Annotated in this window: 52 protein-coding genes and 2 rRNA genes (1 of these 54 only partly in view); 19 read left to right on the top strand and 35 right to left on the bottom strand. The window is 67.4% G+C overall.

Features of this window, described 5'->3' with window-relative positions; genetic code table 11:
- The 9 genes from C1925_RS02365 to C1925_RS02325 all read right to left on the bottom strand — a co-directional run.
- Window positions 1–361, bottom strand: partial view of a VOC family protein gene (locus tag C1925_RS02365; RefSeq protein WP_108767528.1) — the beginning only. Its footprint begins 1004 nt before the window's first position; 361 of the gene's 1365 nt are visible here — the first part of the coding sequence; its start codon is at window positions 359–361; its stop codon lies off the left edge, out of view.
- Between the two features lie 148 nt (window positions 362–509).
- On the bottom strand, window positions 510–998 hold the full coding sequence (locus C1925_RS02360; RefSeq protein WP_108767527.1) for a hypothetical protein: 489 nt from the start codon (window positions 996–998) through the stop codon (window positions 510–512).
- 31 nt (window positions 999–1029) lie between these two features.
- Window positions 1030–1782, bottom strand: coding sequence for an HAD family hydrolase (locus tag C1925_RS02355; RefSeq protein ID WP_108767526.1), 753 nt, complete (start codon window positions 1780–1782; stop codon window positions 1030–1032).
- 128 nt (window positions 1783–1910) lie between these two features.
- The gene (locus C1925_RS02350; protein ID WP_108767525.1) at window positions 1911–2321 is read right to left on the bottom strand and encodes an EF-hand domain-containing protein; all 411 of its coding nucleotides are present in this window, start codon (window positions 2319–2321) and stop codon (window positions 1911–1913) included.
- 227 nt (window positions 2322–2548) lie between these two features.
- Window positions 2549–2920, bottom strand: coding sequence for a hypothetical protein (locus tag C1925_RS02345; RefSeq protein ID WP_108767524.1), 372 nt, complete (start codon window positions 2918–2920; stop codon window positions 2549–2551).
- A 523-nt stretch (window positions 2921–3443) separates the two neighbouring features.
- Window positions 3444–4157, bottom strand: a complete 714-nt coding sequence (locus C1925_RS02340; protein WP_108767523.1) for a M15 family metallopeptidase — start codon at window positions 4155–4157, stop codon at window positions 3444–3446.
- Window positions 4090–5619, bottom strand: a complete 1530-nt coding sequence (locus C1925_RS02335) for a serine hydrolase domain-containing protein (protein ID WP_108767522.1) — start codon at window positions 5617–5619, stop codon at window positions 4090–4092. The genes C1925_RS02340 and C1925_RS02335 overlap by 68 nt, the downstream gene beginning before the upstream one ends.
- Window positions 5620–5852: 233 nt before the next feature.
- Complete coding sequence (locus tag C1925_RS02330) at window positions 5853–8876, bottom strand: TonB-dependent receptor (RefSeq protein WP_108767521.1); 3024 nt, start codon at window positions 8874–8876, stop codon at window positions 5853–5855.
- 51 nt (window positions 8877–8927) lie between these two features.
- A complete protein-coding gene (locus tag C1925_RS02325; RefSeq protein ID WP_108767520.1) occupies window positions 8928–10394 on the bottom strand; it encodes a transglutaminase-like domain-containing protein in 1467 nt (488 codons plus the stop codon).
- Between the two features lie 131 nt (window positions 10395–10525).
- On the opposite strand from C1925_RS02325, the gene C1925_RS02320 reads away from it, so the two are divergent.
- The 6 genes from C1925_RS02320 (at window position 10526) to C1925_RS02295 (ending at window position 16515) form a co-directional block, all read left to right on the top strand.
- Window positions 10526–11965 (top strand): SH3 domain-containing protein, encoded by a 1440-nt coding sequence (locus tag C1925_RS02320; protein ID WP_108770592.1) that lies wholly within the window; start codon window positions 10526–10528, stop codon window positions 11963–11965.
- Window positions 11962–13056, top strand: coding sequence for a dipeptide epimerase (locus C1925_RS02315; protein ID WP_108767519.1), 1095 nt, complete (start codon window positions 11962–11964; stop codon window positions 13054–13056). Before C1925_RS02320 ends, C1925_RS02315 begins: the two co-directional genes overlap by 4 nt.
- Window positions 13057–13171: 115 nt before the next feature.
- Window positions 13172–14020 carry a MurR/RpiR family transcriptional regulator gene (locus tag C1925_RS02310; RefSeq protein ID WP_108767518.1) on the top strand — a complete coding sequence of 283 codons (849 nt, stop codon included), beginning with the start codon at window positions 13172–13174 and terminating at the stop codon, window positions 14018–14020.
- Between the two features lie 15 nt (window positions 14021–14035).
- On the top strand, window positions 14036–14797 hold the full coding sequence (locus C1925_RS02305; RefSeq protein WP_108767517.1) for a L,D-transpeptidase family protein: 762 nt from the start codon (window positions 14036–14038) through the stop codon (window positions 14795–14797).
- Entirely contained in the window at window positions 14794–16092 is a 1299-nt protein-coding gene (locus C1925_RS02300) for an amino acid permease (protein ID WP_108767516.1), read from the top strand. Before C1925_RS02305 ends, C1925_RS02300 begins: the two co-directional genes overlap by 4 nt.
- A 75-nt stretch (window positions 16093–16167) precedes the next feature.
- Window positions 16168–16515: a hypothetical protein gene (locus C1925_RS02295; protein ID WP_108767515.1), complete on the top strand. Its 348-nt coding sequence runs from the start codon at window positions 16168–16170 to the stop codon at window positions 16513–16515.
- 157 nt (window positions 16516–16672) lie between these two features.
- On the opposite strand, the gene yiaA is transcribed toward C1925_RS02295, so the two are convergent.
- Window positions 16673–17125, bottom strand: a complete 453-nt coding sequence (yiaA, locus tag C1925_RS02290; protein ID WP_108767514.1) for an inner membrane protein YiaA — start codon at window positions 17123–17125, stop codon at window positions 16673–16675.
- A gap of 165 nt (window positions 17126–17290) precedes the next feature.
- On the opposite strand from yiaA, the gene C1925_RS02285 reads away from it, so the two are divergent.
- Window positions 17291–18469: a PQQ-dependent sugar dehydrogenase gene (locus C1925_RS02285; protein WP_174213477.1), complete on the top strand. Its 1179-nt coding sequence runs from the start codon at window positions 17291–17293 to the stop codon at window positions 18467–18469.
- A gap of 72 nt (window positions 18470–18541) precedes the next feature.
- On the opposite strand, the gene C1925_RS02280 is transcribed toward C1925_RS02285, so the two are convergent.
- The 4 genes from C1925_RS02280 to folB all read right to left on the bottom strand — a co-directional run bounded on the left by C1925_RS02280 (window position 18542) and on the right by folB (window position 23305).
- On the bottom strand, window positions 18542–19114 hold the full coding sequence (locus C1925_RS02280) for a hypothetical protein (protein WP_108767513.1): 573 nt from the start codon (window positions 19112–19114) through the stop codon (window positions 18542–18544).
- Between the two features lie 155 nt (window positions 19115–19269).
- Complete coding sequence (locus C1925_RS02275) at window positions 19270–21444, bottom strand: glycoside hydrolase family 3 N-terminal domain-containing protein (protein ID WP_108767512.1); 2175 nt, start codon at window positions 21442–21444, stop codon at window positions 19270–19272.
- 138 nt (window positions 21445–21582) lie between these two features.
- A complete protein-coding gene (locus tag C1925_RS02270; protein WP_108767511.1) occupies window positions 21583–22854 on the bottom strand; it encodes a mechanosensitive ion channel domain-containing protein in 1272 nt (423 codons plus the stop codon).
- 97 nt (window positions 22855–22951) lie between these two features.
- The gene (gene folB, locus C1925_RS02265; RefSeq protein WP_025878255.1) at window positions 22952–23305 is read right to left on the bottom strand and encodes a dihydroneopterin aldolase; all 354 of its coding nucleotides are present in this window, start codon (window positions 23303–23305) and stop codon (window positions 22952–22954) included.
- A 520-nt stretch (window positions 23306–23825) separates the two neighbouring features.
- Between folB and C1925_RS02260 the strand changes: the two genes are divergently transcribed.
- A complete protein-coding gene (locus C1925_RS02260; protein ID WP_108767510.1) occupies window positions 23826–24479 on the top strand; it encodes a hypothetical protein in 654 nt (217 codons plus the stop codon).
- A 79-nt stretch (window positions 24480–24558) separates the two neighbouring features.
- Here the strand turns inward: C1925_RS02260 and tsaD are convergent, their stop codons facing one another.
- Window positions 24559–25584, bottom strand: coding sequence for a tRNA (adenosine(37)-N6)-threonylcarbamoyltransferase complex transferase subunit TsaD (gene tsaD / locus C1925_RS02255; RefSeq protein WP_108767509.1), 1026 nt, complete (start codon window positions 25582–25584; stop codon window positions 24559–24561).
- A 165-nt stretch (window positions 25585–25749) separates the two neighbouring features.
- Here tsaD and rpsU point away from each other — a divergent pair, with 165 nt between their 5' ends.
- The 6 genes from rpsU (at window position 25750) to C1925_RS02225 (ending at window position 30909) form a co-directional block, all read left to right on the top strand.
- Window positions 25750–25965, top strand: coding sequence for a 30S ribosomal protein S21 (gene rpsU, locus C1925_RS02250; protein ID WP_002808376.1), 216 nt, complete (start codon window positions 25750–25752; stop codon window positions 25963–25965).
- A gap of 133 nt (window positions 25966–26098) precedes the next feature.
- Window positions 26099–26542, top strand: coding sequence for a GatB/YqeY domain-containing protein (locus C1925_RS02245; protein ID WP_108767508.1), 444 nt, complete (start codon window positions 26099–26101; stop codon window positions 26540–26542).
- 117 nt (window positions 26543–26659) lie between these two features.
- Window positions 26660–27580, top strand: coding sequence for a YihY/virulence factor BrkB family protein (locus tag C1925_RS02240; protein ID WP_108767507.1), 921 nt, complete (start codon window positions 26660–26662; stop codon window positions 27578–27580).
- 61 nt (window positions 27581–27641) lie between these two features.
- Window positions 27642–29384 (top strand): DNA primase, encoded by a 1743-nt coding sequence (gene dnaG, locus C1925_RS02235; protein WP_108770590.1) that lies wholly within the window; start codon window positions 27642–27644, stop codon window positions 29382–29384.
- A 25-nt stretch (window positions 29385–29409) separates the two neighbouring features.
- Window positions 29410–29910 carry a protein tyrosine phosphatase family protein gene (locus C1925_RS02230; RefSeq protein ID WP_108767506.1) on the top strand — a complete coding sequence of 167 codons (501 nt, stop codon included), beginning with the start codon at window positions 29410–29412 and terminating at the stop codon, window positions 29908–29910.
- Window positions 29911–29937: 27 nt separating this feature from the next.
- Window positions 29938–30909 (top strand): bile acid:sodium symporter family protein, encoded by a 972-nt coding sequence (locus C1925_RS02225; protein WP_108767505.1) that lies wholly within the window; start codon window positions 29938–29940, stop codon window positions 30907–30909.
- Between the two features lie 110 nt (window positions 30910–31019).
- On the opposite strand, the gene C1925_RS02220 is transcribed toward C1925_RS02225, so the two are convergent.
- From C1925_RS02220 to C1925_RS02195, 6 genes are all read right to left on the bottom strand, one after another.
- Complete coding sequence (locus tag C1925_RS02220) at window positions 31020–31739, bottom strand: hypothetical protein (protein WP_108767504.1); 720 nt, start codon at window positions 31737–31739, stop codon at window positions 31020–31022.
- Between the two features lie 304 nt (window positions 31740–32043).
- Window positions 32044–32853 carry a calcium-binding protein gene (locus tag C1925_RS02215; protein ID WP_108767503.1) on the bottom strand — a complete coding sequence of 270 codons (810 nt, stop codon included), beginning with the start codon at window positions 32851–32853 and terminating at the stop codon, window positions 32044–32046.
- Window positions 32854–33142: 289 nt separating this feature from the next.
- A complete protein-coding gene (gene cyoE / locus C1925_RS02210; protein ID WP_108767502.1) occupies window positions 33143–34036 on the bottom strand; it encodes a heme o synthase in 894 nt (297 codons plus the stop codon).
- A 4-nt stretch (window positions 34037–34040) separates the two neighbouring features.
- On the bottom strand, window positions 34041–35204 hold the full coding sequence (locus tag C1925_RS02205; RefSeq protein ID WP_108767501.1) for a COX15/CtaA family protein: 1164 nt from the start codon (window positions 35202–35204) through the stop codon (window positions 34041–34043).
- Between the two features lie 10 nt (window positions 35205–35214).
- The gene (locus C1925_RS02200) at window positions 35215–35784 is read right to left on the bottom strand and encodes a hypothetical protein (protein ID WP_108767500.1); all 570 of its coding nucleotides are present in this window, start codon (window positions 35782–35784) and stop codon (window positions 35215–35217) included.
- Window positions 35785–35880: 96 nt separating this feature from the next.
- Window positions 35881–36597 (bottom strand): SURF1 family protein, encoded by a 717-nt coding sequence (locus C1925_RS02195; RefSeq protein WP_108767499.1) that lies wholly within the window; start codon window positions 36595–36597, stop codon window positions 35881–35883.
- A gap of 57 nt (window positions 36598–36654) precedes the next feature.
- Here C1925_RS02195 and C1925_RS02190 point away from each other — a divergent pair, with 57 nt between their 5' ends.
- Entirely contained in the window at window positions 36655–36873 is a 219-nt protein-coding gene (locus C1925_RS02190) for a twin transmembrane helix small protein (protein WP_049468560.1), read from the top strand.
- A 21-nt stretch (window positions 36874–36894) separates the two neighbouring features.
- Here the strand turns inward: C1925_RS02190 and C1925_RS02185 are convergent, their stop codons facing one another.
- From C1925_RS02185 to C1925_RS02160, 6 genes are read right to left on the bottom strand one after another with little or no spacing between them, the layout of a single operon-like run.
- Window positions 36895–37770 carry a cytochrome c oxidase subunit 3 gene (locus tag C1925_RS02185; RefSeq protein WP_108767498.1) on the bottom strand — a complete coding sequence of 292 codons (876 nt, stop codon included), beginning with the start codon at window positions 37768–37770 and terminating at the stop codon, window positions 36895–36897.
- Window positions 37771–37783: 13 nt separating this feature from the next.
- The gene (locus tag C1925_RS02180; protein ID WP_108767497.1) at window positions 37784–38374 is read right to left on the bottom strand and encodes a cytochrome c oxidase assembly protein; all 591 of its coding nucleotides are present in this window, start codon (window positions 38372–38374) and stop codon (window positions 37784–37786) included.
- Entirely contained in the window at window positions 38371–38613 is a 243-nt protein-coding gene (locus C1925_RS02175; protein WP_108767496.1) for a hypothetical protein, read from the bottom strand. Before C1925_RS02175 ends, C1925_RS02180 begins: the two co-directional genes overlap by 4 nt.
- An 8-nt stretch (window positions 38614–38621) precedes the next feature.
- Entirely contained in the window at window positions 38622–40229 is a 1608-nt protein-coding gene (ctaD, locus tag C1925_RS02170) for a cytochrome c oxidase subunit I (protein WP_108767495.1), read from the bottom strand.
- A 59-nt stretch (window positions 40230–40288) separates the two neighbouring features.
- The gene (gene coxB / locus C1925_RS02165; RefSeq protein ID WP_108767494.1) at window positions 40289–41245 is read right to left on the bottom strand and encodes a cytochrome c oxidase subunit II; all 957 of its coding nucleotides are present in this window, start codon (window positions 41243–41245) and stop codon (window positions 40289–40291) included.
- A gap of 11 nt (window positions 41246–41256) precedes the next feature.
- Complete coding sequence (locus C1925_RS02160; RefSeq protein WP_108767493.1) at window positions 41257–41733, bottom strand: DUF2244 domain-containing protein; 477 nt, start codon at window positions 41731–41733, stop codon at window positions 41257–41259.
- A 274-nt stretch (window positions 41734–42007) separates the two neighbouring features.
- Between C1925_RS02160 and putA the strand changes: the two genes are divergently transcribed.
- Window positions 42008–45226, top strand: a complete 3219-nt coding sequence (gene putA / locus C1925_RS02155) for a bifunctional proline dehydrogenase/L-glutamate gamma-semialdehyde dehydrogenase PutA (protein WP_108767492.1) — start codon at window positions 42008–42010, stop codon at window positions 45224–45226.
- A 70-nt stretch (window positions 45227–45296) separates the two neighbouring features.
- Here the strand turns inward: putA and C1925_RS02150 are convergent, their stop codons facing one another.
- The 4 genes from C1925_RS02150 to C1925_RS02135 all read right to left on the bottom strand — a co-directional run bounded on the left by C1925_RS02150 (window position 45297) and on the right by C1925_RS02135 (window position 48932).
- Window positions 45297–46364: an AAA family ATPase gene (locus tag C1925_RS02150; RefSeq protein ID WP_108767491.1), complete on the bottom strand. Its 1068-nt coding sequence runs from the start codon at window positions 46362–46364 to the stop codon at window positions 45297–45299.
- Complete coding sequence (gene pnuC, locus C1925_RS02145; RefSeq protein WP_108770589.1) at window positions 46351–46950, bottom strand: nicotinamide riboside transporter PnuC; 600 nt, start codon at window positions 46948–46950, stop codon at window positions 46351–46353. The genes C1925_RS02150 and pnuC overlap by 14 nt, the downstream gene beginning before the upstream one ends.
- Window positions 46951–46991: 41 nt before the next feature.
- Window positions 46992–47432: a hypothetical protein gene (locus C1925_RS02140; protein ID WP_108767490.1), complete on the bottom strand. Its 441-nt coding sequence runs from the start codon at window positions 47430–47432 to the stop codon at window positions 46992–46994.
- 156 nt (window positions 47433–47588) lie between these two features.
- On the bottom strand, window positions 47589–48932 hold the full coding sequence (locus tag C1925_RS02135) for an outer membrane protein transport protein (protein ID WP_108767489.1): 1344 nt from the start codon (window positions 48930–48932) through the stop codon (window positions 47589–47591).
- Window positions 48933–49160: 228 nt separating this feature from the next.
- On the opposite strand from C1925_RS02135, the gene C1925_RS02130 reads away from it, so the two are divergent.
- Window positions 49161–49853 carry a rhomboid family intramembrane serine protease gene (locus tag C1925_RS02130; protein WP_108767488.1) on the top strand — a complete coding sequence of 231 codons (693 nt, stop codon included), beginning with the start codon at window positions 49161–49163 and terminating at the stop codon, window positions 49851–49853.
- A gap of 69 nt (window positions 49854–49922) precedes the next feature.
- Here the strand turns inward: C1925_RS02130 and C1925_RS02125 are convergent, their stop codons facing one another.
- Both C1925_RS02125 and C1925_RS02120 read right to left on the bottom strand, forming a co-directional pair.
- Window positions 49923–51380 carry a S41 family peptidase gene (locus tag C1925_RS02125; protein WP_108767487.1) on the bottom strand — a complete coding sequence of 486 codons (1458 nt, stop codon included), beginning with the start codon at window positions 51378–51380 and terminating at the stop codon, window positions 49923–49925.
- A 107-nt stretch (window positions 51381–51487) separates the two neighbouring features.
- Window positions 51488–52792 (bottom strand): peptidoglycan DD-metalloendopeptidase family protein, encoded by a 1305-nt coding sequence (locus C1925_RS02120; RefSeq protein WP_108767486.1) that lies wholly within the window; start codon window positions 52790–52792, stop codon window positions 51488–51490.
- A gap of 95 nt (window positions 52793–52887) precedes the next feature.
- Here C1925_RS02120 and C1925_RS02115 point away from each other — a divergent pair, with 95 nt between their 5' ends.
- Both C1925_RS02115 and C1925_RS02110 read left to right on the top strand, forming a co-directional pair.
- The gene (locus C1925_RS02115) at window positions 52888–53550 is read left to right on the top strand and encodes a hypothetical protein (protein ID WP_108767485.1); all 663 of its coding nucleotides are present in this window, start codon (window positions 52888–52890) and stop codon (window positions 53548–53550) included.
- Window positions 53551–53634: 84 nt separating this feature from the next.
- Window positions 53635–55347, top strand: coding sequence for a M28 family metallopeptidase (locus C1925_RS02110; RefSeq protein ID WP_108767484.1), 1713 nt, complete (start codon window positions 53635–53637; stop codon window positions 55345–55347).
- A 212-nt stretch (window positions 55348–55559) separates the two neighbouring features.
- On the opposite strand, the gene rrf (C1925_RS02105) is transcribed toward C1925_RS02110, so the two are convergent.
- Both rrf (C1925_RS02105) and rrf (C1925_RS02100) read right to left on the bottom strand, forming a co-directional pair.
- A 5S ribosomal RNA gene (rrf, locus tag C1925_RS02105) occupies window positions 55560–55674 on the bottom strand.
- Between the two features lie 133 nt (window positions 55675–55807).
- A 5S ribosomal RNA gene (gene rrf / locus C1925_RS02100) occupies window positions 55808–55922 on the bottom strand.
- Window positions 55923–55925: the final 3 nt, after the last annotated feature.

The raw sequence follows: 55925 nt of genomic DNA, 5'->3' as shown, positions 1-55925 counted from the left end.
CCAGGGCCGCGCCGGTGAGCGGGCGGAACGCGGTGGAATGCACCGGCACGCCGGCCACCGACAGATCGTAGTAGGCCACCGGGAACATGCCCATCACCGCGAACAGGCGGCGCAGCGTGGCCAGTTCCTGCGGGGTGCCGACGCGGATGGCGCCGTGGCGCTCTTCGTCCAGGCGTGCGCGCTCGTCGTTGCGCTGCAGCTGCGCGGCCAGCGCCGGGTCCTGCGCAAGCACCTCCGCGTTGATCCGCTCCACCAGTTCCACCAGCGTGCCGTACAGCGGCACTTCGGTGCGGTACATGCGGGACATGGCCTGGGCGAACAGGCGGCGGATCACATCAGGCGAAACGAAAGAGGCGCTCATCAGTCACTCGAATGCGGGAACGGGAACGGCGAGAGCCGTATTGTCGCCGGTGTGCGCGATGGGGGCGATATGCAGAGCAACATGACCCGGGACCGGTAGTGCCGGCCGCTGGCCGGCTCCCCCTGCAATTGCCGGCCAGCGGCCGGCACTACCGCTTCAGCTGGCGCTTCAGGGTGGCGTCGAGGGTGATCGGCCGGTCCCAGTGCTCGTAGCTGGCCACGATGGCGTGGCGCACGGCGCGGACATGCAGGTTGTCCGGCTTCACCGGCATGCGCGCGACCACTGCCTCCCAGCCCCCTTCAGGGTTCTGGCTGAAGGCGCGCACGCTGTCGCGGCAGGTCTGGCCGCTGGCCTTGGCCCAGAAGCAGGCGAAGTAGATATCGCCGGCCTGCCAGCCGTGATTGGTGAACAGTGCGCTGACATAGCCGCGCGGCACGTTGGCGTAGCGCGATACCTCGTCGAGGAAGGCATCGGGGTAGCGCTCGGCGTAGTGGTTGATGTCCTGCAGCTGGGCATCCAGCCAGCGGTCACCGGTTTCCACCGTGTAGGCCGCCGAACGTTCGGCGGTCTGCTGGGCCAGCACGGTGGCCGGCGCCAGCAGCAGGAGCGACAGCAGCAGGAGCGAGGAGCGGTTCATGCCCCGATTCTGCCGCAGCCGCCGGGTCCTGTCAGGCCGCGGCAGCGGCCTTGGCCTCGATCGCGGCCAAGGCGGCCGGCCAATCCCAGGCGGTATCGGCGGTGACCATGCGCGGCTCGTCGTCGGCCACGCCATGCTGGGTTTCGTGCGCCCAGGTGACCGCGTACGGGGTGTGGATGCCCCAGCCGCCGAGGGTGACCACCGGCTCGATATCCGAGCGCAGCGAGTTGCCGACCATCACGAACTGCTGCATCGGCAGATCGAATTCGGACAGCACGCGCGCGTAGGTTTCCGGGTCCTTCTCCGAGACGATCTCGATGCGCGGGAACAGCTCGTGCAGCTTGGCCACCTTGATCTTGGCTTCCTGGTGGAACAGGTCGCCCTTGGTGATCAGCACCACCGGGTACTGCTCGGCGATGACTGCTACCGATTCGCGCACGCCGTCGATCAGGTCGACCGGGTGGCGCAGGGTTTCATGGCCGATATCCAGCATGCGCTGGATGTCCTTGGCGTCGATGCGCTGGCCGGTGATGTCGATGGCCGCTTCGATCATCGACAGGACCATGCCCTTCACCCCGTAGCCGAACACGGCCAGGTTGCGCTGCTGCACTTCCAGCAGGTGGCGGGCGGTCTGGGTGTCGTGCACGTCGACGTAGCGCGACAGCAGGTCCAGGTATTCCTGCTCGGCCTTGCGGTAATAGTCCTCGCTCTTCCACAGCGTGTCGTCACCGTCAAAACCGACCAGGCCGATGGCGCGCGCGCGCGCAGGCGTGGAGGCGTTCATGTGACAAGGATACAGGGGTGGCGAGGGCAACAAAAACCCGGGCGGCCTTCGCCGCCCGGGCCCCATGCACCGGTTGCCCCGAACACAACCGGATTCATTCAGCCGGTTTCATTCAAAGCGAGCGACGATCAGTTGCCGCCGCCGGCACCTGCACCCGCCCCGGCCTGCTGGGCGGCCACGAAGGCCTTGTACTCATCGGCGCTGAGTTCGCCGTCCTTGTTGGTGTCGGCCTGGTCGAACACCTGGGCCAGGCCCGCGTTCACCTGTGCCTCGGACTTGCTGATGGTGCCGTTGCCATCGGTATCGATGCTGGCCCAGGTCTGGCCGCCGCCACTGGCCTGTGCCTGCGCCGATGCAGCCGCACTGGAGGCCTGGTCAGCCGCCTGACCCGCCTGGGCTGCCGACTGCTGGGCCTGCGCCGCCTGATTCTGTGCCTGGGCTGCCTGCTGCTGGGCGCTCTGCGCCATGGCCGGGACGGCCAGCACACTACCGGCGGCAACGATCAGGGCGAGCAGGGGCTTGCGGTTGCGAATAGTCATCAGGTGGATCTCCTTTGGGTGGTGGAGCGCGGGGTGTTGTCTCCGCACGGCACCTACCCTGCCACCGCGTTTCTGAATCGATTTTGGGCCGCGACCGGCGTGCATACACCCCATTAACCACTCGCCCCGGCGCATGGTTTAGCGCGGTGGTTAGGGCAAAGTGAGCGGTCCATAAGGTGCACATTCAGCGCGGCCGGATTTAACCGGCACGCAACGAAAAACCTGCGTCAATCGACGTTCTGCGCGGATGACCGCGAACTGAACAAGACCCATCCGAGCGCAACACCGGAGAGCGCGCCGGCGATTTCCAGCACCACGCGGCTGCCCAGTTCGTTGGGGTCGTGGATGGTGGAGAGGAAGATGCGCGCATACAGCGGCGATTCCAGCCGGACGATGCCCATGTAGAACAGCTTCCACATGTCGATGCCGGCGGAGATGGCGACGGAGAACACGCAGGCCCAGCCGATGGCATGGCCCATGGACCAGCGCAACGCGCGGCACAGGTGATGCCAGAGGAAGTACACCAGCAGCCCGACCAGCAGGGCGATGGCACCGGCTTCGAGGGAGCCGAGCAGGCCGAAGTGCAGCGGAAGGTTCATGCAGGTGGGCAGTTGGGAGGCGGTAGTGAGTGTAAGGGTATCGGCAGGGCTTGCAGCCCTGCACCTGCCGGTAGTGCCGGCCGCTGGCCGGCAACCCCAAGATCAACAGCGGGCTATCCGCGGGATGGCGGGGCACTGTGGGTTTGCGGGGACGCCGTAAATACGTCCATGGGGCTTGGTCGCCGCATCCATGCGGCTCACACCCCGCAAACCCACAGTGCCCCGCCTTCGACAGGTTCACGCGGCTGTTGGGAACTGCTGGTGGTGGGTGCCGACCGTTGGTCGGCACATCTGTCAGATATCGAATTAATCATCCACACATGGCGTGGATCTACTGCGCATGCGCGGCTGTTGGTCGACACATCTGTCAGATATCGAAACAAGTCTGGGGTCAGAGCCCGTTGCGCAGCAACCGGACCCACCCCGCCATCCCACGGATAGCCAGCTTTTGACGTTGAGGTTGCCGGCCAGCGGCCGGCACTACCGCAGGTGCAGGGCTGCAAGCCCTGCAAAAGAAAAACCATCACCGCACTGGAAAATCGTAGGCCGTGCCGGCATCCGGCTCCGGCTGCAGTGTGTAGTGCCACCACTCCTGCGGGTAGTTGGCAAACCCGCGCCGTGCCATCGCCTGCAGCAACCGCTGCCGGTTCCCACGCTGCGCCGCCGTCAGCCCCGCCGCATCGGTATGCGCACGCACGCCGAAGAAATCGAAATCCGTGCCCATGTCCATCACCACGCACGTCCCCGTCCGGCAATCCAGCAGCCCCAGGTCCACCGTCGCGCCCCGGCTGTGGCCCGAGCGCTCGGCGATGTAGCCATCGGCCAGCAGCCGCGGCTTGTCCAGGTCCGGGTACTGCAGCGCCTTGCGCGACTGCTCGTGCGGATCCTGCACCCAGGCCATGAACGCCTGCACCGAACGCACTGGGCGGTAGCAGTCGTAGATGCGCAGCGCATAACCCTCGGCACGCAGGTCGCCTTCCACCGCAGCCAAGGCCTTCGCCACCGGGGCCAGCAGATAGCACGACGAAGACGCGTAGCCCGGCACGCGGGCACCGGTGAAGTTGTTGGCGCCGGCGTAGCGGATGTCCAGCTCGATGCGCGGGGCCAGCGTGCGGATCTCCAGCAGACCGGCGCTGGCCGCATCGGTGGCCGGCGAGATGCGCGGTGGCTCAGCGGCGTGCGTGCTGCCCGCCAGGGCAATCGCCAATACGAGTGAAATGCAGGTCCTGGAAGTCATAACTGAAGTCGATGTCCGGATCGAGGGCGCGCAGCTGCAGCGTGGGTGGTGCACCGTCGTCGGCCTGCAGCCATGCCTGCGCGGATGCCTCCAGCGTATCCCAGTGCAGCAGCCAGCGACCCTGCAGCTGCATCACCTGCGCCTGCAGCTTGGGCGATTTGTCCACGCTGAATCGCAGGCCGTCCTTGCCCGGGCACAGCGAGGCCGGGCCCAGCCACGGATCGCGGTAGCGGCCCTGCCACTGCGGCAGCGCATCGCGAGCTACCGGCCGCGCGCCGGCGGTGGACGGACGGCCGCCTCCGCTGGCGGCACGCTCGGCCTGGTCGGCACGGAGCTCTGCCAGATACTCCATCGCCGGCGGCGCTGCGCCCACGGCGGTGAAGCGCTTCAGCGCCGACTGCATCAGCACCGTGCGCGCGTCCTCGCCCTCGCCGTTCATCAGCATCACCACGCCCACCTTGCGGTCCGGCAGCAGGGCCAGCGAGGAATACATGCCGGACAAGGTGCCGGTATGCGCCACCTTCCACTGCCCGTCCATGTCCGAAACGCGCCAGCCGTAGCCGTAGCCCATGAAATGCGCGTTGTCCCAGCGGCGCAGGCGTTCGCCCAGCGGCATCGGCATGTGCAGGGTCCACAGCGTGCGCCGCTGCTCGCTGCCCAGCCAGCCGGGTACCAGCGCCGGGTCCAGCAGCACCTGCATCCAGCGCGTCATGTCGCGCAGCGAACAGCGGATGCCACCCGCGGCCATCGAGGTCAGGTCGGGGCTGGTCGCGCCATCGGTGTTGACCACCACGTTGCGGCCCTTGCGCCAGGCGTGTGGCTGGGCGACGTTGCCCACGCGCTTCACCGACCACGCGCCCACCTGGCAGCGGTCCATGCCCAGCGGTGCGAACACCTGCTCGCGCATCAGCTGGTCGTAAGGCTTGCCACCGGCAGCGGCGGCCACTTCACCGGCCACCACGTACATCAGGTTGTCGTAGGCGTAACCACTGCGGAAGCTGGTGACCGGCTTGAGGTGGGCCAGTCCTGCGATGATGTCGGCGCGCGTATAGGCGTTGGGCTCCGGCCACAGCATCAGGTCGCCGGCGCCCAGGCCGAGGCCGCTGTTGTGGATGAGCAGGTCGCGCACCTGCATGTGCTCGCCCACCCACGGGTCATGCATGGTGAAGCCGGGCAGGTGCCTGCGCACCGGGTCATCCCAGCGCAGCCTGCCCTGCTCCACCAGGCGCGCCAGCAGCGCGGCGGTCATCGCCTTGCTGTTGGAGGCGATCTTGAACAGCGTGTCCTCGTCGATGCGGCCGCCATCCCCGCGCGCACCTTCGGCGTGCTGGTAGACCACCCGTCCCTGCTCGACCACGGCCATGGCCAGCCCGGGCAGATGCGCGTGCTCGACCACGGCGGCGACATCGGCATCGATGGCGGCGGTGTCCGTCGATTCCGCCGCCACTGCGGGGAACACCATTACCGCGGCCACGCATACGTAGCCTCGGCAACGACGCGCGGCCGCGTGCCCGTAGAGTCGAGCTTGCTCGACTGACCGACGTCCGACACCCCGCGAAAGACAGTCGAGCAAGCTCGACTCTACGGGGCGGCGGGCGACCCGCGAAAGGCAGTCGAGCAAGCTCGACTCTACCAAGGCGCGGGCACCTCGCGAAGAGCAATCGAGCAGTCCCGATGCCACCCGCGCGGCATGCTTCAGAAGTTCCACGTCACCACCAGCTGCGTGTAGCGCGGTGCCTGCCAGCGCGTGCCGGTGGCGAAGGTCGCTTCACGGTACTGGCCCGGCTGTGCTTCGTAGCGCTGGTGCACGTTGATGGTCTTCTGGTTGTTGGTGAGGTTGTACACCGACAGCCGGGCGCTCAGGTCGATGCCCTCCACCGGCAGGCGCCAGGTCACGTTGGCGCCCATCGTCCAGGTCCACGGCAGGCGACCGAACGCACCGCGCGGGCTGTACTCGAACTGGCGCTGGTCATACGGCCCGGAACAGTTGGCCACGCACAGCCAGCCGGTGCCACCGCCACTGCCTTCGCTGGAGGTGCTGCCACCGGCGATGGTGTCGTTCGGCCACATCACGCCATAGGCGGTGATCGGGCCGCCGGACTGCACCTGCAGCGTGGTGCCGAACGACCACTGCTGGTTCAGCGCATAGGCTGCGCGCAGCTTGATCTGGTGGCGGAAGTCGTTGAACAGCACGCCATAGCGTTCGTTGGTGGCCGGATGATCCCAGTACTGCACCATGCCGGTGTCGCCGTAGTTGGTATCGGAGTTGACCGGGCCTTCGAAGTTGCCATCGCTGCGCGACCACAGGTAGGACGCGTTGAACAGCCACTTCTCATCCCAGGCGCGGTCGACCTGGAATTCCAGGCCCTTGTAGGTGCGCTTGGGCTTGGAATAGCCGATGACCTCGCCACTACCGCCCTTGCGGTAGCCGCTGTTGGCGGTGTCGATGGTGATCCAGCCTTCGGTGGCGCAGCCGATGCTCTGGTCACCCCACAGGGTCAGGCTCTCGCCGGGGTTGCCGATCGGCCACAGCGTGCTCGGCGTCGGGCCGCACGGGGTGTAGTTGATGCGGATGTCATCCAGCGCGCGGGTCATGCGCCGGTACGTTGCGTTGACGCCCCACGACCAGGCGGCGTTGATCATGTTCTGGAAGCCGAGGATGTATTCGTCCTGGTAGACCGCCTTCAGGTCGCGGTCCACGCTCTGTCGCAGATCGGCGCCGCCGGTGTTCATGCGGGTGTCGGTCGGCCCGATCTGCGCGCCGATGATCGGCGCCATGTACGCCGAGCCGGTCGGCGAGGTCTTCTGCTCCCAGCCTTCCAGCACGTAGTAGCTGTATTCGTCGGTGAGGCCACCGGCGAAGTTGACGTTGATGTTGTTGGTGACCGGCAGATAGTAGCGGCCGGCGTTGCCGAACAACTTGGTGCTGCCATCGCCGCGCATGTCCCACGAGAAACCGACGCGCGGGGCGAACAGATCGTCCATCTTGATGAACGCCTTGCCCTCGGCCGTGCGGTTTTCGAAGCGGTCCCAGCGGATGCCGAGGTTGAGCATCAGGTTCGGGGTGATGTTCCAGATGTCTTCCAGGTAGAAGGCATTGGCCTCGGTCTCGAACGTGCCGCCGGACTGGCGGTTGCGTGCGCGCAGCATCTCGGTGACGCCGGCCGGCACATAGGCGTTGGCGCCGTCCCACACTTCATCGCCGGGCCGCGCCAGGTAGGCGGTGTAGCTCAGCGCCGTTGGCCCCGGGTAACGGGTCGACTGATCGGTGGTCATCAGCTCGCGGTCGAGGCCGAAGCGCAGCAGGTGGTCGCCCAGCTGCCATTCGAAGTCCAGGCGGGCGACATCGCGGGTGTCATCGCGCTCGGCCACGGCGGTGCCGGTGGGATGGCAGCCGGCACGCAGGCCCTGCAGCTTGCCCAGGCGCGGGCCATAGGTGCTGTCGGTGAACACCGGGCTGCAGTCCTGGTCCAGCGAGGAATTGGTGAAGGCGCGCTGGTTGTTCTGGCCGACCATGGCGCGGGCGGTGAAGTTCTGCCCGAAGTGGCCGGTGTAGGTGGCCGACCAGTTGCGGCCGCCGGTCTCGGTGATGGAATCACCACCCCAGTCGCCGATGCGGTCGTCATCCCAGTCGTAGCCGTACGACGCGTTGGTGACATCGCCCTCGTCGGAGAACGCCAGCAGCGCCAGGCTGTGGTTGTCGTTGATGTTCCAGTCCAGCTTGGTGCCCCAGAAACCGTTGCCAGAGTTGTTCTTGAACCAGGTGCTGCCATCGGACGAGGTGTTGTGGCCGCGGTCGTCGCGATCCTCGTACATGGCGAACAGGAACAGCTTGTCCTTGATGATCGGGCCCGAACCCCAGACGTTGGTCTTGAAGAACGAGTTGTTGTCACGGCTGCCGTAGGAGTGCGCGGTCCCGTCGCGGTGGAAGTGGTCGCGCCCGCTGGCACGCCACGCGCTGGGCTCGGCGGTCACTTCCACGCCGCCCTCGAACTCGTTGCTGCCCGAGCGCGTCACCGCGTTGATGACACCGCCGGTGGAGCGACCAAACTCGACCGAGTAGCCCCCGGTCTTGACCTGGAATTCGTTGAAGAAGGCGAACGGTGCGGTGCTGAAGCCTCGCCGGGTGTACATGTCGGTGACGTTGAGGCCGTTGATGAACACCGCGTTCTCGGCCACCGACGAACCGGCGAAGGACAGGCCACCGAACGAGGAGTTGCCACCGACCACGCCCGGCGCCATCAGCGCGACGGCGGACAGATCCTGCGCCACCGGCAACCGCGAGATTTCCTGGCGGTTGATGTTGAACGAGGTCTCGGTGGAGTAGACGTCCACGCGGTTGATCACCCGCGTGCCGGTCACCTGCAGGGCATCCAGGTTGGTGACGCCGCCGGCGCTGGCCAGGTTCACCGTGGTGGTGCCACCCACTGCCACGCTGACAGCCACCTGGTCGCCCAGTTTCTGCCCCTCGCGGCTGAGCTGCAGCTGGTAGTCGCCTACCGGCAGCTGGCCGAGGCGGTAGCTGCCATCGGCGCCGACGGTGACGGTCCGGGTCAGGCCGGTGCTGCTGCTCACCACGGTGACCTGGTCACCGGCGGTTGCGCGGCCGGCGACGGCGCCGCTCACGGTCTGGGCCATCACGGTGCCGGGCAACATGATGCCCAGACACGCCCCAAGGGCGACGCACAACGCCGCCCGCTTGATGCTGTAAGCCTTCATCCCCTGCTCTCTCCTGCAAGAATTGAATGGTGTGGTGGTTGAGGTGGTGCGCTAGCGTTGCCCGGCCGGCAGTACCTGCCACTGGAAGTCGTCGTCCCATTGGTCGAAGTACAGGTTGCCGCCCGCCCACTCGGCCTCGCCGCGCTGCGAGTCGACCGTTTCCGAGCGGTAATGCTGTTTGGCGGGCACGAACGGCTGGCCGAAATCATCGTTGAAGGCGATGCGGTAGCCATCGAGGCTACCGATATAGAAGTCGCGCAGCGCAGGCGCATCGCTGGCCAGCGCACCGGTGGTCACGTCCATCGGCAGCCAGCCATAGGGCGCCAGATAGACCGCACCCCAGTCGTGCAGGTTGGCGTAGCCGCTGCCGTCATCGGAGAACACCCTGCCCGACTGCCAGCGCGCGGGAATGCCGTTCATGCGCAGCAGGGCGATCAGCAGCAGCGTCTGCTGCCCGCAGTCGGCATGCCCGGCATGCAGGGCGTAATCGCTGATGTTGCTGAGGGTCGAATATTCGCGGGCGCCCGCCCACGGAATGCGATCGACCGCGGAGTACAGCCGGCGCACCACTTCATACGGGCGCGTTTCGCCCTGCAGCACCTGGTCGGAAAACAGCTTCAGTGCCGGAGTGAAACGCACGTGCGGCAGCTGCTCGGCGAGGAACGGCTGCAGCGCCGGATCGGCCGGGGTGGCTTGCACGCGTGCCGGGTCTACCGCCGTATGCCGCGCGAAGATCGTGGCCGCGTAGCGGATCTCGAACCGGGTCGGCTGCCCGGCCACCGCCTTCGCTTCCAGATAGGCGGTGCGCTGCAGAGTGCTGGCCGGGGCGACGCGCGCCTTGCCCGGCGTGCTGCCCAGCCACTGCACCTGCTCCTGCTGCCCGGGAATCTCGCGCGGGTATGGAATCCACGCGCGGATGGTTTCCCCGGCCGGCACGGCGTCGGCCTTCACTGTCAGCGACTGGGTGAACGCAATGCGCTGCGGCAGCACCGACGTCCCGCCGCTCTGGTCAGCAGCAGCGAGCACGCGTGCGTGATGCGCATTGAGCACTTCGTTCGGGCCCGGCGCCGGCAGCGGTGCATCGGCACGGCGGCGCGCACGTGCTTCATCGCTGAGCCGGAACAGGTTGGACGGTGCGCGCTTGAAGTACCAGCGCGTGCCGTCGATATCGAGGTGTTCGATCAGGCCCAGCTGATCCCAGCGCGCGAATTCGGCATCGGTCAGGTCGGGAATCCAGCGGCGCACGGCGGTTTTCGCTGCCGCCTCGTCCAGGCTGAAATCCATGCGGATGCGGCGCATGCGCTCACGCTGGTAGGCCGCGGTGGCGGGCAGGTCGCCGCGCTTCAGCAGGTCTTCGGCCTCCGCGAAGTGGCCACTGTCGACCAGATCGATCAATCGTGTCTCGCCTGCACCCTGCTCCCGCACGTCCTGCGCCGCCGCCGACGACGCCCACAGCAGCAGCGCGGCACACAGGCCGGCAGCGGCAGGCAGACGCAGTTTGCGAACGACGGGATCCACGGCGACACTTCCCCAGCGCGGGTGGTAACGGCTGTGTAACACGGGCCGGGTAGCGGGTCAATAATTTATTCTTGCTTTCGCAGCCGAAAGGAATAAGTATTCCCGGAGGCATTGAGGAGGGTGTGCAGCGCATGATCCTGGCTTCCCGCGAACCGCGCCGGCACTGGCCGCGCCGGTTGACCCTGGCCCTGTGCCTGCTGGCGGCGCCGGCCTTCGCACAGGCCGCACCACCGCCCGATCCCGGCGCACCGCTGCCCTATGTCATTGGCCTGCACGAGGCCTACCTGACCCCGCAGTATTGGGCCGCGCGGCTGGACAACGCCGATGCGCCGATCCTCGACCGCGCGCAGATCGACGCGCAGAACGCGCGCATGCGCAGCCAGGATGCACACATCCAGGACATCGCCGCCCTGCCCACGCAGCTGACCGCCGCGCAGGTGCGCAGCAGCATCACCGCGCTGTCGAGCTGGCCGACACGGGCCCTCTATGACGACCAGGGCCAGCCGATCGCAGCCGCCATGCGCGCGTCGATCGAGGCCAACCTCGGCCTGCAGGCAATCGCTGCACAGGCGGCGCCGCAGTACGGCCTGGTGGTGAAGCGCGCGGCACTGCGCACCTTCCCGACCCGCCAGCGCGTCTTCAGCAGCACCGGCGATACCGATATCGACCGCTTCCAGGAATCGGCGCTGTTCCCCGGTGACAAGGTCGCGGTGGTCCATCGCAGCGCCGACGGCCGCTGGCTGTTCGTGCACAGCGAACGCTACAGCGCGTGGATCGAAGCCGAGTCGGTGGCCACGGGTGACAAGGCCAGCGTGCTCGGCTACGGCGCGCAGGGGCCGTACCGCATTGTCACCGGCGCGGTGGCGCACACCGCGTTCACCCCGGAAGAGCCGCGGGTGTCACGCCTGCAGCTGGACATGGGCGTGCGCCTGCCGGTACTGGCCGATTGGCCCGCGGCCTCGCCGGTGAACGGCCAGCAGGCGCATGCCGCGTGGGTGGTGCAGCTGCCGGTGCGCGAGGCCGATGGCCAGTTGAAGCTGGTGCCGGCGCTGCTGCCGCGCTCGCAGGACACCGCCGGCGAATACCTGGCGCTGACCCCGCGCCTGCTGCTGCAGCAGGCCTTCAAGTTCCTCGGCGAGCGCTACGGCTGGGGCCACGACTACGACACCCGCGACTGCAGCGGTTTCGTTTCCGAGATCTACCGCAGCTTCGGCGTGCTGCTGCCGCGCAATACCAGCGCGCAGGCGGTCAGCCCGGCGCTGGACCGCCTGCCGTTCACCGAAAAGACCGGCAAGGCCGCGCGCGACCGCGCCGTGACCGACCTGCAGGTGGGCGACCTGGTCTACATCCCCGGCCACGTGATGATGGCCATCGGCCACGTCGACGGCCGCACCTGGGTCATCCACGATACGGCGGGCGGCAGCTGGTTTGGTGCCGACGGAAAGCGCGTGCAGGCCCACCTCAATGGTGTCTCGGTCACCCCGCTGGAGCCGATGATGGCCAGCGATACCGTCCGCTACATCGACCGCATCACCAACATCCAGCGCCTGCGGGCCAAGACTGCCGAATGAAGATCACCGCCATCGAACTGGGCATGCTGCGCGTGCCGCTGAAGACCCCCTTCAAGACCGCCCTGCGCACGGTGGAAACCGTGGAAGACGTGGTGGTGCTGATCCGCACCGACACTGGCAACACCGGCTACGGCGAAGCGCCGGCCACCGCGGTCATCACCGGCGATACCCACGGCTCGATCATCGAAGCGATCCGCCACTTCATCGCCCCGCGCCTGATCGGCCAGGACGTGGTCAACCTCAACCATCTGTGCACGCTGGTGCAGACCGCGATGGAGCGCAACACCAGCGCCAAGGCGGCGGTGGAAATCGCCCTGTACGACCTGTGGGCGCAGCTGCACGGCGCGCCGCTGTACCAGATGCTGGGCGGCGGCGATCCGGTCATCACCACCGACATCACCATCAGCGTGGACTACATCGACAAGATGGTGGCCGATTCGCTGTCTGCCATCGAGCGCGGTTTCGAGTCGCTGAAGATCAAGGTGGGCAAGGACATCGGCCTGGACATCGAGCGGGTCAAGGCGATCCATGCCGCCGTGCAGGGCCGCGCCCTGCTGCGCCTGGATGCCAACCAGGGCTGGACCGCCAAGCAGGCCGTGCATGCCATGCGCACGCTGGAAGACGCCGGCGTGGTGCTGGAGCTGCTCGAACAGCCGGTGAAAGCCGCCGACATCACCGGCCTGAAGTACGTCACCGACCGCGTCAACACGCCGGTGATGGCCGACGAAAGCGTGTTCAGCCCGAGCCAGGTGATGGACCTGATCCAACAGCGCGCGGCCGACATCATCAACATCAAGCTGATGAAGACCGGCGGCCTGTCCAACGCGATCCGCATTGCCGACATCGCCGGCATCTACGGCGTGCCATGCATGATCGGCTGCATGATCGAATCGAGCATCAGCGTGGCCGCCGCCGTACACCTGGCCGTGGCCAAGAGCGATGTGATCACCAAGGTCGACCTGGACGGCCCCTCGCTGGGCCAGTTCGACCCGGTCAGCGGCGGCGTGCATTTCAACGAATCGGAGATCAGCATCAGCGACGTACCGGGGCTGGGCATCACCGAAGTACGCGGCCTGGAGATGCTGGGTTGATTTGCGCAGTCGAGCATGGCTCGACTCTACAAGGGCCGCACCGCAGTAGATCCACGCCATGCGTGGATGCTGTTGCCCACGCCACAGAACGCCACCCGACCCCCGGACACCCCGCATGCCGCCCCTGCTGAAAATCCGAACCGAGCGCGGGCAGATGTCGGCCATCGAACGCCGCATCGCCGATTTCATCCTCGACAACGCCCACCTGCTGCGCGATTACTCCTCGCAGCAGCTGGCCAGCGCGCTGGGCATCAGCCAGTCCAGCGTGGTCAAGTTCAGCCAGAAACTGGGCTTCAAGGGCTACCCGGACCTGAAGTACTCCATCGGCCAGGACGTGGCCCGCGCCGGTGCCGACCCGCAGCAGGCGCCGGACGAACCGGACAGCGCCGATCACTACCTGCGCCTGGGCGATGCCCTGCGCCGCAGCAAGGCCCAGGCCGAGGAAGAAACCCGCCAGGCCAACCCGCGCGAGGAGATCGAACGCATCGTCCAGCTGCTGGACGGCGCGCCCAAGCTGTTCGTGTACGGGCTGGGCGATGACGGCCTGTTCGCCCGCGAGTTCGCCATGCGGCTGTCCCTGCTCGGCCTGCTGGTGGTGCCGCATACCGATCCGGTGCTGCTGCTGGCCAACCTGTCGGCGGCACGCCCGCGTGATGCGCTGCTGGTGTTCTCCGAATACGGCAACCTGCCGCAGCTTTCGCAGCTGTCGCGGCAGTTCCAGAACATGGGCGGCAAGGTGGTGTCGATCACCCGCCACACCGCCAACCCGCTGCGCGCGCACGCCGATGCCTCGCTGGGCGTGTGCGCCTACGACCGCACGCCGCAGGTGGCGCAGCTGCTGTACCGTAGCGCCATGCATGCCCTGCTCGACTTCCTGTTCGTGCTGCTCTGCCACGCCAATCCAGATCGCCAGCGGCAACTCGCGGTGAACCTGGAACGCATTGACCACCTGCTCGATTCCTGACCGGAGCGCCTGCTGATGAAGCCGCTGTCCCGCCTTGTCACCGCCGCGCTGCTGCTGGCCGCGTCGCTGTCCCTCCACGCCGCGCCGCTGGATGGCGCGCGGCAATTGATCGTGGTCACCAGCGAGGGCTGGGACAGCACCCAGGGCCAGCTGCAGGCCTTCGTGCGCGACGGCAAGGGCTGGCGCGCGCAGGGCACGGCGTTCCCGGTGTCGCTGGGCCGCAGCGGCAGCGCCTGGGGCCTGGGCCTGCACCCGGCACAGGGCGACGGCCCACAGAAGCAGGAAGGCGATGGCCGCAGCCCGGCCGGCGTGTTCGCGCTGGGCAGTGCGTTCGGGTATGCCGGCACGCGCCCCGGTACCGCGATGGCGTACCAGCCGATGCTCGACAGCAGCTACTGCATGGATGTGCCGGCCTCGCCGTTCTACAACCGCATCGTCGATGCGGCCAAGGTCGGCCGCGCCGCCGTGCAGGGCTCCACTGAACCGATGCGGCTGGACCTGCACGACAAGGGCGACGTGCGTTACCAGGAAGGCTTCGTGATCGCGCACAACCCGCAGAACCAGCCCGGCAAGGGCAGCTGCATCTTCGCCCACCTGTGGCGCCAGCCCGGTGAGGCCACCGCCGGCTGCACGGCCATGCCGCAGGCACGCATGCAAGCGCTGCTGGATTGGCTGCGGCCGCAGGACACGCCGCGCTTCGTGCTGCTGCCGCGCGCCGAGTACGCGCGCCTGCAGGCGCAGTGGCAGCTGCCCGCATTGACCGGAGCACGCCGTTGAGCGCCCAGGACGAACCGCAGCTGCAGCGCGCGGTCAGCCGCTGGCAGATCGTCGGCCTGTCGATCAACGATGTGGTCGGCAGCGGCATCTACCTGCTGCCCGCCGCCACCGTCGCCCTGCTCGGCCCTTTCAGCCTGTGGGGCGTGGTCGCCGCCGGCATCGTCGTGGCGCTGCTGGTGCTGTGCTACGCGCAGGCCGCCAGCTACTTCGATGAACCCGGCGGCAGCTACCTGTATGCGCGCGAGGCGTTCGGCCGCTTCGCCGGCTTCGAGATCGGCTGGATGATCTGGCTGACCCGCATCAGCTCGGCCGCCGCGCTCAGCAATGCGCTGGCCGATGCGGTCGCACGCTTCTGGCCGTGGGCCGGCGCCGGCATGGGCCGCATCGCGGTGATCGTGGTGTCGCTGGGCTTCCTCACCGGGGTCAACATCATCGGCGTGCGCTCGGCGGCGCGTACCGGCATCGTGCTGGTCATCGGCAAGATGCTGCCGCTGCTGCTGTTCGTGGCCATCGGCGCGTTCTACATCGACCCGCAGCTGGCGTTCTCCGGCCAGCGCCCGGACCCGCATGACCTGCAGCGCATGGGCGAGGCCGCGCTCCTGCTGCTGTACGCCTATGCCGGTTTCGAGAACATCCCGGCCGCGGCCGGCGAATACCGCAACCCGCGCCGCGACATCCCGTTCGCCCTGATCACCATGATCGTCACCGTCACCGTCATCTACGGTGCGGTGCAGCTGGTGGCGCAGGGCACGCTGGCCGGCCTGGCCAGTTCGGCCACGCCGCTGGCCGATGCCGCGGCCGGTTTCGGTGGCGAAGCCCTGGCGCTGATCCTCACCGTCGGCGCGACCATCTCCATCCTCGGCACCAACAGCAACACGATGATGATGGGACCGCGCTTCCTGTTCGCCCTGGCCCGCGATGGCTACGGCCCGAAGGTGCTGGCTCAGGTGCATCCGCGCTTCCGCACGCCGGCCGCGGCGATCTTCTGCCAGGGCCTGATCGCGCTGGGTCTGGCCTTGTCCGGCTCGTTCGTGCAGCTGGCCCTGCTGTCGATGACCACGCGCCTGTTCGCCTACATCGGCACGGCGGCGGCGGTGCTGGTGCTGGCCAAGCGCTATGCCGACCGTCCCGGCGCGCTGAAGCTGCCCGGTGGCCCGCTCATTCCGGTGCTGGCGCTGCTGCTGTGCGTGGCGCTGTTCGCCAGTGCCAGCTGGCAGAACATCGCCGCCGCGCTGGTCGCCTTCGCCATCGGTGCGGTGATCTACAAGCTGCCGCGCAAGGCCGACGCGACCTGATCTTCACGCAACCGGCCCGGGCGGTTAACCGCTGCACGGGCACGATCAGGCTTCGTCCACCACGGAGCCTGATCGATGAGCCCCGATTACCAGATTCCCGGCCGCGTGCCGGATGACAGCACCCCGCGCGAGACCATTTCCGACTACTGGCGCGACCGCTACAGCGCCGAGCCGTACTACGACGCAAGCCTGCTGTTCGATGACTATGAACCGGCCTACCAGGTCGGGCATGCCGCGCGCTTCCACGAGACCCGCGCCGATCAGGTGATCCGCGCCTACGAAGAGGTGGAGCGCGAGCTGGAATCGCGCTGGACCAGCGATCGTGGCCGCAGCCGCCTGGAATGGGCGCAGGCCCGTGCAGCCGTGCGCCGTGGCTGGGATGAAGCGCACACAGTGGACCCGCGCCTGGGGCGCCAGGGCTGACAGGCCCTGCCTTTGTAGAGCCGAGCCCATGCTCGGCTGCTTTGGCCGTTGTAGCGTCGAGCTTGCTCGACGGATCGCGGGATCATCCACGCATGGCGTGGATCTACTGGCACGTGGCTGTAGAGCCGAGCATGGGCTCGGCTCTACAAACCAGCGGTCACTCGCGTTCCGGCAACGGCGGCCTCGCCACCTTGCGGGCCGGTTCGCCGGCATTGGCCGCAATCAGGTCGCGGGTGTTCTTCTGCACCGCCACGGCGCCAAACAGCGACAGCGCGAACGCCATGCCGTAGAAGCCCTTCTCGCTCAGCGCCAGCGTCGCGTTCCACAGGCCGACCAGCAGCAACAGCAGCGAGGCCAGCAGCGCGAACCAGCACAGCGCGTAATACAGGCCGCTGACCGGAATCTCCTCCACCCGGTCACGCACGCTTTTCTGCAACGACACCGCCGCAAACAGGCCGAACAGCAGCAGGGTCAGGTAATAGCCCTTCTCGTTGAGGGCCATCTCGGCGTTGAACAGGCCGATCAGGTAGGCCACGGCGCCCAGCAGCAGGGCCACCCAGGAGGCGGCGATGAAGGCGGGCGACGGCTTGGAGACGACGGTCGGTTGCATTGCAGTTCCTTGGCAGACAACGGGCACGCTTTGCCCGGACGCCCACACCGTAGACCATCGGCCGCGCGCCGCACAGGGGGCAGCAGGACCTTTGGACCACGCGTCCGTTCACCGGCGTGGTGTACAACGGGGCTTGGCCATCCGCATCCCCACCTGGAGATACCCATGACCCGTTCTTCGAAACGTGCGCCCCTGCTGCTCGCCATGGGCCTGTTGCCCATCCTCGCCACCACCGCCTGCAGCGCGGCCGGCCCCGATACGACAGCGGCCGCCCAGACCGCCCCGGCAGCAACCAGCGCCGACCAGCGCCCGTTCACTGCCACCGAGGTCAGCCGTTTCGACCAGCCGTGGGCGATGACCTTCCTGCCCGATGGCAGCCTGCTGGTCACCGAAAAGCGCGGCAAGCTGCAGCATCTGGACCTGGCCAGCGGCCAGAAGCACGAGATCACCGGCGTGCCGAAGGTGGCCTACGGCGGCCAGGGCGGCTTCGGCGATGTCGTCCTGCACCCTGATTTTGCCCGCAACAACGTGGTCTACGTCAGCTATGCCGAAGAAGGCACGCTGGACACCCGCGGTGCGGCCGTGGCGCGCGCCACCCTGGCACTGAATGCCGATGGCAGCGGCGCGCTGAAGGACCTGAAGGTGATCTGGCGGCAGACCCCCAAGGTCAGCGGCCAGGGCCACTACGGCCACCGCCTCGCCTTCGGCCCGGACGGCAAGCTGTGGATCAGCTCGAGCGAGCGGCAGAAGTTCGATCCGGCCCAGGACATGAGCGGCAACCTCGGCAAGATCATCCGCCTCAACGACGATGGCAGCGTGCCGGCGGACAATCCGTTCGCCTCGCAGGGCGGCGTCGCCGCCCAGGTCTGGTCGCTGGGCCATCGCAACGTGCTGGGCATCGCCTTCGACGCCAACGGCAAGCTGTGGGCGCAGGAAATGGGCCCGGCCGGCGGCGACGAACTGAACCTGATCCAGCGCGGCGCCAACTATGGCTACCCGATCGTTTCCAACGGCGATCACTACGACGGCCGCCCGATTCCCGACCACGACACCCGTCCGGAATTCGCCGCACCGAAGGTGACCTGGAACCCGGTGATCTCCCCGGCCGGCCTGATGTTCTACAGCGGCAGCCTGTTCCCGCAGTGGAAGGGCAGCGCCTTCATCGGCGGCCTGTCCTCCACCTCGCTGGTGCGGGTGGCGTTCGATGGCGAGAACGCACGCGAAGCCGAGCGCTTCAACATGGGTGAGCGCATCCGCGAAGTGGAACAGGGCCCCGATGGCGCACTGTGGCTGCTGGAAGACGGCAGCAAGGCGCGCCTGCTGAAGCTGACCCCGAAAGCCTGACCCCGGTAGTGCCGGCCGATGGCCGGCATCGCCGCCACGCAACGGCCCCGCATCACGCGGGGCCGTCTGCGTTTACTGGATGGTGCCGACCTTCACCTCGGTACGGGCGCAGGCCTTGTCCAAGCACTCGCCGGTCAGCCAGACCTGGCCATCGCCGATCATCACGCCCTGCTGGTTGACGAAGACCTTGCCGAACTCCTGCTCGGACATCGCCTTGACCACCGCCGGGGTGATGATCTTTTCGTAGTTGCGCTGGAACTCGCCGGGGCCGGTGATCTTCTTGCCACCGGCGATGTTCAGCGGGAAGCGCACTTCCTCCACCACGGCGGCGCGGTCACCGCCGACCACGGCGGTCTTGAAGGCGTTGAACACCTTCTCGTACTGCGCGGCATCGCCCAGCACGCTGTCGATGCGCGCGCGCGCATCGCCTTCATCGGCGGCAGCGGCGGGCGCCGGGGTTTCGCTGGCGTGCTCGGCCGCGGCCTGCGGCGCAGCGGCCGGGTCAGGCGTGGTGCTGGCGGCAGCTTCGGCCGGCGTGGAACCGGTCATCGGCGGCGGCGCATCGGCAGCAGGCTCGGCCGGCGGTGCCGGCTGCGAACACGCGGCCAGCAGCAGGGCCGGAATCAGGAAAGCAATCTTGCGCATGGCGCGGACTCCATCGGATCAAGGTCCCGATGGTAGCGCCGGGCCATGCCCGGCGTGTTTGCCATGGGTGAGGACGCCGGGCATGGCCCGGCGCCTCACTGCCAGTAGATCCACGCCATGCGTGGATGCTCCACCGGCGGTTCCTGCCGGTGCGATCAGCCCTTCAGCAGCTCGAACTGCACGGCTTCGCCGGCGGCCGACGAAGCACACACCCACACGTCGAACTGGCCCGGCTCGGCACGCAGCACGCCGTCGCGGCCGGTGAAGGCCAGCTGCTCGCGGGTCAGGCTGAAGCTCACTTCGGTCGACTCGCCCGGCTGCAGGGCGACCTTGCGGAAGTCCTTCAGCTCGCGCACCGGCCGCACGCGGCTGGCCACGCGGTCGTGGATGTACAGCTGCACCACTTCCTCACCGGCCACGGCGCTGGTGTTGGTCAGCGTGGTGGTCACGGTCAGCGTGTCGTCCCAGCCGAGCTGGGCTGCGCTCAGCTGCGGCACGCCGTAGGCGAAGGTCGCATAGCCGATGCCGTGGCCGAACGGGTACAGCGGCTCGTTCGGAATCTCGCGCCAGCGTGCCTTGAACTCCGACATGGTCGGCAGTTCCGGGCGGCCGGTGCGCGGGTGGTTGTAGAAGTACGGCTGCTGGCCGGACACCTGCGGGAAGCTGACCGGCAGGCGGCCGGACGGGCTGTAATCGCCGAACAGCACATCCGCCACGGCGTGGCCGGTCTGCGTGCCCAGGTACCAGGTGACCGCCACGGCATGCGCATTGCGCACCGCACCCTGCAGGGCCAGCGCGCGGCCATTGCGCAGCAGCACCACCAGCGGCTTGCCGGTCATCGCCACGGCCTCGGCCAGCGCCTGCTGTGCCGGCGGCAGGGTGATTTCCACGCGCGACTGCGCTTCACCGCTGTAACGCTGCGGTTCGCCCAGGGCCAGCACCACCACGTCGGCGCGCAGCGCAGCGGCCACGGCCGCTTCGGTGCCGCCCGGAATCGCGGCTTCCAGCTCGCTGCCCGGCACGACTTCCAGCAGTGCTTCATCGCCGATGGCGGTGCGCACGCCGGTTTCCAGGTCCACGTAGCGCTGCTTGTCGCCGAACAGGGTCCAGCAACCTTCGATGTTCTCGCGGTCCTGCACGAACGGGCCGATCAGGGCGATCTTCTGCCCGGTCTTCTGCAGCGGCAGCACGTTGTCGCGGTTGTTCAGCAGCACGATCGAACGGCGCGCGGCATCGCGCGACAGCTCGTCATGGGCGGCGATGTGCGAGGTATCCGCTTCGCGCGCCGGGTCCAGCGAACGGTACGGATCATCGAACAGGCCGATGGTTTCCTTCAGCCACAGGATGCGGCGCACGCCTTCATCCAGCACGGCCATCGGCACTTCGCCGCTCTCGACCAGGCCCGGCAGGTGCTCGGCATAGAAGCCGCTCTGCATGCTCAGGTCCAGGCCGGCGGTGAAGGCCTTGGCGGTGGCGTCGCGGTCGTCGGCGGCATAGCCGTGGGCGACCAGTTCCATGTCGGCGGTGTAATCGGAGATCACCACGCCCGGGAACTTCCACTCACCGCGCAGGATGTCGGTCAGCAGTTCGGCGTTGGCGCTGGCCGGCACGCCGTTGATGTCGTTGAACGAGGACATCACGGTGATCGCGCCCGCATCGAAGGCGGCCTTGAACGGCGGCAGGTGCACGTCGCGCAGGGTCTGCGGCGAGATGTCCACCATGTTGTATTCCATGCCGGCCATCACCGCGCCATAGGCAGCGAAGTGCTTGGGCGTGGCCAGCAGCGAATCGGCGGCGCGCAGGTCGCCGCCCTGGAAACCGCGCACGCGGGCGGCGGCGAAGGCGCAGCCCAGCACCACGTCCTCACCGGCACCTTCGGCGCCACGGCCCCAGCGCTGGTCGCGGGCGATGTCCACGGCCGGTGCGTAGGTCCAGTGCAGGCCGGCGGCGGTGGCCTCGACGGCGGTGGCACGGGCGGTGCGCTCGGCCAGGTCCGGTTCGAAGCTGGCGGCTTCGCCCAGCGGGATCGGGAACACAGTGCGCATGCCGTGGATGACGTCGGCAGCCAGGATCACCGGGATGCCCAGGCGGCTCTCCTCGGTGGCGACCTGCTGGATGCGGCGGCCCAGTTCGGCGCCCACGCCGTTGAACAGCGAGCCGACCTTGCCTTCGCGCACCTGCTGCAGCACCTGGTCGGCGTTGCGCACGTTGGCTTCCGGGTTCACGTCCGGGGCGAACGGGCGGACCATGTCCGCGAAGACACCCAGCTGGCCGACCTTTTCCTCGACGGTCATCTGGGCAATGAGGGATTCGATGCGATCGGAGGCCACCAGCTGTCCTTATGAAAACGTTTACAAGCCCGGCATTCTAGCGTTCCCGGGCCATTTGGCGAGAGGTTTCGTCATTCAGTTTCGTGCGCCCGCCCACAGTCTAGGCGGCCCATACGGGGGCGGACGCGAGGGTGGAGCTTACTCCGACCCGGCCAGCGCGCGCTGCCCCGCCATCAACATGGCATCGCTGGAGGCCTGGAAGACCCGCAGGCCAAAGGCCGGAAGGATCGCCAGCAGGTGGTCGAAGATGTCCGACTGCACCCCTTCATAGACCGCCCAGGTGGTGCTGCGGGTGAAGCAGTAGATCTCCAGTGGCAGACCCTCGGTGGTGGGCTGCATCTGCCGTACCAGCAGGGTCATATCGGTATGGACGCCCGGGTGACTGCGCAGATAGCGCTCCACGTAGGCGCGGAAGGTGCCCAGATTGGTCACTCGGCGGCTGTTCACCTCGGCCACGCCCTGCTCGCGCAGGCGCCCGTTCCACTGCTCCAGCTCCTGCGCCTTGTCACGCAGGTAGTCGCCCAGCAGGGCGAACTGGCCCAGCCGCTGCAGCGCGTCCGCATCCAGGAAGCCGAGGCTGTGCTGGTCCAGGTACAGCGCGCGCTTGATCCGGCGGCCGCCGGCCTCCTGCATGCCGCGCCAGTTCTTGAACGACTCGGTCACCAGCTTCTTGGTCGGGATGGTGGTGATGGTCTTGTCGAAGTTCTGCACGGTGATGGTGTGCAGGGCGATATCGATGACATCGCCGTCGGCGTTCTGGCTGGGCATCTCGATCCAGTCGCCGAGGCGCACGCGGCCGTCGCCACTGATCTGCACGCTGGCCACCAGCGACAGGATGGTGTCCTGGAAGATCAGCATCAGCACTGCGGTGGCCGCGCCCAGGCCGGTCACCAGCGGGCCGATCTTCACCCCCAGCAGGGTGGCGACGATGGACAGGCCGGCGGCCACGAACACCACGATCTTGAGCACCTGCAGGTAGCCCTTGATCGGCTTGTTGCGGGCATCGGGCTTGCGCTCGTACAGGCTGTTGACGGCATCCAGCGCGTGCGAGAACGCCAGCGACACGGTCAGCACCGCCCACACGATGCACAGCTTGATGATGACGTTGACCAGGCCGGGCGGCAGGTCGGGGATGAGGGCGATGCCCGAGGCGATCACCTGGCTGGGAACCACGTTGGAGAGCCGCGCGATCACCCGCATCAGGTGGCTGCCGCGCCCGGATTCGGCGCCGGGCAGGCGCTGCAGCAGGCGACGCAGGCCGCGCACGAGGATGCGCTTGGTGACCCAGTTGGCCAGGCCGGCGGCGACCAGCAGCGCCGTGATCATCAACGCCAGGTAGGCGCCGGGATAGGGTTCCAGTGTCATCTGCAGCTGTTCCAGCCACTGTACCGCCACCACCGCGTCCACCATCGGTTGTCTCCTTGTTTGTTCTTGTTGGGATTGAGGTTGCCGGCCAGCGGCCGGCACTACCGGTCAGAGGTTGCCTGCCAGCGGCCGGCACTACCGGTCAGTCGCGAGAGCGCTCGATGATCACGCCCACCGCGCGCGCGCCGCGCACCGCACCGGGCTTGCTCAGCTTCAGGCGCAGCCACTTCACGTCGAACTCGTCCAGCACGATCTGCGCGCAGCGCTCGGCCAGGGTCTCGACCAGGCCGAATTCCGATTCGCGCACGAACTGCTCCAGGCGCTTGCTCACCGCCTTGTAGTTCAGGGTATGGGCGATGTCATCGGACGCGGCCGGGCGGCGGTTGTCGAAGCCCATTTCCAGGTCGAACACCAGGTCCTGCCGGATCCGCCGTTCCCAGTCGTAGATGCCGATCAGGGCGTCGATCGTCAGCCCTTCGATGAAAACCTTGTCCATTGCGGTTACCAGCCGGATACAGGCGGCCATGGTAACGGCACGGCGGTGAGCCTGCCCGGAACGGGCGGCGGCGCGGCTGGGGTGCGGCAGGGGCGGGAAAGACAAAGGGCCCCGCTAGCAGGGCCCTCTGGTACTACCGTTTGTCCCCGGGGGGAGCTGTTGAACAGCCGCGAGTCCCGGTGGCGCAGTATTTGGAATTGAAGCAGGTCAGGCCAGCTGATCAAGAGGCGATTACGACTACGCCCGAGCCTCAAAAGACAAAGGGCCCTGCTAGCGGGGCCCTTTGGTACCTCTCAACGTCCCCAGGGGAAGCTGGAATCCAGCCGCGAGTCCCGGAGCACACGCCGCAAGGTTAGAAGTGCCACCCAGCCCGGTCAATGGGCAAATGCGTCACTGCAGACGACCGGGTGAAAAACCGAGCCGATCCACAAAAAAACACTGACGATCATGATGCCGTTTTCTGATGTTCCTGCCTCATTCCCAGGATCAAGGTGAAGCCACGTTCTCTGGGAGTAAGTTGATGAAGGAAAGCAGGATCCTGCAGGCAGCGCTATCCCGGCAACGATGGTCGACCTACGAGCGCATCGCTTCGCGTTGCGTAGTCGATCCGGCCACGCTCTATGCCTGGAACATGCAGATGTGTGCTGCCCTCCTGCCACCGTTGCACATCTGCGAGGTCGTGATCCGCAATGCAGCCGCTACGGCGCTGGTGCATCGTTATGGTCGATGCTGGCCATGGCATCCAGCGCTGCTGCGCAGCCTTCCTGCCGAAGGCGCGCTTGCCTCGCTATGCGATGTCCGAGGCAGCGCCGGAGCTCCGAAGGATGTACCGGAGGTCATCGCCAAGCTGCGATTCGGCTTCTGGCAGCAATTGTTCGCTCGGCGGTTCGAGCATTCGATCTGGGCCGGGACCATGGGCCTGGCGCTGCCACACGCACCCTCGGCGCCGCTGTCCGTCCTGCGTCGGTCCATCCATGCCGATCTCGACCGCATCCGCCACCTGCGCAACCGCATCGCCCACCACGAACCCATCCTCGAGCGCGACATCGGTGCCGATCTGGCCGCGATCGGGCGGCTGATCCATGCGCGCTGCCCGCACACCCTGGGGTGGCTGCAGCGCCATGAGCGGGCGACGACGGTGCTGGCGGCATCGCCGTTGGCCGGCCGTCGGTGATGTGTCCGCCGGGCGTGGCCGTAGAGTCGAGCTTGCTCGACTGCATCAATGACAGTCGAGCAAGCTCGACTCTACCGGTTCAGACCGCCGGCAGGGTCGCCATGTCCCAGCGCGGGGTGACTTCCACCTTCGGCGGGTTGTGCTGGCCGGCCTGCAGGCGCAGTGCGCCGGCGAAGGCGATCATCGCGCCGTTGTCGGTGCACAGCGCCGGGCGCGGGAAGCAGGCGCGGCCGCCCAGGCGTTCGGCCATCTGCTGCAGGCGGGCGCGCAGGCGCTTGTTCGCGCCAACGCCGCCGGCCACCACGATAACGTTGGTGCCTGCCGCTTCCAGCGCGCGCTCGCACTTGATCGACAGGGTCTCCACCACCGCATCCTCAAAGCCACGGGCGATGTCGGCGCGGGTCTGTTCGCTCTGGTCGCTGTCGCGCCAGGCCATCAGGACCTGGGTCTTCAGACCGGAGAAGCTGAAATCCAGCCCGGGGCGGTCGGTCATCGGCCGCGCGAAGCGGTAGACGCCCGGCGTGCCCTGCTCGGCCAGCCTGGCCAGCTGCGGGCCACCCGGGTAAGGCAGGCCCATCATCTTGGCGGTCTTGTCGAAGGCCTCGCCGGCCGCATCGTCCAGGGTCTCGCCCAGCAACCGGTACTGGCCGATGGCGTCCACCGCCACCAGCTGGGTATGGCCGCCGGACACCAGCAGCGCCACGAACGGGGCTTCCGGCGGGTCGTCTTCCATCAACGGGGCCAGCAGGTGGCCTTCCATATGGTGTACGCCCACCGCCGGCACCTCCAGCGCCCAGGCCAGCGAACGGGCCACGCCCGCGCCGACCAGCAGGGCGCCGACCAAGCCAGGGCCGGCCGTATGGGCCACGCCGTCGATGTCGCCCACGCCCAGGCCGGCCTCGGCCAGGGTCTGGCGCACCAGCGGCAGCAGCTTGCGGACGTGGTCGCGGCTGGCCAGCTCGGGCACCACACCGCCGTACTCGGCGTGCAGGGCGATCTGGCTGTAGACCGCATGGGCGCGCAGGGCCGCGCTGCCGGCCAGGTCGGTGTCATACACCGCCACGCCGGTCTCATCACAGGAAGATTCGATGCCAAGGACTCGCATGCCTGCTATTATGACGCCCCTGCCGCCCCCTCGGGGGACGTGCAGATCTCACTGCTTTCGACCCCCGGCCCGCATTCAGGGTTGGACGCTTGCAGTTTGTTGATTCGCCGCTATAATGTGCGGCTCGCCGGGCGTGACCCGGTTCTACTGTGTCCCGGAGATTCCATGCCCAGCGTCAAAGTCCGCGAGAACGAGCCCTTCGAGTTTGCTCTTCGCCGCTTCAAGCGCACTTGCGAAAAGGCCGGTGTGCTGGCCGAAACCCGCAAGCGCGAGTTCTACGAAAAGCCGACCCAGGAGCGCAAGCGCAAGGCTGCCGCTGCTGTGAAGCGTCAGCTGCGCCGCTCGTCGCGCGACGTCACCAAGCGTCAGCGCCTGTACTGATCGGACGCATCTTCATTGCGATGGGCTTGCCTGTCGCAGTGGAGCCGAAGCCGGCACGCGCAAGCGTCGCCGGCTTTTTGCGTTTCCGGGTTCGGGCATCCGCCCCTGCCCCACCACCACCACGAGGTTCCTCATGAGCATGAAGCAGCAGCTCACCGACGACATGAAGGCCGCCATGAAGGCGGGCGAGAAGCACAAGCTGGGCGTGATCCGCCTGATCAACGCCGCCATCAAGCAGAAGGAAGTGGACGAGCGTGTCGAGCTGGATGACACCGCCGTCATCGCCGTGCTGGACAAGATGGTCAAGCAGCGCAAGGACTCGGTCACCCAGTTCGTGGCCGCCGACCGTGAAGACCTGGCCGAGATCGAGCGCGCCGAGATCGTGGTGATCGAAGCCTACCTGCCGGCCAAGATGGGCGAAGCCGAGATCGTGGCCGCCATCCAGGCCGCCATTGCCGAGACCGGTGCCACCGGTGCGGCCGACATGGGCAAGCTGATGGGCGCACTGAAGCCCAAGCTGGCCGGCCAGGCCGACATGGGCCTGGTGTCCAAGCTGGTCAAGCAGCAGCTTTCGTAAGCCAGCACCCGGGGTCAGAGCCCTTTCGCCACGCGAAAGGGCTCTGACCCCACCGCCGCGACCGCGTCGCCGCGATGCTTCACCACGCCTTCGACCCCCGGCTGCTACAACACCGGCATGGTTGAACACGCGTCTACTGTCCCCGTGAATCTACGCAAGTACGTCCAGCGCCTGCAGGACAGCTTCCCCATGGCCGTCGGCAAGCGCTTCGTCGAGATCGACGTGCTCACCCAGGCCGCCTCGGTCTCCTTCTACGCCCTGCTCTCGATGGCACCGCTGCTGGTGCTGCTGCTGTGGCTGACCGCTTCGCTGTACCCGCCCGCGCAGCAGGCCCTGGTCGAGCAGATCAGCGCCGCCGCCGGCAGCAGCGCGGCCACCGTGGCCGAAACCGTGCTGAAGAACGCCGACAACCAGCCCGACGTCGGCTCGCTGGCCGGGCTGTGGAGCACCCTGCTGCTGTTCATCGGTGCCACCGCGGTGTTCGCCCAGCTGCAGAACGCGCTGAACCTGATCTTCCGCACCAGCGGCGAGCGGCTGGAGGGTATCAAGGCCTGGCTGCGCAAGCGCGTGTTCTCTTTCGGCGTGGTGCTGGCGCTGGGCTTCCTGCTGATCCTGTCGATGACCGCCACCACCATGCTGCAGGTGGCCTTCGCCCAGTTGCCGTCCATCCTGCCGGCCATCGGCTATCTCACCAGCCTGCTGCTGTACGCGGTCGGCTTCGCCTTCATGTACCACTATCTGCCGGACCGCCGCGTGGCCTGGCGCCAGGCCTTCATCGGCGGCGTCATCACCTCGGCGCTGTTCGCGCTGGGCCGCTATGGCATCGGCGTCTACATCGCCACCGTGGCCCCGGGCAGTGCCTACGGTTCGATGGGCGCACTGGTCATCTCGCTGGTCTGGATCTACTACGCCACCGTGGTGTTCTTCGTCGGCGCGCTGATGACCGCAGTGATCGACGAGCGCCTGCGCGCCCGCACCCATCTGGCCGCTGCCGGCATCGATCCGGCCAGCGCCGGCCCGCTGCCCGACAGGGAGTAAACTAGGCGGATTGATCGTTCCGCCTCGCGTGGCCACCGGCCGCGCCCCTGCCCTGTTGCCCATGGCCCGTATCCCCGACGCATTCATCGACGACCTGCTGGCCCGCTCCGACATCGTCGAGGTGGTGGGCAGCCGCGTGCCGTTGAAGCGCCAGGGCAAGGAATACGCGGCGCGCTGCCCGTTCCATGACGAGCGCTCGGCCTCGTTCACGGTCTCGCCCACCAAGCAGTTCTATCACTGCTTCGGCTGCGGCGCGCACGGCACCGCCATCAGCTTCCTGATGAACTACGACCGCCTCGAATTCCTCGATGCGGTGGATGAACTGGCCAAGCGCGCCGGCATGGAAGTGCCGCGCAGCGAGAACCCGCGCAACGCCCAGCAGCAGGACGACAGCCGCGAGCTGTATTCGGCGCTGGATGCAGCGACGAAGTTCTTCCAGAAGAACCTGGAAGGCAGCGAGAAGGCGCGTACCTATCTGGACGGCCGCGGCGTGGACGAGGAAAACCGCGCGCGCTTCCAGATCGGTTATGCACCGGATGGCTACAGCGGCCTGCGCGATGCGCTGGGCAAGGACGAGCGGCGGATGAAGCTGCTCGACCGCGCCGGCCTGTTCTCCAAGAACGACCGCGGCCACGTCTACGACAAGTTCCGCGACCGGGTGATGTTCCCGATCTTCGACCGCCGTGGCCGCGTCATCGCCTTCGGTGGTCGCGTGTTCGAGAAGGACGACGGCCCCAAGTACCTCAACTCTCCGGAAACCGCGCTGTTCCACAAGGGCCGCGAACTGTACGGCCTGTGGCAGGTGCGCCAGGCCAACCAGAAGATCGAGCGGCTGATCGTGGTCGAGGGCTACATGGACGTGGTCTCGCTGTTCCAGTTCGGGGTCACCCAGGCGGTGGCCACGCTGGGCACGGCCACCACGCCGGACCACGCCGAGCTGCTGTTCCGCAACGCGCCGGACGTGTTCTTCTGCTTCGACGGCGACGCCGCCGGCCGCCGTGCCGGCTGGAAGGCGCTGGAATCGGTACTGCCGCGCATGAAGGACGGCCGCCAGGCCTTCTTCCTGTTTCTGCCCGATGGCGAGGACCCGGACACCATCGTGCGCAAGGAAGGCGCCGAGGTCTTCAACGACCGCCTGAAGCAGGCCACGCCGCTGTCGCAGTTCTTCTTCGATGAACTGACCCGCGAGATCAACTTGGGCACGCTGGACGGCAAGGCGCGCCTGGCCGAGCGGGCCAAGCCGATGCTGGCGCAGATTCCCGATGGTGCCTTCGGCGACCTGATGAAGCAGCAGCTGGCGCAGCTGACCGGCCTCGGTGGTGGCACCGCTGCAGCCGCGCGCGCACCGATGCCGCAGCGCGCGCCGGGGCGGCAGATCCAGCCCATCGCCAAACGCAGCCTGGTACGCGGCGCCATCGCCGTGCTGCTGCAGCAGCCCTCGCTGGCGATGAGCCTGGGTGGCAAGCACCACTTCCAGGGCCTGCGCCTGCCCGGCGTGGAACTGCTGCTGGAACTGCTGGGGCTGGTCGAACAGCGCCCGGACATCAGCACCGGCGCCCTGCTGGAACATTTCGACGGCCGCGAAGAGCAGGCCTCGCTGCACACACTGGCCGCGCAGACCATGCCCGGCGACGAAGCGATGTGGACCCAGGAACTGCACGACGCGGTGGCCCAGCTGGAGAAACAACTGCTGGTGCAACGTCTGGACGAGCTGTTGGCAAAGCAGCGCCAGCAGGGCCTGGACGATACTGACAAGTACGAACTGCGCGAACTGCTGAAGGCCCGCGCCACCCTGCGCCTGTAGCGGCAGCCCTACACACGGAGAGAGCATGCTGCTGCGCCTGACCTGCCTGCTGTTGCTGTCACTCTGCACGACCCTGCCCGCCTGGGCCGGGGACACGCCGCTCAACGAAGTCCGCCCCGGCCTGTATACCGGCGGCCAGCCCAGTGCCACGCAGCTGCAGGCGCTGGCCGCGCAGGGCGTGCGCACCGTCATCGACCTGCGCCAGCCCGGCGAGGACCGTGGTTTCGACGAGACCGCACAGGCCGAGGCACTGGGCCTGCGCTACGTGCGCATCCCGGTGGCCGGCGCCGAGGGCCTGGATGCGGCCAACGTACGCGCCGTGCACCAGGCCCTGCAACAGAGCCAGGGCCCGGTGCTGCTGCACTGCGCCTCGGGCAACCGCGCCGGCGCCGTGCTCGGCCTGGTCAATGCCCGCTACGAACACGCCAGCCCCGAGCAGGCCCTGCAACTGGGCCAGCGTGCTGGCCTGACCTCACTGGAAGCGGCCACCCGGCAACGCCTGGCCGCACCCGCCTCCCATCCCTGACCCCCTGTAACGAGGAGCCTGCCCACCATGACCCGCTGGTGGTCGCGCCTGCGACCGGACAACTTCACAATCGCCCTGCTGTGCACCGTCGGCCTGGCCTCGCTGCTGCCGATGAAGGGCGCCGCCGCCATCGTGCTGGACGACGTCACCACCGTGGCCATCGCCGCGCTGTTCTTCCTGCATGGCGCGCGCCTGCCGCGCGAATCGATCATCGGCGGCATGCTGCACTGGCGGCTGCACCTGACCATCCTCGCCTGCACCTTCATCCTGTTCCCGCTGCTGGGCCTGCTGTTCAAGCCGCTGTCGGGCTGGCTGCTGACGCCGGAGCTGTATCTGGGCGTGCTGTTCCTGTGCACCCTGCCCTCGACCGTGCAGTCGTCCATCGCGTTCACGTCGATGGCGCGCGGCAACGTGCCGGCGGCGGTGTGCAGCGCGTCGCTGTCGAGCATCCTCGGCGTGTTCCTCACGCCCCTGCTGCTGACCGCGCTGGCCGGTACCTCCGGCGGCGTGCACGATCCGCTGCATGCCATCGGCGGCATCATGCTGCAGCTGCTGGTGCCGTTCGTGGCCGGCCACCTGCTGCGGCCGTGGATTGCCCGTTGGGTGGAAAAGCAGCGTGCGCTGCTGCGCTACACCGACCAGGCCACCATCCTGCTGGTGGTGTACTCGGCGTTCGGCGAAGCGGTGACCGAAGGGTTGTGGAGCAAGACGCCGCTGCTGTCCCTGTTCGCCGTGGCCGTCGTGGCTGCCGTGCTGCTCGGCATCGCGATGCCGCTCATCACCTTCCTGGCCCGCCGCCTGCACTTCAACCGCGAAGACGAGATCGCCATCGTGTTCTGCGGCTCGAAGAAGAGCCTGGCCACCGGCGTGCCGATCGCCAAGGTGTTGTTCGCCGGTGGCAGCCTCGGTGCCATCGTGCTGCCGGTGATGATCTACCACCAGATCCAGCTGATCGTCTGCGGCGTGATCGCGCAGCGGTATGCGAAACGCGCGCCCTGAGTCCGGTAGCGCCGGGCCATGCCCGGCGTAACGCGGACGGGGTCAGAGCCCCTTCGGGGATCTGACCCCGCGTAGATCCACGCCATGCGTGGATGACGCTCGCGCCGCCGCTAATCCACGATGGCCGCTGCGATGTCGTGCAGCACTCGGGCATTGCGCTCCACGTCACTCCCCGACTCGCCGGTGGCAATCAGACTGTAAGTCTTGCTACCGCCCATCCAGGCAAGCTCGACGCGGGTGCGGCCGACGCTGTCCACGGTCTTCCCGATATGCGCAGGCGTGCCGTTCACCCTGGTGTTCTGCGCCTCCGCAATCACCTCGATCTGCGTGCCTGCAGCGATGAAATTGCTCTCGCTGAATTCCACGATGCCGACACCCTCCAGCCGGTAGAAGCGGCTCAAGCCCGAAGACGTTCCTCCATCCAGCCTGCCACTGTGCTCCATGCCGATCAGCTCGGCCGGTCCCAGCAGACTGCCTTCCAGCCTGCTGGGTGGCTGCGGCAGGCGGTGGCGTAGTTCCGATGCCGAACGGTGGGTGCGGGGCAAGGCAGCCAGCATTTCGGCCTGCGTTGGGATGCCCCCTTCTGCAACCCGCACGACACCGTTGGATCGCTCGATATCAGCACGAAGCTGCTGCTTCACTGCTTCGGGGGCATCCAGGTCTGCCAATCGCACGATGCGGTAGCTCCCCACAGGCGATGGGTTCGCCTGCGCCGCCGCATGCATGGCGCGTTGCTGCAGCCACCGCCCGACCGCGTCAGCCTCTTCATCCGATGCAGGTGCATTCACTGCAATCGCCACGAGGGCAGCGCACAGCAGAAGGAAATTCATCACGACCGCGTTGCTCCACAGAATTGCGGGTCATCCCGCAACACCTGTGTATCTGCCCTGGATCGACCGACCCAGTGGATCAGCCAGCATCTGTGACCCACCGCTCGCAGGAACCGCGCGGCGCGGCAAATCCCTACAACCCAGCAGCTTGGTCAATGGATGCAGTGCCCGCCCTGGCGATCAGAATCCGACATTGAATGCACGGAGGTTCGTGGAAACCATCCACGCATGGCGTGGATCTACCAAACCGCGGATGGCGTAGCCCTCAGTAGATCCACGCCATGCGTGGATGGGTTGCCTGGCGTCACGGGTCCACCAGCGTGCCGACGCTCAGTTCCGGCATCCAGACCCACAGGTCGTATTGGCGTCCTGCATGGGCATCGACCCGCGGCCCCGTGGCCCCCTGCTCTGGAAGTGACCGCGCCACGCAAGTGTCCGCGCATGCCCACGCCTGGCCACGCAACGCGCCCAATCGAACACTGTAGATATCCAGATCGCGCAGGAGTGATGCCATCGGTCGCGTCTGCATTTCCGGCGGTGCACCTGCCGGCCGCTGCAGCATGGCGTGCACGTTGCCGGTCAGCACCAGCATGCGTGCGCCATCCGGCACGCGCCGGTACAGCCGCCGCAGCTCGGCCGCCATGCGGTCGTCGCGTGCCTGATTGCCGCCATCGCTGTTGTCGACGTCATAGCCGACCACGTCGATGACGCGACCCTGCGCCTTCAGCGCGCGCAGGTCTTCGATCATCGCCAGCATGTCGCGGCTGCGACGGCCGTCATGCTGGTCGTCATGCACTGTCCAAAACGCGCGGCCGTGCAGGCGCTGGCGTGCCGCGGCCCCGCCATCGGAAGCCAGGTAGTCGCGCAGCGTGGGGTTTTCGGCACGCGGTAGTTCCAGCGCCAGCAGTACCGGCTTGCCGTCACGGCTGTAGTCGTCCACCAGCTGCCGTACCAGCAGCGGCGTCTCGCGTGTACCGTGGAATTCGCCCAGCACCAGCATGCGGTGGTCGGCGGTGTGCTGGCGGATCTGCGCGGCAGTGTCGTCGGCATGCGCGCTCACGGCCATGCCCAGCGCCAGCATCAGCGCGGTGGTCCAACGGAAGATCGAATGCATCCCTGCTGCTTCCTTTTCTGGGGTCAGGAACAGCAATGGCGTCGCCGCAACCGGCGTTCAAGGTGATTCACGTCATGCGTGAATGCTCCGGCGATCAGCCGAGCATGGGCTCGGCTCTACAGTAGATCCACGCCATGCGTGGATATCCGCGCGATCAGTCGGGATCAGAGCCCCTGCGGGGATCCGACCCCAAGTCGAGCATGGGCCATGCCCGAGTAGATCCACGCCATGCGTGGATGTCCGCGCGATCAGAGCGGGTCAGAGCCCCTTCGGGGATCCGACCCCGAGGTCACATCCAGGGCAGGATCCAGTGGTCCACCAGCAGGAACGCGAACAGCGCCATCAGGTACACGATGGAGTAGTGGAACATCTTCATCGAGAACAGCTCGTCCGGCGGGTTCAGCATGCGCCAGGCGTACCAGAGGAACACGGCATTGAGCACGATCGCGCCGCCCAGGTAGAACGGGCCGCTCATGCCCACCAGGTACGGCACCACGCACACCAGCGCCAGCACCACCGAATACACCATGATCTGCTTGCGCGTGTGCACCACGCCATGGGTAACCGGCAGCATCGGGATCTTCGCCTTGGCGTAGTCCTCGCGGCGGAAGATCGCCAGCGCCCAGAAGTGCGGCGGGGTCCAGATGAAGATGATCAGCACCAGCAGCGACGAGTACGCCCAGTCCGACGAACCCTGCATGCCGGTGATCGCCGCCCAGCCCAGCATCGGCGGCATCGCGCCGGCCAGGCCGCCGATGACGATGTTCTGCGAGGTCGCGCGCTTCAGGTACACGGTGTAGATCACCGCGTAACCGATCAGCGAGGCGAAGGTCAGCACCGCGGTGATCCAGTTCACCCACAGCAGCAGGATCGCCATCGACAGCACGATCAGCACGCCGGCAAACACCAGCACCTGCCACGGTTTGACCTTGCCCACCACCAGCGGACGCCACGAGGTACGCGCCATCTGTGCATCGATGTGCGCATCCAGCAGCTGGTTGATGGCCGCGGCGGCCGAGGCGGCCAGCCAGATGCCGAGGAAGCCGAGCGCACCGGCGCGCACCTGTTCCCAGCTGGGCACGCCCGGAATGGCCAGGACCATGCCGACCAAGGCGGTGAAAACGATCAGGGCCACGACCTTGGGTTTGGTCAGGTCCCAGTACTGGCGATATCTGGAAAACATGGAATCAGTCCGGGGCACGCAGGCGGGCCAGCAGGCTGACCAGTACGAACAACAAGGCAACGGCCACGCCGTTGTGGGCCACGGCCACTTCCAGCGGGAGGGCCAGCTTCACGTTGAGGATGCCCAGGGTGACCTGCAGCACCAGCAGCGCCACCAGCGCGCTGGCCCAGCCACGCATGCTGGGCACGCGGAACAGGCGCAGGCCCAGCCACAGCAGGTAGGCAGCAACGACGATCGCGAACAGGCGGTGCGCCATCTGGATCGCGATGCGCGAGGCGCCGTCCAGCACGCCCCCTTCGTAATCCACGCCGATGCCGCGCCACAGGGTGAAGCCCTCGGCGAAGTTGTGCTGCGGCCACCACTGGTTGGCGCAGCGCGGGAAGTTGTCCAGCGAGGCACTGCCGCCGCCGCAGGCCAGCGCCGCGTAGTTGGCGCTGACCCAGCCGCCGAGGGCGATCTGGGTGACCAGCACCGCCACGCCGATGCGCAGCAGCCACTTCAGCTTGGGCGCTTCGGCCAGGGTGATCGGCAGGTGGGTCGCCCGCCAGGCCATCCACACCAGCAGCGCGAACATCAGCATGCCGCCCAGCAGGTGGCCCATCACCACGATGGGTTTCAGCAGCAGGGTCACCGTCCACATGCCCAGCAGGGCCTGGAAGATCACCACCGCCAGCGTGAGCAGCGCAGCGCGCGCCAGGTCGATGTTGCTCCAGCGCAGCGCGGCGATCAGCAGGATCGCCTCGCCGATCAGGGCCAGGATGCTGGCCGTGCCATGCCAGCCCATCATGTACAGCGGTATGCCGGCGGCCACCAGTACGCAGGCGGTCACCACCGCCGTGCTTCCGAAGCGGCGCTTGCGGGTGGCCAGCAGGGCCAAGGTGAGGATCTCGATGCCCAGCGCGCCGGCCAGGAAGCGGTGCACCTGCTCGCGCCAGGCCTTGTGGGTTTCCAGCGGGCGGATCTCGGCGGCCGGGTGGCCGATGGTCTCTTCCACGTGCTGCGGCCAGGTGGCCTGGCCATAGCAGGTCGGCCAGTCCGGGCAGCTCAGGCCGGCATCGGACAGGCGGACGAAGGCGCCGAACATGATCGTACTGGCGGTCATGATCATGGCGAACCACGCCAGGCGGTGGAAGTTGCGATGCAGCGCCGGACGCGCGGAAAGGCTCATCAAACAGGACTCACTTCAGTTTCAGCAACGTGGCCATGTCCTTGCGCAGGCCACCCAGATCGGAACCGGGGGCATGGCGCATGATCACGAAGCCGTTCGGATCGATCACGTAGACCGGCAGTCCCGCCGGATCATCGACGCCCGGCAATGCCGCGCGCAGGGCTGGCGACGGGGCCAGCGGCCGCAGCGCGGGCAGCGAGGCGATCGACGCCGGTGGCGTTCCCAGCCACAGGATGTCGACATTATCGGCGTTATGGCCGAACAGCTGCCACACCTTGCCCAGTCCCTGCGACAAAGTGACGCACTGCGCGTCGCAGGCGCCGGCGGGGGCCACCAGCAAGCGCCAGGTCCGCGCTTCGGGGTTCCAGGGGTAGGCCTGGCCGTTGGCCAGGGTAGGCGCCTGCTGGCGCAGGTCGACCGGCGGCTGCAGCAGCTGCCCGGCATTGCGGTGCCCGGTGGGCTGCCAGCCGGTGAAGCGCAGCACGGCGGCCAGCGCCATCGCCCCGAAGAACACGGCAAACAGCAGCACCAGGGTCCGGCGGCCGGAACCGCGCGCCTGCGGGGAGGTAGCAGTGTTCATGCGGGGCATTTTCTCATGGTTGGGAAAGGGATGCCGGTGGTGCCGGCCGCTGGCCGGCATCGAGGAAACCGGGGAATTGCCGGCCAGCGGCCGGCACTACCGGGCAACGGGGCGCTTCCTGCGCCGTTCCAGCACCAGCGCGACCACCAGCACGGTCAGCGCCAGGCCGAACCACTGCACGGCATAGCCCAGGTGGCGCTGCGGCGGCAGCGTGTTCGGCAGCAGATCCAGGTCACGCGCATCGCCGAACGGCAGCGCCGGGTCCAGGCGCAGCACCCGGTCGGGCAGCGCGGCCAGCCCCAGCGCGCGGGCCAGGCCCTCGGCAGGCAGGCGGCTGGCCAGCCAGCGTCCGGGCTCGCCGGTGCTGGAGAACGCCGGCCCCAGCGCCAGGCCGGCCGCTGGCGGCGGTGCCAGCAACCCGCGCACCGCCACCGGCGACGGCGGCGCGGGCACCTGCGGCAACGCGCGATCCGGCGGCAGCGCGCGCCAGCCCAGGTCGACCAGCAGCACGCTGCCGCCGTCACTGCGGAAGGGGCGATAGATCTTCACCCCGGCACGGCCCTGCCGGGTCTGGTTGTCCAGCAGCACCACCCCGGGCAGGAAGCGGCCATGGTCGACCACGCCATGCAACGCCCCCGGTGCCGCCAATGCCTGCACCAGCGGCAGCGACTGCGCCACCGCCGGACCCTGGGCATCGAGCAGTGCCTGTTTGGCGTGCATGCGCTGCAGCTGCCAGAACCCCAGCGCAGTGAACGCGGCCATCGCCAGCACCGCCATCAGCCAGCCGATCACGCGTGTGTGCTGGCGCATCATGACAAGTCCGCGCAAACGCGGTCAGATAGGCGCATCCACCCTGCCCTCGAGCCGCGCATGAGTGATTCGCTGAAGACCCTGCTGGTAATCGCGTTTCTGATCGTCATCGTCTGGAATCTGGGCGCCGGCCTGTATTACCTGCTGGTCGACCGCGGCCAGACCAAGCGCACGGTCAACGCACTGACCCGGCGTATCGGCGTGTCAGTCGCACTGATCGTACTGGTGATCGTGTGCATCTACATGGGCTGGATCAAACCGCACGGCATCGGTGGCTGAGGCCACCGGCGCCGGCGCCGGTCAAAGCACGTAGACGAACATGAAGAGCATCAGCCACACCACGTCGACGAAGTGCCAGTACCACGCGGCGGCTTCGAACGCGAAGTGGTTGTCGCGGGTGAAGTGTCCCTTGGCCGAACGCAGCCACATCACGATCAGCATGATCGTGCCCAGCAGCACGTGTGCGCCGTGGAAGCCGGTCAGCATGAAGAACGTCGAACCGTAGATGCCAGAGCCGAGCGTGAGGTTCAGCTCCTTGTAGGCGTGGATGTACTCCTCCGCCTGCAGCGTCAGGAAGCCGAGGCCGAGCAGCACGGTCGCGCCCAGCCAGACCAGCAGCTGGCGGCGGTTGCCAGCCTTCAGCGCGTGGTGGGCGATGGTCAGGGTCACGCCGGAGGTCAGCAGGATCAGCGTGTTGATCAGCGGCAGGCCCCAGGCCGGAATGGTCTGGAAGGCACCACCGATCGCCGCCGGTCCGTTGGTCGGCCAGCCCGCCGAGTAGCCCTGCCACAGCAGTTCGTTGGTCATCACCCCGCGGCCTTCGCCGCTGAGCCAGGACAGGCCCAGGTTGCGGGTGTAGAACAGCTCGCCGAAGAAGGCACCGAAGAACATCACTTCGGAGAAGATGAACCAGACCATGCCCATCCGGAACGAGCCGTCGACCTGGCGGTTGTAGTGGCCGGCCTGCGATTCGCGCACCACGTCGCTGAACCACCAAAACAGGGTCAGCACCAGCATCGCGACGCCGATGTAGAAGGTCCAGCGCCCCCAGCTGGCATCGTTGAGCCAGCTGGCCACGCCGACCATGGTCACCATCATCGCGATGGACCCCACGAACGGCCATTTGCTCTGGGCCGGGACGAAGTACACGTTGGCGTCGGTCGGTGTCTGGGCCATGTCGGTATCCGGGTCAGGGAGCGGCGTGCGCGCCTTCCGAGGTGCCGGCAGGTGCCAGCCGGTCGGACAGCGCGTCGTTGCGGTAGAAGGTGTAGGACAAGGTGATCGTCTTGATTTCCGGCGGCAGGTCCGGATCGACGATGAAGCGCACCGGCATGTCGCGCTTCTCGCCGGCCTGCAGCGTCTGCGCGGTGAAACAGAAGCATTCGGTCTTGCTGAAGAAGCCTGACGCGCGCGCCGGCGCCACCGAGGGCACCGCACTGCCGACCACGGCATTGGTACTGTCGTTGCGGGCGAAGTACAGCGCTTCGTTGAGCTCGCCGGGCACCACGTCCATGGTCAGCTGCTCGGGATGGAACGACCACGGCAACCGCGAATTCACCCCGCCATCGAACTCCACGCGCACGGTGCGCTTGCCGGTGGCGGCGCCGGTGCTGGCCTCGCTGCCAGGACCGCGCTCCAGGCGCACGCCGAACACCTTTTCGCACGCGATGCGGTACAGCGGCACCAGCGAGAACGTCAGCAGGAACACCGCCACCGCGACGCCGATCAGGCGCGGCAGCCCGGCACTGCGTGACGGAGCGGTGGCCGGCGTCTCGCTCATCGGCCGATCACCCCGCTGAGGATGAAGCCGACGTAGACCAGCACGGCGACGGCGCCGACCCACATCGCGGTCCGCTTCGCGCGCTGGCGCTGCTGCTGGTAGAGCCGACCGTTGGTCGGCTGCTCTTCGTGAGTCGACCAACGGTCGACTCTACCGGTCGGCTGCTCTTGACCGGACGACACGCTGTCAGCCGAGCATGGCTCGACTCTACCGATCAGAAGCGGGCTCTCGTTATGCATGGCCCACCTCAATGCGTGATGTCGTCATGCGCCAGGTCCCCCGGGCGGATGGTCGGCGGCGTGGTGAAGGTATGCGCCGGTGCCGGCGACGGCAGCGTCCACTCCAGGCCGCGCGCGCCTTCCCAGCTGCGTGCTTCGGCCTTCTCGCCATTGCGCAGCGAGGACAGCAGGATCGCGGCCATCATGAAGGGCGTGGCGAACATGCCGAACGCACCGATCGAGCTGATCAGGTTCCAGTCGGCAAACGCCACGCTGTAGTCGGGAATGCGCCGCGGCATGCCGGCCAGGCCGAGGAAGTGCTGCGGGAAGAACAGCAGGTTGACGAACACGATCGACCACCAGAAGTGCACCTTGGCCCACTTCTCGCTGTACATGCGCCCGGTCCACTTCGGCCACCAGTAGTACACCGCGGCGATCAGCGCGAACACCGCACCGGTCACCAGCACGTAGTGGAAGTGGGCGACCACGAAGTAGGTGTCGTGGTACTGGAAGTCAGCCGCGACGATGGCCAGCATCAGGCCGGAAAAACCACCGATGGTGAACAGGATGACGAAGGCCACCGACCACAGCATCGGTGCTTCGAAGGTGAGCGAGCCGCGCCACATGGTGCTGACCCAGTTGAACACCTTCACGCCGGTCGGGATCGAGATCAGCATCGTGGCGAACATGAAGTAGATCTCGCCACCCAGCGGCATGCCCACGGTGAACATGTGGTGGGCCCAGACGATGAACGACAGGAAGGCGATCGCGGCGGTGGCGTACACCATCGCCTGGTAGCCGAACAGCGGCTTGCGGCTGAAGGTCGGAATGATCTCGCTGACCACGCCGAAGGCGGGCAGGATCATGATGTAGACCTCGGGGTGCCCGAAGAACCAGAAGATGTGCTGGAACATCACCGGGTCACCGCCACCGGCGGCGTTGAAGAAGCTGGTGCCGAAGAACTTGTCGGTCAGCAGCATCGTCACCGCACCGGCCAGCACCGGCATCACCGCGATCAGCAGGAAGGCGGTGATCAGCCAGGCCCAGCAGAAGATCGGCATCTTCAGCAGGTCGATGCCCGGCGCACGCATGTTGAGCACGGTGGCGATGATGTTGATCGCGCCCATGATCGAACTGATGCCGGCGACGTGGATCGCGAACACGGTGAAGGCGACGTTGTAGCCGCCCTGCAGCGACAGCGGCGGGTACAGCGTCCAGCCACCGGCCGGTGCACCGCCCGGCAGCAGGAAGGTCAGCAGCAGCAGGCTGAAGGCCACCGGCAGCAGCCAGAACGACCAGTTGTTCATGCGCGGCAGCGCCATGTCCGGCGCGCCGATCTGCAGCGGGATCATCCAGTTGGCCAGGCCGACGAAGGCCGGCATCACGCCACCGAAGATCATCACCAGCGCATGCACCGTGGTGAGCTGGTTGAACACCTCCGGGCGGATGAACTGGATGCCGGGCTGGGCGAGCTCAAGCCGGATCAGCACGCTCATGAAGGCGCCGATGACGAACATGATGAAGCTGAAACCCAGGTACAGCGTGCCGATGTCCTTGTGGTTGGTCGAGAAGAACCAACGCTCGAAGAAGCTCTGGTGGTGGTGGTGATCGTCGTGCCCAACTGCCGAGTGCGCCATCGCAAAACACCTCTCAGAATCGGTTGTCGCCACGGCCGCGAACGGCCGCGGGCTTTACATCACGCGCCGCTGGCCGCGGTGGCAGGGGTACCGGCTTCAGCCGCCGCGGGTGCGGCCGGCGCTGCCGGTGCCTCGCCCGCAGGCGCTGCCGGTTCGGCCGGTGCCGCAGGCGTGGCAGGCGCAGCCGGCGGCGGCTTGCGCTGCGCCAGCCACTGCTTGAAGTCTTCCTTGGACACGGCCTCGACCACGATCGGCATGAAGCCATGGTCCTTGCCGCACAGTTCGGCGCACTGGCCGCGGTAAACACCGGGCTGCTCGATGCTGGTCCAGGCCTCATTGATGAAGCCGGGGATGGCGTCCTGCTTCCAGCCCAGCGCCGGCACCCACCAGGCGTGGATCACGTCGTCGGAGGTGATGACGAAGCGCACCTTGGTATCGACCGGCAGCACCAGGCGGTTGTCCACCTCCAGCAGGTAGTGCGGGTGGCTTTCGCGGGTCGGCACCTTGCCACTCTGCCGCATGCGGTCGGACTCGCGGTCCAGGCGGCTGGTGAAGGTGACGTTCTCGCCGAGGTATTCGTACTTCCACATCCACTGGTAGCCGGTGACCTTCACGGTCATCTCGGCATCGCGGGTGTCGTACATCTTGATCAGGTTGGCCGTGGCCGGCCACGCCATCACGATCAGGATGATCACCGGGATCACCGTCCAGATCACCTCGGCCTTGGTGTTGTGGCTGAAGGTGGCGGCGACGGCGCCCTTGGATTTGCGGAACTTGAAGATGGCGTAGGCCATCGCCCCGAACACGATGACGCCGATCACCGTACAGATGATCAACGACAGGTTGTTCGACTCCCAGGCCAGGCGCGAGGTCTGGGTGACCCCCTTGCCCATGTTCAGCTGCCACGGCTTGGGATCGGCCGCCTGCGCCCATGCCCATGCCGGAACCAGTCCCCCGGCCACCAGGCTGGCGACCGCTGCAACGCACTTCGTGCCCCACCTGCTGCTTTGCTTCATTGCCTAGACCCTTAGCGTCGTCGGTTGCCGCCATCGCTGGCGGCGAGCAAGCCTTCAAGCATTTCAGCGAGCGTCTGGCGTTCGGCCGGCGCGAGGAAACTCCCCACCTCCACCTGCCGTCCGCTGGATGCCAGCCGGACCCTCTCGTCGTCGGTGAGCAGGCGCACCCAATGGGGGTGGGCCCGGAACACCGGCGATCCACCGGGTACGGGGATGACCTCCACGTACGCCGGCACGACCCGGATCTCCTCCTGCCGTTCACCGCTGCGCCACAAGGCACGCAGGGCGGCTGCCAGCAACAGGCTGTACAGCAGCGCGAACAGGGGGGCGAATGCGTTGCCAGCCACCCACCCGAGGGCGGAGACCAGCCACATCGCTCCCGACAACACGGCAAACAACAGGACGAACTGCCGGGCATCGAGCGCCCGTGGGGGACGCAGCCGCAGCTGCGTACCTGACCCATCCGGAGCTGGAAGCACCTCGATCATGTCGCAACCGCGTTCCTGCCGCGGGAAACGTCTCGATGGTAGCCCCGCCCTCTCACCGGTAGCAAGGGTCCATTCACACTTTTTCCCATGTTGCAATACAGCATGACCCCGGCGGCGCGAATGACGAATTCGGCACAAACACGGTCGAGCCCGCTGAACACGCTGAATCCACCACTGCTAGGGGCTATCAGCCCTCTACAAAGGTGCCTGCGGGGCACTTCCTCAGGGCGCAAAAATGATTAAAATCGCCAAGTTTTCCACTGGCCGGATCGGCATGAACGCACCCTCCTCCTCCCCTGCCGCCCACGACGCCCCGCGTCCGGGCGCGCTGCTGTCGCCGGAACTGCCGGCGTCCCCCAACCCGTTCCGCCAGGCCATCACCGACGCCTGGTTGAAGGACGAGGCCAGCCACGTGCGCGAGCTGCTGGCGCAGGCCCGCCTGCCCGCCGAGGAGCAGGCCAAGGTGCAGGCGCTGGCCGCCGACCTGGTCGGCCGGGTGCGCGTGCGCGCCAAGGACCAGGGTGCGATCGAAGCCTTCATGCGCCAGTACGACCTGGGCAGCGAGGAAGGCGTGCTGCTGATGTGCGTGGCCGAGGCGCTGCTGCGCATTCCGGACCAGGACACCGCCGACAAGCTGATCCGCGACAAGCTGGCCGATGCCGACTGGGAAAAGCACCTGGGCGGCAGCGACTCGGTGCTGGTCAACGCCTCCACCTGGGGCCTGATGCTGACCGGCAAGCTGGTGCAGATGAACGACGCCACCCGCGCCGATGCCCCCAGCGCCTTCAAGCGCCTGGTCGGCCGCGTCGGTGAGCCGGTGGTGCGCCTGGCCGTGCGCCAGGCCATGAAGATCATGGGCCACCAGTTCGTCATGGGCCGCACCATCAGCGAAGCACTGTCGCGTTCGCACAAGGGCGACAACGCCAGCTACCGCTATTCGTTCGACATGCTGGGCGAAGGCGCGCTGACCATGAAGGACGCGCTGCGCTACCTCGAGGACTACCGCCGCGCGATCCACGCCATCGGCGGCGACCACAAGGCGCGCGGCGGCCGCCCGGACGGCGACGTCAACAACGCCCCGGGCATCTCCATCAAGCTGTCGGCGCTCTACCCGCGCTACGAGCACGCCAAGCGCGAGCGCGTGCTGACCGACCTGGTGCCGGGCGTGCTGGAACTGGCGCAGCTGGCCAAGAGCTACGGCATCGGCTGCACCGTCGACGCCGAAGAGTCGGACCGCCTGGAACTGTCGCTGGACATCATCGAACAGGTGTTCGGCGATGCCTCGCTGGCCGGCTGGGATGGCTTCGGCGTGGTCGTGCAGGCCTACCAGAAGCGCACCCCGTACACGATCGACCACCTGGCCGACATGGCGCGCCGCGCCGGTCGCCGCCTGCAGGTGCGCCTGGTCAAGGGCGCCTACTGGGACGCCGAGATCAAGCGCGCGCAGATCGAAGGCTATCCGGGCTACCCGGTGTTCACCCGCAAGCAGAACACCGACGTGTCCTACCTGGCCTGCGCCAAGCGTCTGTTTACCCATGCCGACGCGATCTACCCGATGTTCGCCACGCACAACGCGCACACCATCGCCGCGGTGCGCAGCATCGCCAACGGTGGCGTGTACGAGCACCAGAAGCTGCACGGCATGGGCGACGACCTGTACGCCGAAGTGGTGCCGGCCGACCGCCTGGCCCTGCCCTGCCGCGTGTATGCGCCGGTCGGTTCGCATGAAGACCTGCTGCCGTACCTGGTGCGCCGCCTGCTGGAAAACGGCGCCAACTCCAGTTTCGTCAACCGCATCACCGACGAACGCGTGCCGATCGCCGACCTGATCCGCGATCCGGTCGAGATGGTCGCCTCGTTCGCCTCGATCCCCCACCCGAAGATCCCGCTGCCGGTTGACCTGCTGCGCAGCCAGAACCACGACAGGAAGAACTCCATGGGCGCCAACCTCGCCAACGACAACGAACTGCGCGCCCTGGCCGAGCAGATCAACGCGGCTGTGAAGCCTTGGCAGGCCGCCCCGCTGGTGCCGGGTGCCAACCCGGCCGGCGCCGCGCTGCCGGTGACCAACCCGGCCGACACCCGCGAAGTGGTCGGCCAGTGGCTGGCCGCCGATGCCGCCACCGTGCAGAAGGCCCTGGCCAATGCCGTAGCCGCGCAGCCGGCCTGGAACCGCACCCCGGCCGCCAGCCGCGCCGCCATCCTCGAGCACGCCGCCGACCAGCTGGAAGCGCGCATGCCGGAGTTCATGGCGCTGTGCGTGAAGGAAGCCGGCAAGAGCCTGCCCGACAGCATCGCCGAAGTGCGCGAAGCCGTGGATTTCCTGCGCTACTACGCCAAGCAGGCGCGCGAGCAGTTCAGCCACGCCGAGAAGCTGCCCAGCCCGACCGGTGAATCCAACGAACTGCAGCTGCACGGCCGCGGCGTGTTCGTCTGCATCAGCCCGTGGAACTTCCCGCTGGCGATCTTCCTGGGCCAGGTGGCCGCTGCACTGGCCGCCGGCAACAGCGTCATCGCCAAGCCGGCCGAGCAGACCAACCTGATCGGCTACTACGCCGTGAAGCTGCTGCACGATGCCGGCGTGCCGGCCGAGGTGGTGCAGTTCCTGCCGGGCGACGGTGCCACCGTCGGTGCCGCGCTGACCGCCGACCCGCGCGTGGCCGGCGTGGCCTTCACCGGCTCCACCGACACCGCCCGTGCGATCAACCGCGCGATGGCCGCGCGTGATGCCGCCATCGGCGTGCTGATCGCCGAAACCGGCGGCCAGAACGCCTTCATCGCCGATTCCTCGGCACTGCCGGAACAGCTGGTCAAGGACGCGATCGGTTCGGCCTTCACCTCCGCCGGCCAGCGCTGCTCGGCCGCGCGCGTGCTGTTCGTGCAGGACGACATCGCCGACAAGGTGATGACCATGCTGGCCGGTGCGATGAAGGAACTGAAGGTCGGCAACCCCGGCGTTCTGTCCACCGACGTCGGCCCGGTGATCGACGCCGATGCGCTGAAGATCCTGCAGGACCATGCCGAGCGCATGGACCGCGAAGCGCGCCTGATCGCCGCTGCCGAACTGTCCGCCGAAGCCGCCAACGGCACCTTCTTCGCACCGCGTGCGTATGAACTGAAGGACCTGGCCCAGCTGCAGAAGGAAGTGTTCGGTCCGGTGCTGCACGTCATCCGCTGGAAGGGCGACCAGCTCGACGCGGTGATCGACCAGATCAACGCCACCGGCTACGGCCTGACCCTGGGCGTGCATTCGCGCATCGACGAGACCGTCGACCGCATCAGCAACGGCGTCCACGTCGGCAACGTCTACGTCAACCGCAACCAGATCGGTGCGGTGGTCGGCGTGCAGCCGTTCGGCGGCCAGGGCCTGTCCGGCACCGGCCCGAAGGCCGGCGGCCCGCACTACCTGCTGCGCTTCGCCACCGAAAAGACGGTGACGGTGAACACCACCGCCGCCGGTGGCAACGCCTCGCTGCTGACCCTGGGCGACTGAAACACCCCTCCCCTTCCACGGGTGTGATTGATGCACGAAAAACCCCGCGAAAGCGGGGTTTTTTGTGCCATCACGCCACCGCGCTGAAGCGGTTGTCCACGCGCGCGGCCAGCGCGTCCTGTACTCGCGCGATGCGTGTTTCCAGATCGCCTTCCAGCAGCACGAACGGCAGCCCCCGCGCCTGCAGCTCCTGCAAATACCAGGCATGCTGCTGCGCGCGGAAGGCCTCGCCCACCCGCGTGCCATCCTGGTCGAAGGCGATGTCCGGCGCACACAGGAACAGCAGGTCATACGGCCGCAATGCAGCCTGCAGCAGCGGGTCCGGTGCGCTGCCGAACATCCAGCCGCTGTAGCCCAGGGTCACCAGTGGCGTGGTATCGCAGAACAGCCAGCGCTGCGCCGTCAGCGCCGCCGCATCCTCACGCCGGGGCTGCTCTTCGGCGATGCGCAGCAGGTCCGGTTCGCGCAGGTCACCGCCCTGCATCTCCCACAGCGTGCGCCCGTATTCCGCGACCCACGTCGTGCCCATGCGCTCGGCCAGCACGCGCGCCAGCGTGGTCTTGCCGGTGGATTCGCCACCGATGAAGGCCACGCGCTGCACGTAGTCCGCGTACACCTGTGGCGACAGGCCATGGCGAAGCACATGCGGATCGGCGCGCAGCTGGGTGCCGCTGGGCTGGCCGACATCGCGGCTGCGCTCCAGCCGCTGGTGCTGCACGGGTGCGTTGAAGTGCGCTGCCAGCACTGCGGCAAAACCATCGCCGTAGTCTTCGCCGGTGAACACCGCCTGCACCGGCCCACCGAACAGATGCAGGCACAGCCAGGCGGTGAAATCGCGCTGCGCCTGCTCGCTGTCGCTGTCGCGTGGCAACACGCGCGGAGGCAGGCCGTGCTGTTCGCAGAGCGCGGCCAGGCGGACATCGTCGAGCACCGCCACCGTCGCCTGCGGAAAGCGCGCACGCAGCCAGCGTTCGCGGCGGGCAGCGCTGTAACCGGCAAAGCCCGGCTGCGACCAGCCGATCACCAGCAGCTGCCGGCAGTGCGCGGCGGCGAAGTCGATCAGGTGTTCATGGCCGCGGTGCAGTGGGCAGAACTTGCCCACCACCAGACCGCGCTCGACGCGCTCAGGCAGCGGCATCAGCGGTCTTTGCCTCGGCACGCATCAGCGTGCGCCAATGGCGCAGCGCCACCAGCGCGTTGATCCAGAAGCCGATGTAAAGGAACGAGGTCAGGTGCAGGCCGCGGCTGTAGTACAGCGGCACGGCGATGGTGTTGACCAGCAGCCATACCCACCACGATTCCAGCTTGCGCCGCATCATCAGGATCTGCGCGATCACGCTCAGCACCAGCACTGCTGAATCGATGTAGGGCGCGTAGGCATGGGTCAGGCGGGTCAGCATCCAGCCGTAGGCGAAGGTCGCCACCACCGCCAGCGGCAGCAGCCAGGCCCACGCCCGCGGGCGCACCGGGGTGATCGGCAGGGGCGCGCCATGGTCGCCGCGCAGCCACTGCCACCAGCCCAGCACGCTGATGGCGATGAAGAAGAACTGCAGGACCATGTCCGCAAACAGGTGCGAACGCTCGAACACGGCGGCAAACAGCGCGCAGCCGACGATGCCCAGCCACCAGGTGTGCACGTTGTTGCGGCCGGCCAGCAGGATCGAGCCGGCGACGGCGATGTTGGCAGCCAGCTCCAGCTGGAAGTTCGGATCGGTGAGGTTCATGGCGCCATTGTCGTTGATCCGCACACCGAACGTGGATGGCCTTACACCCGCGCCAAAAATGCCTCGACGTCCCCCGCCTCGCACTTCCACTCGGCATACACCCCCACCAACTGGCACTGCGGGCAGCGGCAGCCGATGTACAGCCAGCGCACATCGCGCGAATCGGCGTACAGCGCCACGCCACAGTGGATGGACAGGGCCTCGCTGCCACAGAGGCATTCATGGGCTTCAGGATCCGCCTCATCGGCATACGCCGCGCTGTCGCCCATCAGGTGCGCAGTGCCGCAGGCCACGCAGTCCCGGCGCGCAACGCCTGCCTCCTCGTCATCGAACAAGCGGAACAACGTCGATCCGCAGACACAGACCGCAGCCCGGTAGTCGGTCGCGGGGTAACCGTTGCGTTCACTGAAGCCCTGGATGACCGCCCGGATGTCGTCGTCCGCGCTGCCATACCAGTGTTTGCCCTTGCGTGTGAGCGTCATCGTTTCCTCCGCCAGAATCCCGTCAGTAGATCCACGCCATGCGTGGATGACCACCCCATCAGTAGATCCACGCCATGCGTGGAGGGCGTCTACCCACAAAAAGAAAGCCCCGCTTGCGCGGGGCCCTCCTCGTACTGCTTCAGGCCGTGGCCTGGATCAGAACTTGTACTGGAACGACGCAGCCAGCACGTCGCCACGGACCTTGTACTTGCCCGACAGCGAGTTGCCCTGGTTGTTGGTGGTCGCCGGCACGTTCACGTTCGGGTCGCTGGTGAACAGGTGGGTGTAACCGAAGTTGTATTCGGTGTTGGCCGACGGCGTCCAGCCCACGCCCAGCGACAGCCACTTGCGGCTGGTATCCGGCACGCGCACGTCGCGGTGGGCATCGGTGGTCGGGGTCTGGTCCAGCGCAACGCCGCCACGCAGGGTGACGGTGTCGCTCAGCTTGAAGTCGGTACCCAGCGAGACGAAGGTGGTATCGCGGTAGCCAAATTCCAGCACCGAGTCCGGCTGCGCCGAGGCGTAGTCGATGGTGACCTGGTCAAAGGCGGTCGACCAGGCGGTACGGGTGACGTCACCCATCACCGTCCAGCGGTCGTTGACCTTGTGGGTCACGCTCAGGGTGGCCGACGCCGGCAGGGTCACCGTAGCCTTGCCGCTGGTGGTGACAAAGCGGCCCGGCTGAGCCGCAGCCAGCACCGCTGCCGCATTGGCTGGCACATCGAAGGTGGCGTCGCCACCGGTGATCTTGTGCTCGACCTTGGAGCGGTAGCTGATGCCGATGTGGGTGTTCTCGTCCGGGCTGAACAGGCCGCCGACGGTCCAGCCCACGGCGTTGTTGTCGCCTTCCACGGTCAGCTTGCCATCGGCGCTGCCCGGGGCGAAGCCCGGCACACGCGACTGAGCCAGCGCGGTGCCGAAGTCAATGTTGTTGCTCAGTTCGATGGTCAGGTGCTCGACGAACACCGATGCACCGAACGACACGTACGGGTTCACGTCATAGGACGCGGCGAAGCCCAGATCGATGGCCTTCAGGTCGGTCTTCAGGCCGCTGTAGCGGCCCACCCAGCCGTTGTCGTACTCAGTCTTGAAGCCGAACGGTGCGGTCAGCGAGACACCAAAATGGGCCTTCTCGCCCAGAGGCATGTGGAAGTAAGCGGCCGGGACCGGCGCAATCATGCCGGCGTCGCCACCGTCACTGCCGGTCTGCGCGGCGCCCGTCGGCTTACGGCCCTGGCCCTTGAACTCGGCCTTGAAACTGATGGCGCTGAGGTCGCCCTGGACCATGGTGCCGTCCAGCTGGCGCATGCCGGCCGGGTTGACGGCGATGATGGACGCGTCGCCCTCGGCGCTGCCGGAGCCGGCGAACGCACGGCCCAGGCCCTTGGCGCTGTTTTCCTTCAGCTGAAAGGCAGCGGCGTTGGCATCAGCGGCGGCCAGCGCACCGGCAACGCCGACGGCCAGCAGGGTCAGTCGGGCAATGGTGGAAGCAGTTTGCATCGTGTTCTCTCTCCGGTAAGCGGTGATGGTGCTCTGAGTGCGCCTGCGCCTACCGGACCCGCAAAGGCCCGCCAGAACGCGCCGGATTCCCCTCCCGACATACGACGCCGTATGCGAGTATTACCCAGAGCCGTTAATGAAACAATAACAGCAGCGGCCGTATTCGATGCGCAAAAACTGAACAGGCGCCTCGCCCGCGCAAAGCCCCGGCACGCTAGGCTAGCGGCCATGTTCGTGTCTCTCCCCTCCCGCAAGAAGGCCACGCTGCGCTGGGCTACACCCGTGCTGTTTGCGGCATTGTGGCTGGCATTCCTGTGGTCGATCTCGCGTCCGGGCGACGCCCGCAACAGCCTCTGGCTGGACTGGGGCGCGCTGTCGACCGGCCTGACCCAGCCCCAGGACTGGTGGGCGACCCTGCAGGACGGCAGCGTGCTGCGGTTGTTCACCGCCCTGTTCCTGCACGCGGACTGGTCGCACCTGCTGGGCAACCTGGTGTTCCTGCTGATCTTCGGCCTGCCCGCCGAGCGCGTGCTGGGGCCGTGGCGGCTGATGCTGCTGTTCCTGGTCGGCGGCGCGGTGTCCAACCTGGTGGCGATCTACACCATGGGCAGCCCGGACCAGATCATCATCGGCGCCAGCGGCGCGGTGTCGGCGATGATCGGCGCCTACCTGGCGCTGTTCCCGGCCGCGCGCCTGGGCGTGGTCATCCCGCTGGGCCTGTTCCTGGAATTCGTGCGTGCCCCGGCCTATCTGCTGATCGGCGTCTGGGCCGCACTGCAGGTGGTGTTCGCCCACATCGGCCCAAGCTTCGGCATGGTGGCCTGGTGGGCGCACATCGGTGGCTTCGTGTTCGGCCTGCTGTACGGCGTGTACGTGCGCGCGGCCATCGCCCGCAAGCTGCGCAAGCGCCACGGGTTCTGAGCACCGGGTAGTGCCGGCCGCTGGCCGGCTCCCCACTCACCGCGTCGCCGGGCGTGGCCCGGCGCTACCTCAGGGCTTGGCCGGGGTTTCGGCCGGCTTGGCCGCGGGCTTCGGTTCGGGCTTGGGCTCTGCGTTCGCATCGGGCTTCGCCTCAGGCCTGGCGGCCGCGGCCTTCGTCGCCTTCTCCGCCTCGGCCTTGGCCGCTTCGGCCTTCAGCCGCGTGGCCACCGAACCGGGGTTCTTCAGTTCGGCCAGGGCGTCATTGATCGGCGCATCGCCCGGCAGCACCGCACCGGCGCGGTAGCCCTCGGTACCTTCGTCGTCACCGCGCAGGTGGCCCGGCAGGGTCGCCTCGCTGTAATCGCTCAGGCTGGCCGGCAGTGCATCTTCCTCCGGCGTCGGCGCCGGCTTCAGTTCGACGTCGGGCACGATGCCGGTGGCCTGGATCGACTTGCCACTGGGCGTGTAATAGCGCGCCGTGGTCAGCTTGACCGAATCGCCGTTGTCCAGCGGCAGCACGGTCTGCACCGAGCCCTTGCCGAAGGTCCGGCTGCCGACCACGCGCGCGCGCTTGTTGTCGCGCAGCGCACCGGCCAGCACTTCGGACGCACTGGCCGAACCCGCGTCGGCCAGCACCACCACCGGCGCGCCCTTCAGCAGGTCGCCCGGCGTCGCATCGAAGCGCGCATCGCTGATGCTGATGCGGCCGCGGGTGCTGACGATGTTGCCCTTGTCGAGCAGGTCATCGGCCACCTGCACCGCGGCGGTAAGCAGGCCACCCGGGTTGCTGCGCAGATCCAGCACCAGGCCCTTGAGCTGGCCACCGGCCTGCTTCTGCAGCTGCTGCACGTGCTTCTGGAAATCAGAACCGGTATCGGCCTGGAACGTGCTCAGGCGGATGTAGCCGTAGCCCGGTTCGAGCATGCGGCTCTTCACGCTGGTCACGCGGATGGTCTGCCGGGTCAGGCTGACATCGAACGGCTTGGGCTTGCCGTCGCGCACGATGGTCAGCACCACCTTGCTGCCGGCCGGGCCACGCAGCGGCTCGCTGGCATCGATGGCGCTGATCGGCTTGCCGTCGATGGCGATGATCAGGTCGCCGGCGAGGATGCCGGCCTTGGCCGCCGGCGTGTCGTCGATCGGCGAGATGACCTTCATGCTGGCGTTGTCGGGCTGCTGCTGCAGCTCCACGCCGATGCCCTCGTAGGCACCGTTGGCCTGCTCGTCGAAGGCCTCGGCGTCTTCCTTGTTGAAGTAGGTGCTGTGCGGATCGAGATCCAGCAGCAGGCCGCGCACGGCCGACTGCATCAGCTTGTTGTCATCGACCGGGTCGACATAGGCCGCGCGGACCGCGTTGTAGACCGAGACGAAACGACGGATGTCTTCCAGCGGCACCTTCGAGGTCACCGCCTCCTCGTTGCTCGCTGCCTGGCCGGAGGTATCGGTGGCGGCCGGCGCAGTCTGCTGCGCCCAGGACAGCGCTGGCATCAGGGCCAGCAAGAGGGTGGCGGTACGGGCTGCGCGCATGGATCACTCCTGTCGACGGTGGCATCGTGCCCAAGGCACATGCCCCGATTATGCGCGAAGCGTGGCTAAATTCCCGTTGAATCCGGCCCGGTCGCAGCAGCGTCGATTCAGCGCCGCTGCAGCCAGCTGTCCGGGTTGACCGGTTGTCCGCCGCGGCGCAGCTCGAAGTACAGCGCGGTCACGCCCTGGCCACCGGAATTGCCGACCTTGGCCACGGCATCACCACGGCTCACGCGCGCGCCGGCATCCTTCAGCAGGGTGTCGTTGTGTGCGTACAGGCTCATGTAGCCGTTGCCATGGTCGACGATCAGGATCATCCCGTAGCCGGTCATCCAGTCGGAGAACACCACGGTGCCATCGGCCACGGCGGTGACGGTGCTGCCTGCCGGCGCGCCGATCAGCACGCCGCTGCTGGTGCGCCCGTCGGGCAGCTTGGCGCCATAGCGGGCCAGCAGGTTGCCCGACAGCGGCCAGCCCAGCCCGCCCACCTTCGGTGCAGGCGCGGAGGCCACGGCCGGCGGGACCTTGGTCGGCGGCGGCGGGCGGCCCTCGGCCTTGGCCTGGCGTGCGGCCTTTTCGGCAGCGGCCTTTTCGGCGGCCGCCTTGCGCGCGGCGGCACGGCGTTCGGCCTCGGCGCGGGCGGCGGCCGCACGCAGGTTGGCCAGCAGCGTTTCCAGCGCCTTGGCATCCTGGCCGAGTGCCTGTTCCTTCTCGCGGCGGTCCTTGAAGCGTTCTTCCAGCGAGGCCACGGTCTGCGCGCGATCGCGGCGATCTGCCGCCAGCGAGGCCGCCTGCTGCTTCTGGTCGCGCTGCGCGCCCTGCAGGGTCTGTTTGCGCTCGGCAATCTGCGCCTGCAGCGTCTCCAGTTCCTTCAGGTCGCCGGTGAGGGTGGCGATGCGCTGCGCGCGCTCGCGCTGCAGGTAGCGGTGGTACGCCAGGGCACGGTTGGCATCGGCCACCGTGTCCTGCGACAGCAGCAGCTTCAGCGGGGCATGGTTGCCCAGCTGGTAGGCCGCGCGCAGCAGCCCGGCCAACTCGCGGTTCTGCTGGGCCAGGTTGGCCTGCAGGGTGGCGCGACGCTGTTCGGCTTCGGCCAGGGCCTGGTTCTGCTCGCGCAGCGCGGTTTCGGTCTGGGCCAGTGCCCGGCCGCTGCGGGCAACCTTTTCGTCGGCATCGCGCAGCTGCCGTGAGGCCTGGCCGCGCTGGCCCTCGATCTGCCGGCGCTCCTGCGCCACGCCCTTCAGTTCGGTACGCAGCTTCTGCAGCTTGCGCTCGGCCTCGCGGGTAGAAGCGGTCTGCGCGCTGCCCGGCAGGGGAGCGGCCAGCGCCAATGCCAGCCCCAGCAACAGGCAACGCCCGGCGCGGGCAGCGGCGGTGTGATGTCGGCGTGAGGGGAAGACGTTGTTGCGCAAGGGCTTTCCAGTGACTTCAGGCAGTTGCAGGGGGTGCCGGGGAATGGTGACATCAACGCACGCGGCCTGCCAGCCGCACAACAACGAGGTCCCCCATGAAAACGCTCTCCATTCCGCTGCTGTTGGGCGCACTGCTGGTCGCCGGCCCGCTTGGCGCGCAGGACAACATCAGCAAGGTCAACGGCAGCATCAGCGCCGACCCGGGCCAGCGCTACGGCAAGCTGGACACCGTCAACGGCGGCATCCGCGTGGGTGATGGCGTGGAAACCGGCAGCATCGACACCGTCAACGGCGGCGTCACCGTGGCCGACCGCGCCCGCACCGGCAGCATCGAGACGGTCAACGGCAGCGTGCGCCTGGGCCGTGAAGTCATCGCCCAAGGCGATGTCAGCACGGTCAACGGCAGCATCTTCAGCGACCACGGCAGCCAGATCGAAGGCGGCGTGGAAACGGTCAATGGTGGCATCGGCCTGGTCAGCAGCCGCGTGCGCAAGGACGTGGAAACGGTCAACGGTGACATCACCGTGGGCATCGGCTCGCAGGTCGGTGGCGGCCTGCGCGTGCGCAAGCCCAATTTCAGCGTTTCGCTCACGGCCAGCCGCAAGCCGCGCGTGATCATCGGCCCCAACGCCGTGGTCGAAGGCCCGCTGCTGTTCGAACGCGAGGTGGTGCTGTACGTGCACCGCACCGCACGCGTCGGGCCGGTCACCGGTGCCGAGCCGATCCCGTTCGACACCGATACCGCGCCGGCGGACTGAGTCCCCGGCGCTGCAGTACGGGGAATGCTCCCCTTCACCGGCCGCGCCCGGCGTGGCCATCCCTCGTGTATCCAGGAAACGACGATGCCCCGCAAACTCCTCCTGTGCCTGGCCGCCGCGGCCGCGCTCAGTGCCTGCAAAGGCGAAGACACTTCCACGCCGGCGCCTGCCGCCAGCCCCGATGCTGCCGCCACGCCGGCAGCCCACACCTTCTCGCCCGGCATCAACGCCGCCGACTTCAGCGAGATGGTCAAGACGCTGGCTTCGGACGAATTCGAAGGCCGCGCCCCGGGCAGCAAGGGCGAAGAACTGACGGTCAACTACATCCGCGACCAGATGCAGCGCATCGGCCTTCAGCCGGGCAACGGTGACAGCTGGTTCCAGGACGTGCCGATGACCGAGACCACGGCCGACGAATCGACCGTCCTGAAGATCACCCAGGGTGGCAAGACCACCGAGCTGAAGTTCGGCACCGACATGGTGGTGGGCACCCGTACCGGCGAGGCCGAAGTGAAGGTCGATGCCAGTGACCTCGTGTTCGTCGGCTATGGCGTGGATGCGCCGGAGCAGAAGTGGAACGACTACGCCGGCCAGGACTGGAAGGGCAAGACGGTCGTGATGTTCGTCAACGACCCGGGCTTCCATGTCGGCGACGAGACGCTGTTCGACGGCAAGCGCATGACCTATTACGGGCGCTGGACCTACAAGTTCGAGGAAGCCGCCCGCAAGGGTGCCGCCGCCGCGCTGATCGTGCACGACACCGCCGGTGCTTCCTATGGCTGGGACGTGGTGAAGAACTCGTGGGCCGGCCCGCAGTACGACCTGCCGGCCAAGGATGATCCGGAAGCGCGCATCCCGGTGCAGGGCTGGCTGAGTGCGAACGCCGCCAAGGCGCTGTTTGCCGGGGCCGGCCTGGACCTGGCGCAGGCCTACAAGGACGCCAGCAAGCGCGGCTTCAAGCCGGTCCCGCTGAAGGCCACCGCTGCGGTCGACCTGAAGAGCCAGATCGCGCAGAAGCAGTCGCGCAACGTGGTGGGCGTGCTGCCGGGCAGCAAGCGTGCCGACGAAGCCGTGCTGTACATGGCCCACTGGGACCACCTGGGCAAGCATGAGGGCGAGGAAGGCGACAACATCTACAACGGTGCTGTCGACAACGCGACCGGCGTGGCCGGCATCCTCGAAGTGGCCGAAGCCATGGCCCACCAGGATCCGAAGCCGGAGCGTTCGGTGGTGTTCCTGGCCGTGACCCTGGAAGAGTCCGGCCTGCTGGGTTCCAAGTACTACGTGGCCCACCCGACCTTCCCGCTGGACAAGATTGCCGGCGTGATCAACATCGACGCGATGTCGGTGGCCGGCCGTGCCAAGGACGTGACGGTGACCGGTTTCGGCAGTTCCGAGCTGGAGGACATCCTCAAGCCGCTGGCTGCCGCCCAGGATCGCACCCTGCACGGCGAGACCTCGGTGCAGAGCGGCTTCTACTTCCGTTCGGACCACTTCAATTTCGCCAAGGCCGGCGTGCCGGCGCTGTATGCCGACGGTGGCGAGGACCTGCGCGACGGTGGCGTCGACGCGGGCCGCAAGGCCGCGACCGATTACGGCAACAACCGCTACCACGGGCCGAAGGATGAGTTCGATGCGTCCACCTGGAAGCTGGATGGCACCGTGGAAGACCTGGAACTGATGTACGGCGTGGGCAAGGAACTGGCAGGCGGCGATCGCTGGCCGAACTGGTACGAAGGCAATCCCTTCAAGGCCGCCCGCGACGAGATGATGAAGAACAAGGCTGCGGCCCCGTAAAGCCGAGCCATGCTCGACTGAACAGTGTTGAGGTCCAGGCGGCGCCCCACGGGGCGCCGCCTTTTTTTGTGGGCGGTGGGGCGGTCCATCCACGCATGGCGTGGATCTACAGCCTTGGCTGGCACCGCGCAACGCGCGGCAACGCCCCCAGCGTGTTTATCTGCGCGCAAAGAAAAACCCCGCTGCGTGAGCAGCGGGGTTTTGGGTGTAAACCCTGGCGATGACCTACTCTCGCATGGCTTGAGCCACACTACCATCGGCGCAGCTGCGTTTCACTTCCGAGTTCGGGATGGGATCGGGTGGTTCCACAGCGCTAATTTCACCAGGGAGACGGTTGCAGCAGCGCTTGCAGCGCCAGCTCGCGATCTTGCCCTTGGGGCGGAAGGTACCCGGAAAAGCGGTGCCTTCACTTAATAAGAAAAAACCCCGCTGCGTGAGCAGCGGGGTTTTTGGGTGTAAACCCTGGCGATGACCTACTCTCGCATGGCTTGAGCCACACTACCATCGGCGCAGCTGCGTTTCACTTCCGAGTTCGGGATGGGATCGGGTGGTTCCACAGCGCTAATTTCACCAGGGAG

The organism is Stenotrophomonas sp. SAU14A_NAIMI4_5 (assembly GCF_003086795.1).
Lineage (GTDB): Bacteria > Pseudomonadota > Gammaproteobacteria > Xanthomonadales > Xanthomonadaceae > Stenotrophomonas.
Note: the sequence above shows the minus strand (reverse complement) of the source record. Positions and strands in the feature narration are given on the sequence as shown.

What these genes read in the sequence shown, in the direction of transcription:
- C1925_RS02360 (WP_108767527.1), bottom strand. Translation starts at nt 998, where the DNA reads ATGAACCGCTCCTCGCTCCTGCTGCTGTCGCTCCTGCTGCTGGCGCCG.
- C1925_RS02355 (WP_108767526.1), bottom strand. Translation starts at nt 1,782, where the DNA reads ATGAACGCCTCCACGCCTGCGCGCGCGCGCGCCATCGGCCTGGTCGGT.
- C1925_RS02350 (WP_108767525.1), bottom strand. Translation starts at nt 2,321, where the DNA reads ATGACTATTCGCAACCGCAAGCCCCTGCTCGCCCTGATCGTTGCCGCC.
- C1925_RS02345 (WP_108767524.1), bottom strand. Translation starts at nt 2,920, where the DNA reads ATGAACCTTCCGCTGCACTTCGGCCTGCTCGGCTCCCTCGAAGCCGGT.
- C1925_RS02340 (WP_108767523.1), bottom strand. Translation starts at nt 4,157, where the DNA reads ATGACTTCCAGGACCTGCATTTCACTCGTATTGGCGATTGCCCTGGCG.
- C1925_RS02335 (WP_108767522.1), bottom strand. Translation starts at nt 5,619, where the DNA reads ATGGTGTTCCCCGCAGTGGCGGCGGAATCGACGGACACCGCCGCCATC.
- C1925_RS02330 (WP_108767521.1), bottom strand. Translation starts at nt 8,876, where the DNA reads ATGAAGGCTTACAGCATCAAGCGGGCGGCGTTGTGCGTCGCCCTTGGG.
- C1925_RS02320 (WP_108770592.1), top strand. Translation starts at nt 10,526, where the DNA reads ATGATCCTGGCTTCCCGCGAACCGCGCCGGCACTGGCCGCGCCGGTTG.
- C1925_RS02315 (WP_108767519.1), top strand. Translation starts at nt 11,962, where the DNA reads ATGAAGATCACCGCCATCGAACTGGGCATGCTGCGCGTGCCGCTGAAG.
- C1925_RS02310 (WP_108767518.1), top strand. Translation starts at nt 13,172, where the DNA reads ATGCCGCCCCTGCTGAAAATCCGAACCGAGCGCGGGCAGATGTCGGCC.
- C1925_RS02305 (WP_108767517.1), top strand. Translation starts at nt 14,036, where the DNA reads ATGAAGCCGCTGTCCCGCCTTGTCACCGCCGCGCTGCTGCTGGCCGCG.
- C1925_RS02295 (WP_108767515.1), top strand. Translation starts at nt 16,168, where the DNA reads ATGAGCCCCGATTACCAGATTCCCGGCCGCGTGCCGGATGACAGCACC.
- yiaA (WP_108767514.1), bottom strand. Translation starts at nt 17,125, where the DNA reads ATGCAACCGACCGTCGTCTCCAAGCCGTCGCCCGCCTTCATCGCCGCC.
- C1925_RS02285 (WP_174213477.1), top strand. Translation starts at nt 17,291, where the DNA reads ATGACCCGTTCTTCGAAACGTGCGCCCCTGCTGCTCGCCATGGGCCTG.
- C1925_RS02280 (WP_108767513.1), bottom strand. Translation starts at nt 19,114, where the DNA reads ATGCGCAAGATTGCTTTCCTGATTCCGGCCCTGCTGCTGGCCGCGTGT.
- C1925_RS02270 (WP_108767511.1), bottom strand. Translation starts at nt 22,854, where the DNA reads ATGGTGGACGCGGTGGTGGCGGTACAGTGGCTGGAACAGCTGCAGATG.
- folB (WP_025878255.1), bottom strand. Translation starts at nt 23,305, where the DNA reads ATGGACAAGGTTTTCATCGAAGGGCTGACGATCGACGCCCTGATCGGC.
- C1925_RS02260 (WP_108767510.1), top strand. Translation starts at nt 23,826, where the DNA reads ATGAAGGAAAGCAGGATCCTGCAGGCAGCGCTATCCCGGCAACGATGG.
- tsaD (WP_108767509.1), bottom strand. Translation starts at nt 25,584, where the DNA reads ATGCGAGTCCTTGGCATCGAATCTTCCTGTGATGAGACCGGCGTGGCG.
- rpsU (WP_002808376.1), top strand. Translation starts at nt 25,750, where the DNA reads ATGCCCAGCGTCAAAGTCCGCGAGAACGAGCCCTTCGAGTTTGCTCTT.
- C1925_RS02245 (WP_108767508.1), top strand. Translation starts at nt 26,099, where the DNA reads ATGAGCATGAAGCAGCAGCTCACCGACGACATGAAGGCCGCCATGAAG.
- C1925_RS02240 (WP_108767507.1), top strand. Translation starts at nt 26,660, where the DNA reads ATGGTTGAACACGCGTCTACTGTCCCCGTGAATCTACGCAAGTACGTC.
- dnaG (WP_108770590.1), top strand. Translation starts at nt 27,642, where the DNA reads ATGGCCCGTATCCCCGACGCATTCATCGACGACCTGCTGGCCCGCTCC.
- C1925_RS02230 (WP_108767506.1), top strand. Translation starts at nt 29,410, where the DNA reads ATGCTGCTGCGCCTGACCTGCCTGCTGTTGCTGTCACTCTGCACGACC.
- C1925_RS02225 (WP_108767505.1), top strand. Translation starts at nt 29,938, where the DNA reads ATGACCCGCTGGTGGTCGCGCCTGCGACCGGACAACTTCACAATCGCC.
- C1925_RS02220 (WP_108767504.1), bottom strand. Translation starts at nt 31,739, where the DNA reads ATGAATTTCCTTCTGCTGTGCGCTGCCCTCGTGGCGATTGCAGTGAAT.
- C1925_RS02215 (WP_108767503.1), bottom strand. Translation starts at nt 32,853, where the DNA reads ATGCATTCGATCTTCCGTTGGACCACCGCGCTGATGCTGGCGCTGGGC.
- cyoE (WP_108767502.1), bottom strand. Translation starts at nt 34,036, where the DNA reads ATGTTTTCCAGATATCGCCAGTACTGGGACCTGACCAAACCCAAGGTC.
- C1925_RS02205 (WP_108767501.1), bottom strand. Translation starts at nt 35,204, where the DNA reads ATGAGCCTTTCCGCGCGTCCGGCGCTGCATCGCAACTTCCACCGCCTG.
- C1925_RS02200 (WP_108767500.1), bottom strand. Translation starts at nt 35,784, where the DNA reads ATGAACACTGCTACCTCCCCGCAGGCGCGCGGTTCCGGCCGCCGGACC.
- C1925_RS02195 (WP_108767499.1), bottom strand. Translation starts at nt 36,597, where the DNA reads ATGATGCGCCAGCACACACGCGTGATCGGCTGGCTGATGGCGGTGCTG.
- C1925_RS02190 (WP_049468560.1), top strand. Translation starts at nt 36,655, where the DNA reads ATGAGTGATTCGCTGAAGACCCTGCTGGTAATCGCGTTTCTGATCGTC.
- C1925_RS02185 (WP_108767498.1), bottom strand. Translation starts at nt 37,770, where the DNA reads ATGGCCCAGACACCGACCGACGCCAACGTGTACTTCGTCCCGGCCCAG.
- C1925_RS02180 (WP_108767497.1), bottom strand. Translation starts at nt 38,374, where the DNA reads ATGAGCGAGACGCCGGCCACCGCTCCGTCACGCAGTGCCGGGCTGCCG.
- C1925_RS02175 (WP_108767496.1), bottom strand. Translation starts at nt 38,613, where the DNA reads ATGCATAACGAGAGCCCGCTTCTGATCGGTAGAGTCGAGCCATGCTCG.
- ctaD (WP_108767495.1), bottom strand. Translation starts at nt 40,229, where the DNA reads ATGGCGCACTCGGCAGTTGGGCACGACGATCACCACCACCACCAGAGC.
- coxB (WP_108767494.1), bottom strand. Translation starts at nt 41,245, where the DNA reads ATGAAGCAAAGCAGCAGGTGGGGCACGAAGTGCGTTGCAGCGGTCGCC.
- C1925_RS02160 (WP_108767493.1), bottom strand. Translation starts at nt 41,733, where the DNA reads ATGATCGAGGTGCTTCCAGCTCCGGATGGGTCAGGTACGCAGCTGCGG.
- putA (WP_108767492.1), top strand. Translation starts at nt 42,008, where the DNA reads ATGAACGCACCCTCCTCCTCCCCTGCCGCCCACGACGCCCCGCGTCCG.
- C1925_RS02150 (WP_108767491.1), bottom strand. Translation starts at nt 46,364, where the DNA reads ATGCCGCTGCCTGAGCGCGTCGAGCGCGGTCTGGTGGTGGGCAAGTTC.
- pnuC (WP_108770589.1), bottom strand. Translation starts at nt 46,950, where the DNA reads ATGAACCTCACCGATCCGAACTTCCAGCTGGAGCTGGCTGCCAACATC.
- C1925_RS02140 (WP_108767490.1), bottom strand. Translation starts at nt 47,432, where the DNA reads ATGACGCTCACACGCAAGGGCAAACACTGGTATGGCAGCGCGGACGAC.
- C1925_RS02135 (WP_108767489.1), bottom strand. Translation starts at nt 48,932, where the DNA reads ATGCAAACTGCTTCCACCATTGCCCGACTGACCCTGCTGGCCGTCGGC.
- C1925_RS02130 (WP_108767488.1), top strand. Translation starts at nt 49,161, where the DNA reads ATGTTCGTGTCTCTCCCCTCCCGCAAGAAGGCCACGCTGCGCTGGGCT.
- C1925_RS02125 (WP_108767487.1), bottom strand. Translation starts at nt 51,380, where the DNA reads ATGCGCGCAGCCCGTACCGCCACCCTCTTGCTGGCCCTGATGCCAGCG.
- C1925_RS02115 (WP_108767485.1), top strand. Translation starts at nt 52,888, where the DNA reads ATGAAAACGCTCTCCATTCCGCTGCTGTTGGGCGCACTGCTGGTCGCC.
- C1925_RS02110 (WP_108767484.1), top strand. Translation starts at nt 53,635, where the DNA reads ATGCCCCGCAAACTCCTCCTGTGCCTGGCCGCCGCGGCCGCGCTCAGT.